Source organism: Henriciella pelagia, assembly GCF_002088945.1.
Lineage (GTDB): Bacteria > Pseudomonadota > Alphaproteobacteria > Caulobacterales > Hyphomonadaceae > Henriciella > Henriciella pelagia.
This window is the reverse complement of the sequence record NZ_NCSU01000005.1, coordinates 1-45,331: the sequence shown is the minus strand read 5'-3', so window position 1 is coordinate 45,331 and position 45,331 is coordinate 1. Positions and strand designations below refer to the sequence as shown.

At 59.3% G+C, this 45,331-nt stretch carries 43 protein-coding genes and 2 pseudogenes; 31 read left to right on the top strand and 14 right to left on the bottom strand.

Going from position 1 to position 45,331, the window contains the following annotated elements:
- Positions 1 to 69: 69 nt before the first annotated feature.
- Positions 70 to 1,418, bottom strand: a protein-coding gene (locus B8746_RS01210; protein WP_095380815.1) for an IS3 family transposase whose coding sequence is annotated in 2 segments (ribosomal slippage) — positions 70 to 1,085 and positions 1,085 to 1,418 — 1,350 coding nt in all. Because the reading frame shifts where the segments join, the coding sequence is not laid out codon by codon here.
- A gap of 126 nt (positions 1,419 to 1,544) precedes the next feature.
- Here B8746_RS01210 and B8746_RS01205 point away from each other — a divergent pair.
- The 19 genes from B8746_RS01205 (at position 1,545) to B8746_RS16930 (ending at position 21,311) form a co-directional block, all read left to right on the top strand.
- Complete coding sequence (locus tag B8746_RS01205; RefSeq protein ID WP_034813575.1) at positions 1,545 to 1,931, top strand: hypothetical protein; 387 nt, start codon at positions 1,545 to 1,547, stop codon at positions 1,929 to 1,931.
- A 58-nt stretch (positions 1,932 to 1,989) separates the two neighbouring features.
- Positions 1,990 to 3,831: a copper resistance system multicopper oxidase gene (locus B8746_RS01200; RefSeq protein WP_084391414.1), complete on the top strand. Its 1,842-nt coding sequence runs from the start codon at positions 1,990 to 1,992 to the stop codon at positions 3,829 to 3,831.
- Positions 3,828 to 4,631, top strand: a complete 804-nt coding sequence (locus B8746_RS01195) for a copper resistance protein B (protein WP_034813580.1) — start codon at positions 3,828 to 3,830, stop codon at positions 4,629 to 4,631. Before B8746_RS01200 ends, B8746_RS01195 begins: the two co-directional genes overlap by 4 nt.
- Before the next feature lie 9 nt (positions 4,632 to 4,640).
- Positions 4,641 to 5,735, top strand: coding sequence for a DUF2231 domain-containing protein (locus B8746_RS01190; RefSeq protein ID WP_084391413.1), 1,095 nt, complete (start codon positions 4,641 to 4,643; stop codon positions 5,733 to 5,735).
- Positions 5,736 to 5,870: 135 nt separating this feature from the next.
- Positions 5,871 to 6,125: a hypothetical protein gene (locus B8746_RS01185; RefSeq protein ID WP_034798659.1), complete on the top strand. Its 255-nt coding sequence runs from the start codon at positions 5,871 to 5,873 to the stop codon at positions 6,123 to 6,125.
- Positions 6,126 to 6,178: 53 nt separating this feature from the next.
- Entirely contained in the window at positions 6,179 to 8,404 is a 2,226-nt protein-coding gene (locus B8746_RS01180; protein WP_084391412.1) for a copper-transporting P-type ATPase, read from the top strand.
- Positions 8,405 to 8,421: 17 nt separating this feature from the next.
- Positions 8,422 to 8,922, top strand: a complete 501-nt coding sequence (locus B8746_RS01175) for a DUF411 domain-containing protein (RefSeq protein ID WP_084391411.1) — start codon at positions 8,422 to 8,424, stop codon at positions 8,920 to 8,922.
- A complete protein-coding gene (locus B8746_RS01170; RefSeq protein ID WP_034827462.1) occupies positions 8,919 to 10,262 on the top strand; it encodes an APC family permease in 1,344 nt (447 codons plus the stop codon). The genes B8746_RS01175 and B8746_RS01170 overlap by 4 nt, the downstream gene beginning before the upstream one ends.
- Positions 10,259 to 10,708: an ion channel gene (locus B8746_RS01165; protein ID WP_034827464.1), complete on the top strand. Its 450-nt coding sequence runs from the start codon at positions 10,259 to 10,261 to the stop codon at positions 10,706 to 10,708. The genes B8746_RS01170 and B8746_RS01165 overlap by 4 nt, the downstream gene beginning before the upstream one ends.
- Before the next feature lie 78 nt (positions 10,709 to 10,786).
- Positions 10,787 to 11,341, top strand: a complete 555-nt coding sequence (locus B8746_RS01160) for a DUF305 domain-containing protein (RefSeq protein WP_034827488.1) — start codon at positions 10,787 to 10,789, stop codon at positions 11,339 to 11,341.
- A 54-nt stretch (positions 11,342 to 11,395) separates the two neighbouring features.
- Entirely contained in the window at positions 11,396 to 12,751 is a 1,356-nt protein-coding gene (locus tag B8746_RS01155; RefSeq protein ID WP_034827466.1) for an MBL fold metallo-hydrolase, read from the top strand.
- Positions 12,752 to 12,857: 106 nt separating this feature from the next.
- Positions 12,858 to 13,133 (top strand): metal-sensitive transcriptional regulator, encoded by a 276-nt coding sequence (locus tag B8746_RS01150; RefSeq protein WP_034798806.1) that lies wholly within the window; start codon positions 12,858 to 12,860, stop codon positions 13,131 to 13,133.
- Between the two features lie 56 nt (positions 13,134 to 13,189).
- Complete coding sequence (locus tag B8746_RS01145; RefSeq protein ID WP_198943684.1) at positions 13,190 to 13,606, top strand: hypothetical protein; 417 nt, start codon at positions 13,190 to 13,192, stop codon at positions 13,604 to 13,606.
- A 72-nt stretch (positions 13,607 to 13,678) separates the two neighbouring features.
- Positions 13,679 to 14,893: a TolC family protein gene (locus B8746_RS01140; protein ID WP_034827470.1), complete on the top strand. Its 1,215-nt coding sequence runs from the start codon at positions 13,679 to 13,681 to the stop codon at positions 14,891 to 14,893.
- Entirely contained in the window at positions 14,890 to 16,752 is a 1,863-nt protein-coding gene (locus B8746_RS01135; protein ID WP_034827472.1) for an efflux RND transporter periplasmic adaptor subunit, read from the top strand. Before B8746_RS01140 ends, B8746_RS01135 begins: the two co-directional genes overlap by 4 nt.
- Positions 16,745 to 19,960 (top strand): efflux RND transporter permease subunit, encoded by a 3,216-nt coding sequence (locus B8746_RS01130; protein ID WP_084391410.1) that lies wholly within the window; start codon positions 16,745 to 16,747, stop codon positions 19,958 to 19,960. Before B8746_RS01135 ends, B8746_RS01130 begins: the two co-directional genes overlap by 8 nt.
- Entirely contained in the window at positions 19,957 to 20,172 is a 216-nt protein-coding gene (locus B8746_RS01125; protein WP_084391409.1) for a hypothetical protein, read from the top strand. Before B8746_RS01130 ends, B8746_RS01125 begins: the two co-directional genes overlap by 4 nt.
- Positions 20,173 to 20,266: 94 nt before the next feature.
- Positions 20,267 to 20,767 (top strand): copper-binding protein, encoded by a 501-nt coding sequence (locus B8746_RS01120; protein WP_034827476.1) that lies wholly within the window; start codon positions 20,267 to 20,269, stop codon positions 20,765 to 20,767.
- 100 nt (positions 20,768 to 20,867) lie between these two features.
- Complete coding sequence (locus tag B8746_RS16930) at positions 20,868 to 21,311, top strand: copper-binding protein (protein WP_158084498.1); 444 nt, start codon at positions 20,868 to 20,870, stop codon at positions 21,309 to 21,311.
- A gap of 70 nt (positions 21,312 to 21,381) precedes the next feature.
- On the opposite strand, the gene B8746_RS01110 is transcribed toward B8746_RS16930, so the two are convergent.
- From B8746_RS01110 to B8746_RS01090, 5 genes are all read right to left on the bottom strand, one after another.
- The gene (locus B8746_RS01110) at positions 21,382 to 21,720 is read right to left on the bottom strand and encodes a YnfA family protein (protein WP_084391408.1); all 339 of its coding nucleotides are present in this window, start codon (positions 21,718 to 21,720) and stop codon (positions 21,382 to 21,384) included.
- A gap of 60 nt (positions 21,721 to 21,780) precedes the next feature.
- Positions 21,781 to 23,232: a mercury(II) reductase gene (gene merA / locus B8746_RS01105; RefSeq protein ID WP_084391407.1), complete on the bottom strand. Its 1,452-nt coding sequence runs from the start codon at positions 23,230 to 23,232 to the stop codon at positions 21,781 to 21,783.
- Positions 23,189 to 23,491: an FAD-dependent oxidoreductase gene (locus B8746_RS17330; RefSeq protein WP_255342009.1), complete on the bottom strand. Its 303-nt coding sequence runs from the start codon at positions 23,489 to 23,491 to the stop codon at positions 23,189 to 23,191. The genes merA and B8746_RS17330 overlap by 44 nt, the downstream gene beginning before the upstream one ends.
- Positions 23,492 to 23,666: 175 nt before the next feature.
- On the bottom strand, positions 23,667 to 23,990 hold the full coding sequence (locus B8746_RS01095) for a heavy-metal-associated domain-containing protein (protein WP_034798642.1): 324 nt from the start codon (positions 23,988 to 23,990) through the stop codon (positions 23,667 to 23,669).
- Between the two features lie 14 nt (positions 23,991 to 24,004).
- A complete protein-coding gene (locus tag B8746_RS01090; protein ID WP_034813607.1) occupies positions 24,005 to 24,379 on the bottom strand; it encodes a mercuric transporter MerT family protein in 375 nt (124 codons plus the stop codon).
- Positions 24,380 to 24,459: 80 nt separating this feature from the next.
- Here B8746_RS01090 and B8746_RS17325 point away from each other — a divergent pair, with 80 nt between their 5' ends.
- Positions 24,460 to 24,876 carry a MerR family transcriptional regulator gene (locus B8746_RS17325; protein WP_034798637.1) on the top strand — a complete coding sequence of 139 codons (417 nt, stop codon included), beginning with the start codon at positions 24,460 to 24,462 and terminating at the stop codon, positions 24,874 to 24,876.
- 9 nt (positions 24,877 to 24,885) lie between these two features.
- Here B8746_RS17325 and B8746_RS17560 read toward each other — a convergent pair.
- From B8746_RS17560 to B8746_RS01055, 6 genes and pseudogenes are all read right to left on the bottom strand, one after another.
- Positions 24,886 to 25,292, bottom strand: a pseudogene (locus B8746_RS17560) (cation efflux transmembrane domain-containing protein); the annotation flags it as partial.
- 72 nt (positions 25,293 to 25,364) lie between these two features.
- A complete protein-coding gene (locus tag B8746_RS01075) occupies positions 25,365 to 25,613 on the bottom strand; it encodes a hypothetical protein (RefSeq protein WP_084391405.1) in 249 nt (82 codons plus the stop codon).
- On the bottom strand, positions 25,597 to 28,710 hold the full coding sequence (locus B8746_RS01070) for an efflux RND transporter permease subunit (protein ID WP_084391404.1): 3,114 nt from the start codon (positions 28,708 to 28,710) through the stop codon (positions 25,597 to 25,599). The genes B8746_RS01075 and B8746_RS01070 overlap by 17 nt, the downstream gene beginning before the upstream one ends.
- Before the next feature lie 12 nt (positions 28,711 to 28,722).
- Positions 28,723 to 30,027 carry an efflux RND transporter periplasmic adaptor subunit gene (locus B8746_RS01065; protein WP_018149441.1) on the bottom strand — a complete coding sequence of 435 codons (1,305 nt, stop codon included), beginning with the start codon at positions 30,025 to 30,027 and terminating at the stop codon, positions 28,723 to 28,725.
- Positions 30,024 to 31,319 carry a TolC family protein gene (locus B8746_RS01060; protein WP_018149442.1) on the bottom strand — a complete coding sequence of 432 codons (1,296 nt, stop codon included), beginning with the start codon at positions 31,317 to 31,319 and terminating at the stop codon, positions 30,024 to 30,026. Before B8746_RS01060 ends, B8746_RS01065 begins: the two co-directional genes overlap by 4 nt.
- Before the next feature lie 506 nt (positions 31,320 to 31,825).
- Positions 31,826 to 32,290 carry a MerR family transcriptional regulator gene (locus B8746_RS01055; RefSeq protein ID WP_084333203.1) on the bottom strand — a complete coding sequence of 155 codons (465 nt, stop codon included), beginning with the start codon at positions 32,288 to 32,290 and terminating at the stop codon, positions 31,826 to 31,828.
- A gap of 544 nt (positions 32,291 to 32,834) precedes the next feature.
- Between B8746_RS01055 and B8746_RS01045 the strand changes: the two genes are divergently transcribed.
- From B8746_RS01045 to B8746_RS01035, 4 genes and pseudogenes are all read left to right on the top strand, one after another.
- A complete protein-coding gene (locus tag B8746_RS01045) occupies positions 32,835 to 33,434 on the top strand; it encodes a cation efflux transmembrane domain-containing protein (protein ID WP_013301506.1) in 600 nt (199 codons plus the stop codon).
- A gap of 185 nt (positions 33,435 to 33,619) precedes the next feature.
- Positions 33,620 to 33,826: pseudogene (locus B8746_RS17315) on the top strand (transcriptional regulator domain-containing protein); the annotation flags it as partial.
- 87 nt (positions 33,827 to 33,913) lie between these two features.
- Positions 33,914 to 34,447, top strand: coding sequence for a DNA -binding domain-containing protein (locus B8746_RS17310; protein ID WP_233123787.1), 534 nt, complete (start codon positions 33,914 to 33,916; stop codon positions 34,445 to 34,447).
- Positions 34,448 to 34,499: 52 nt separating this feature from the next.
- Positions 34,500 to 35,324 carry a DNA -binding domain-containing protein gene (locus tag B8746_RS01035; protein WP_084391401.1) on the top strand — a complete coding sequence of 275 codons (825 nt, stop codon included), beginning with the start codon at positions 34,500 to 34,502 and terminating at the stop codon, positions 35,322 to 35,324.
- A gap of 241 nt (positions 35,325 to 35,565) precedes the next feature.
- On the opposite strand, the gene B8746_RS01030 is transcribed toward B8746_RS01035, so the two are convergent.
- Positions 35,566 to 35,997 carry a GNAT family acetyltransferase gene (locus B8746_RS01030; RefSeq protein WP_084391416.1) on the bottom strand — a complete coding sequence of 144 codons (432 nt, stop codon included), beginning with the start codon at positions 35,995 to 35,997 and terminating at the stop codon, positions 35,566 to 35,568.
- A gap of 287 nt (positions 35,998 to 36,284) precedes the next feature.
- Here B8746_RS01030 and B8746_RS01025 point away from each other — a divergent pair, with 287 nt between their 5' ends.
- From B8746_RS01025 to B8746_RS01000, 7 genes are all read left to right on the top strand, one after another.
- A complete protein-coding gene (locus tag B8746_RS01025) occupies positions 36,285 to 36,848 on the top strand; it encodes an antirestriction protein ArdA (RefSeq protein ID WP_084391400.1) in 564 nt (187 codons plus the stop codon).
- 5 nt (positions 36,849 to 36,853) lie between these two features.
- Positions 36,854 to 37,327 carry a hypothetical protein gene (locus tag B8746_RS01020; protein WP_084391399.1) on the top strand — a complete coding sequence of 158 codons (474 nt, stop codon included), beginning with the start codon at positions 36,854 to 36,856 and terminating at the stop codon, positions 37,325 to 37,327.
- On the top strand, positions 37,324 to 39,345 hold the full coding sequence (locus tag B8746_RS01015; protein ID WP_084391398.1) for a ParB/RepB/Spo0J family partition protein: 2,022 nt from the start codon (positions 37,324 to 37,326) through the stop codon (positions 39,343 to 39,345). The genes B8746_RS01020 and B8746_RS01015 overlap by 4 nt, the downstream gene beginning before the upstream one ends.
- A gap of 458 nt (positions 39,346 to 39,803) precedes the next feature.
- The gene (locus tag B8746_RS01010) at positions 39,804 to 40,127 is read left to right on the top strand and encodes a DUF736 domain-containing protein (RefSeq protein ID WP_013301513.1); all 324 of its coding nucleotides are present in this window, start codon (positions 39,804 to 39,806) and stop codon (positions 40,125 to 40,127) included.
- 240 nt (positions 40,128 to 40,367) lie between these two features.
- Entirely contained in the window at positions 40,368 to 40,622 is a 255-nt protein-coding gene (locus B8746_RS17040) for a helix-turn-helix transcriptional regulator (RefSeq protein ID WP_013301514.1), read from the top strand.
- Entirely contained in the window at positions 40,579 to 41,298 is a 720-nt protein-coding gene (locus tag B8746_RS17555; protein WP_348444169.1) for a S26 family signal peptidase, read from the top strand. The genes B8746_RS17040 and B8746_RS17555 overlap by 44 nt, the downstream gene beginning before the upstream one ends.
- A gap of 5 nt (positions 41,299 to 41,303) precedes the next feature.
- A complete protein-coding gene (locus tag B8746_RS01000; RefSeq protein ID WP_084391396.1) occupies positions 41,304 to 43,241 on the top strand; it encodes a DUF3363 domain-containing protein in 1,938 nt (645 codons plus the stop codon).
- A gap of 655 nt (positions 43,242 to 43,896) precedes the next feature.
- Here B8746_RS01000 and B8746_RS00995 read toward each other — a convergent pair.
- A protein-coding gene (locus B8746_RS00995) for an IS3 family transposase (protein WP_095380815.1) occupies positions 43,897 to 45,245 on the bottom strand; the annotation gives its coding sequence in 2 pieces (ribosomal slippage) (positions 43,897 to 44,912 and positions 44,912 to 45,245; 1,350 coding nt in all).
- Positions 45,246 to 45,331: the final 86 nt, after the last annotated feature.

Sequence of the window (45,331 nt, the reverse complement as noted above, 5' to 3'; positions counted from 1 at the left end):
TGTCCGTCGTCAGGTATTTGAGACTTCAGGCTGCCTGACTTAAGGAGGGTCTGGCGCATCTGGGTTGAGTTAAGCAGCGGATTGGGCGTGCTGCAAGCGCCGTAGTTTCATGGTCCTCCTTTTGATTTTCTCACGTTCCAGCAGAATGGTCTGGCCGCGGCCCGTATAGACATCTGCCGGAGTGAGATTGTTCAGGCTCTCGTGATAGCGCTGGTGGTTGTAGTAGCCAACGAACGCGTCGATCTGCGCTTCGAGGTCTCCCGGCAGGAAGTAGTTTTCCAGCAGGATGCGGTTTTTCAGGGTCTGATGCCAGCGCTCGATCTTGCCCTGGGTCTGGGGATGATACGGCGCGCCGCGCGTATGCTTCATTCCCTTGTCGGCAAGATACTCAGCCAGATCGCCAGAGATGTAGGAAGGTCCGTTGTCTGAGAGTAGTCTTGGGCGATGGATCACGTTTACTTCATCGAGTCCGGAAGCCTCAAGCGCCAGGTTCAGCGTATCCTGCACATCGCTCGTCGCCATGCCGGTACAGAGCTTCCAGGCAATGATGTAGCGGGAGAAGTCGTCAAGCACGGTGGAGAGATAGAACCATCCCCAGCCGATCACTTTCAGATAGGTGAAGTCGGTCTGCCAGAGCTGGTTCGGCCCGGTGGTCTTCTCCCTGAACTCATCAGCCGCTTTCATCACGATGAAAGCCGGGCTCGTGATCAGGTTGTGCGCCCTCAAAAGCCTGTAAACACTGGCCTCGGAGACGAAGTAGTGCTTCTCATCGGTGAACGTCACCGCCAATTCCCGGGGAGATAGTTCCGGTTGATCCAGGGCCATTTCCAGTACCTGCTGACGCACCTCGTTCGGGATGCGGTTCCAGACCCGGCCGGAGCCGCTGCGCCGATCCTCAAGCCCGGCTTCACCGAACCGCCGGTAAAGGTCATACCAGCGATAGAAGGTCGGACGTGACACGCCGATCTGTTCCAGTGTCTTCTTCACCGGCTGGTGTGATTGTTCGACCAGCCGGATGATCTCCAGCTTCTCAGAGGCAGGGTATCTCATTCGGTATCCTCCCCATCCCCGATCACGCTTTTTTTCAGAATGCGGTTTTCCAGCGTCAGGTCGGCCACGACTTCCTTCAGATCCCGCATCTCGCGCTTCAAGCCGCTCACCTCACCGGACGTCGCCTGGCGCTCGGTATCGCCGGAGAGCCGCCTCTTTCCCGCTTCGAGGAATTCCTTCGACCAGGTGTAATAAAGGCCCTGGGCGATCCCCTCACGCCGACACAGTTCGGCAATCGAATATTCTCCGCGCAGGCCTTCCAGAACAATGCGGATCTTCTCTTCGGCAGAGAATTTGCGCCGGGTCTTACGGCGTATCTCTTTCACATGTTTTTCGGCCGATCCTTCCGGCCCGGATTTCTGTCTCATCTTCGCTCCCTTGGCGGGCTACGATGTGCCAGAAATCCTCCTTAAGCAATTTGGCCGATCTGTCTCATGGTCGCTGACGGGGAACACTTTCTTGATTTAAACCCCTATGGGGTATAAGTGGTAGTCATGAACTTTGTTGTCGCAACTCTCGTGACGGTATTTTTCAGCCTGTCGCAGGTGCTCTGCGCGTGTCCCGTCGATATGTCGGCGACGAATAGCATGGCAACCGAGTTCACCGCTCATTCTCACCAGGCGCCCGCCGATGGGCCTGAGGCGCCCTGCGATGATGAGACTGATCACTGCAAGCTTCAGACAGCAACGGTCGCCCAAGCCGACAAGACGGCGAACCCGGTCCAGCACGTATTAGGCGATACGACGCCCATCGGGCTTGCTACACCCTCATGGCAACACGCATGGAAGCGCGTCGTCAATGTCCGCACGCCCTGGCCTGAGGTCCGAAGTTACCTGCTGCAACAAACGCCAGTCACATTGAAGGTGCGTTCCCTGAGCTGATTTCGTGCGTCGCTGCATTAGCAGCCCGATTGCATAAATTCACCTCATGGAGACGATTATGTTGAACAGACGACGTATGTTGCAGACGGTGCTCGGCACCGGCGCAACCTTGGGGGCAAGCAGCCTCCTGCCCGCTTGGGCAAAATCTTCCAGCAACGGAAACCTTGGTGTGCCCTCACTTTCGGGCACGCGCTTCGACCTCGAAATCGGGCAGTTCCCGGTCAGGCTCAACGGCAAAGTCGGTATGGCAACCGGAATCAATGGCACACTTCCCGGTCCGCTCTTGCGGTTGCGCGAGGGCGATGACGTTACAATGAACGTCACCAACCGGCTTGCCGAAGACACTTCGATCCATTGGCACGGACTGCTTGTCCCCTTCCATATGGACGGCGTGCCGGGCGTCAGCTTCCCGGGCATCAAACCGGGCGAAACGTTCAACTATCAATTCAAGGTGCCGCAAAATGGCACTTACTGGTATCATTCCCATTCTGGTCTGCAGGAACAACTCGGCCATTACGGTCCGATCGTCATAGATCCGGCAGGTACAGACCCAGTGGCTTATGACCGGGAATATGTGCTCGTCCTCAGCGACTGGAGTTTCACGCATCCGCACCGGATCTTCGACAAGCTCAAGAAGAATGCCGAGAGCCTGAATTTCAACCGCCCGACCCTGTCGAACCCAACCGGACTTGGCGGCATGTGGGGGCAGATGCGAATGAGCCCGCGCGATCTCGCAGACGTGACCGGCGAAACCTACACCTACCTGATCAATGGCCATTCGACGGCCGATAATTTCAATATGGTTTTCCAGCCGGGCGAGCGGGTTCGCCTGCGCATTATCAACGCCTCCGCCATGACCCTCTTCAATGTCCGCCTCCCGGGCTTGCCGATGACGGTGGTCCAGGCCGACGGTCTGAATGTCCAGCCGGTTGAGACCGACGAGTTCCAGATGGGCGTGGCCGAGACGTATGATGTCATCATCGCGCCGACCGAAGCGCGCGCCTACGCCTTTGTTGCCGAATCGATCGACCGCTCCGGCCAGGCCGTCGCCACGCTCGGCCCGCGTGCCGGTATGCGGGTCGATGCGCCTGCGCTTCGAGCTGTGCCGATGCTGACCATGCGGGACATGGGAATGGCCCATGGAGACATGGCGGGCATGTCAGGCATGGGGAGAATGGATCATGGTCCGGACACCGCGACGGCCGGGGACGACATGAAAGGCCACGACATGGGTGCCATGTCGATGATGCCCGATCCTCATGGTCCGGCGGTCCAGCCCGTCAAGATTGAAGCAGATATAGAGCGCGGCCCCGGTGTCGCAAAAGTATCAGGCATGACGATGAGCCGCTTGGGCGAACCCGGTCTCGGGCTTGATGATGTCCCCCACCGCACGCTCACCTACAACCAGCTTCGCGCGCTCGACATGAATGAGGACCATCGCCCGCCTGGCCGCGAAATTGTCATTCATCTGACGTCGAACATGGAACGCTACATGTGGTCGTTTGACGGTGTAAAATTCTCCGAGGTAACCGAGTCAATCAAGTTCTACGAGGGTGAACGTGTTCGCCTGACGCTCGTAAACGATACAATGATGCCACACCCGATCCATTTGCACGGCATGTTTTTCGATCTCGTGAATGGCGGTGGTCATCACATGCCGCGCAAGCACACAGTAACGGTCAAGCCTGCAGACAGGGTCAGCGTCGACATCACCGCAGAACATGTCGGTGACTGGGCGTTCCACTGCCATCTGCTTTACCACATGCACGCTGGCATGATGCAGGTCGTCAGCGTCATTCCGCCAGCAGACGATACGACACCAGCTGAAAAAATGCCGGCAGGTCAGATGAATATGCCCATGGACCATCACGGCATGAACCATGGGGAGGGAAAATCATGATGAAACCGAATTTGGCAGCCCCTCTCCTCCTCGGCTTCGCGCTCTACGCGACCGGCAGCGCGTTCGCGGAAGACACAAATCAAACCCCGCCCTGGGATCAGGCCGACGCCATCTACGGCGAGGATGCAATGGCGGACGCTCGCCGGGACGTTCTTGCGGAAGGCGGAGACCAGAAGAGCTTCTACATCCTCTTCAACCAGCTCGAGGCTCAGATGTCTGACGAGGGCGACAGTTTGTACTGGAACGGACAGGCTTGGTATGGGGGCGATATCAACAAGCTCTGGTTCAAGAGCGAGGGCCGCGCCTCTCTGAATGGAGAGGGCGTGGATGATGCCGAGATCCAGGCGCTCTATTCCCGCGCGGTTGCGCCTTTCTGGAATGTTCAGGCGGGCGTTCGCTACGACATCGAACCGGATAGTCTCGCGCATGGGGTCGTCGCACTGAATGGTCTGGCGCCCTACTGGTTCGAAGTCGACGCTTCCGCCTTTCTCAGTGAAAAAGGCGATGTAACGGCCCGCATCGAGGCTGAATATGAGTTGCTCCTGACCCAGCGGTTGATCTTGCAGCCTCGGATCGAAGCAAATCTTTCCGCGCAGGACATACCGGAAAGGGAAACGGGCGCGGGACTTAGCACACTCGATGCCGGCTTGCGGCTTCGTTATGAAATCAGGAGGGAGTTTGCGCCTTATGTCGGCGTCGAATGGCAAAGCGCCTTCGGTGAGACACGCGACATGATCAAAGCCGCAGGCGGTGAAGGCGACGATATCGTCTTTCTCGTGGGCCTGCGGACCTGGTATTAGGAGAACAAAATGGGCGGTTTCATAGAACCCAATATTCACCCCGTGCTGGTGCATTTTACCTATGCCCTCGGCACATCTGCAGCCTTGGCATATGTGGCTGGCCTCCTCGTACCTGCAGGCCGCTGGCGCGACAGCCTTCGACCGGCCGCCGACTGGATGCTGGCATTGGCTGCCTTGGCGGTTCTGGCCACCATCGCGGCCGGGTTTCAGGCCTATTACAGCGTTGCTCACGATGCGCCGTCCCATGAAGCGATGACAACCCATCGCAACTGGGCTGTTCCCACGGGCCTCGCATTACTGGCCCTCGCCGGTTGGCGCTGGCTGAGAAGGGCCTCGTCGCCCGGCCCGGTATTTGCGATCAGTGCCCTGGCGGTGGCAGGTCTTTTGACGGTTACAGCGTGGTGGGGAGGCACAATTGTCTACAAGTACGGACTTGGCGTGCAGACCCTTCCTGAAGCCAGCGGGCCAGGCCACGATCATGATCATGGCGGCGGAGCCGGTCATGGCGACCAAGGCACCGTAAATTCAACAGACGATCATCAAGACGCTCACGGAGCGCCTCCATCCGACACGATGGATGGATCATCGGCGAGCGGCGATGGACATGATCACGACCATACCGACGGTGCAGCTGATCGAGAAATGTCAGGCACGGTCCCCGCCGGACACGACAACTCCGACGGCCATCACGACACCAAACCGGTCTCGACTGATGAACAGGCGATCCTGGATATCATGGCCGCGATCGAAACCGGTTGGGAGACCGGCGATGGCGAACTGTTCCGACAGAACTTTCTCGACTGGTCAGGCGCCCGGTACTTTGAGTCAGGCGGCGAGAATACTGGCCTGCTCGACCTTGTCGAAAATCATGTCGAGCCCGAAAAAGATACCATTCCGGATCTCGAACTCGACTTCTCGAATATAGACGTGCAATTCGAGGGAAGTGACTTTGCATGGGCTGTCGCGGACACAGCGATCAGTGGAACGTTCAGCTCCGATGGCGAACGCCTGGAGCGTATCGGGAAACAAACGGTGCTGTTCCGCAAGGTCGCCGGCACCTGGCAGGTCATTCACACGCACTCGTCCTCCCGTGCGCCGCGATAAGGAGGAAATCCAAACTGCCGCTTGCCGGCCAAGTTGAAAAGCAACCGGCAAGCGGCGATGATATTGAATATACCCCCTAGGGGTATTATACTACGACTGTCCTACTTGCTCTTGCCTGGACCGCTGGAGGTCAGAATGAAAATTATCCCCGTCGGACACTCGCTGTCTCTGTTCCTGCTCGTCAGTTATTTGCTGTGCGTCGGCTGGGGGAGTGTGACGCCGTCCAGCCTTCACATGCATCCAGCATGGCAGGATCTACTGCCCGGATTTGAGTTTGGAACGCTGACTGGTTTCCTGATCGGCCTTGTCGAGAGCTATCTCTATGGCTGGTACATCGCCCTTCTGTTCGTTCCCTTGTTCAACTTCTTCAACCGAAACAGCAGCGCATAAAAGTGATGCATACCCTCATCCTGTGAAGCACTCCTGCTGAAAGAGTCAGAGCCATGACCAACGACACTTCTCACGCCCATTCCGGACATGCGTGCCATCACAACGATCAGGCCGCTCCAGAGAAGCCCGATGATGCCTATGACAAGGTTCCGATCGGCTATGCCGGCACCGTCTGGACCTGTCCCATGCATCCGCAGGTACGCGAAACTGCCAATACAGGCTGCCCGATCTGCGGCATGGCGCTCGAACCGGAAACGGTGACGGCCGAGCAGGATACCAGCGAACTGGATGACATGACGCGGCGCTTCTGGGTCGCCCTTGTCTTCTCGGCGCCACTGCTCGCCTTTGTCATGGGCGAAATGATTCCCGGCAGCCCGCTCAGGCACTGGATTGATCCGACATGGAGTGTCTGGCTTCAGGCCCTGATCGCGACTCCCGTTGTCGTTTGGGCCGGCTGGCCTTTCTTCGTGCGCGGCTGGCAATCCGTGAAGCGACGCAACCTCAACATGTTCACCCTGATCGCGATGGGCGTCGGCGTGGCCTATATTTATTCCCTGGTCGCAACATTCGCGCCCGGCATATTTCCCGATTCATTCCGTGGGCATGGCGGCGCGGTAGCAGTCTACTACGAGGCGGCCGCCGTCATCGTTACGCTGGTTTTACTTGGCCAGGTGCTCGAACTGCGCGCGCGCAACGCCACCTCAGGAGCCATTCGTGCACTGCTGGAGCTTGCCCCTGCTACTGCGCGCAGGATTGCTGACGATGGCAGCGAACAGGATGTCGATCTCGCGGATGTAAAGTCTGGCGACAAGCTGCGGGTCCGGCCAGGTGAGAAGATCCCGGTCGATGGCGAGGTCGTCGACGGCCATGGGTCGGTTGACGAGTCCATGGTCACCGGCGAACCCCTGCCCGTCGAAAAAGCCGCTGGCGCCCGTGTGACCGGCGGCACGGTCAACGGAACCGGGTCGCTCGTTATGAAGGCGACACATGTGGGCGAAGACACGCTCTTGTCCCAGATTGTCCGAATGGTTGCCGCCGCTCAGCGGTCCCGAGCTCCAATCCAGCGGCTCGCTGATCTCGTCGCTGCCTGGTTCGTTCCGGCTGTTATTGGAATTGCAATCCTGACCTTTGTCGTGTGGGCCGTGTTCGGACCCGACCCGGCGATGGCTTTTGCGATCGTGAATGCCGTTGCCGTCCTGATCATCGCATGTCCCTGTGCGCTAGGTCTGGCAACCCCGATGTCGATCATGGTCGGCACGGGCAAGGGCGCGTCCAACGGCATCCTGATCAAGAATGCTGAATCGTTGGAGACGCTTGAGAAGGTCGATACGATCGTGGTCGACAAGACCGGGACGTTGACGCTCGGACGCCCCGAACTGGTACGCGTCCAGCCAGGCGAAGGCTTCGACGAAGCCTCGTTGCTTAGTCTCGTAGCCGCGGTGGAACGTTTGAGCGAGCACCCACTTGCCGACGCGATCGTGCGTGGCGCAAAAGGCAAGGGCGCGCCTCACAAGGATGCGCACGGATTTGAATCCGTCACTGGCGAAGGTGCGCAGGCAAGCGTCGACGGCCAAACCGTCGCCATCGGCAACAGAAAGATGATGCAGCGGATCGGGGGCTGGTCTGACGACCTCGGGACACGCGCTGACCAGTACCGCACCGAAGGCCAGACGGTTATGTTCGCCGCCGTCGACGGAAAACCGGCAGGCCTTGTCTCTGTGGCGGACCCGATCAAGGAGACGACACCGGAAGCCATCAGACGTCTTCATGCCGAAGGGTTGAAGATTGTGATGTTGACAGGTGACAATGAGACGACAGCACGCGCGGTCGCCGACAAGGTCGGCATCGATGAGGTTCACGCCGACGTCTCGCCTGAAGACAAGCATCGGATCGTGTCCGAACTCCAGAAGAACGGTGCCCGCGTGGCCATGTGCGGTGACGGCATAAATGATGCGCCCGCGCTCGCTCAGGCGGATGTCGGAATCGCCATGGGAACCGGAACCGATGTGGCCATGGAGAGTGCCGGTGTAACGCTTGTGAAAGGCGATCTGATCGGGGTCGCAAAGGCCCGGGAGCTCAGCCACGCCACGATGCGCAACATCCGCCAGAACCTGTTCTTCGCGTTCTTCTACAATACGCTTGGCGTGCCGGTTGCCGCTGGCATTCTGTATCCCTTCTTCGGCTTGTTACTGAGCCCGATGATCGCGGCGGCCGCCATGAGTTTCAGCTCCGTATCTGTTATCGGCAACGCCTTGCGGCTGAGAACCCTTAAACTCTAATTTTCCGGAGCACAGACATGTCCAGACCACTTGCTATGAGCGCGCTCGGTGCGCTGATGATTGCAGCCCTGATAGCGGGCGTGATGCTCTTCTCCGCGTCACCCGCAGCCAACGCGCAAACAGTCACTGTACACAAGACGCCATGGTGCGGTTGCTGCGCCGCCTGGGTGGACCACCTGCATGACGAGGGTTTCTACGTCATCGTGAAAGAGGAAGGGGACCTGACACCCATTCGGTCACGGCTTGGTGTTCGGGATGAACTGATGAGTTGCCATACCGCAGAAGTCGACGGATATGTCGTTGAAGGTCACGTTCCCGCTCGGGAAATACGACGCTTGCTCGAAGAAAAGCCTGACGTCAACGGCGTCTCGGTGCCCGGCATGCCGCAAGGCTCTCCCGGCATGGAAACACCGAACGCGCCAGATCGGTATGATGTCATCATCTTCTCTGGAGAGGATGCCAGGACATATGCCTCCTATCGGGGAACGCAATTGGTCTCCGAACAGGCAAGACCATGAGTGAGGATGACTACAAGCAAGGGTCACTGACGCTGGCGGGCACCGTCGCCATGGGGACGGGCGTGATGATCGGTGCCGGCATCTTTGCCCTGACCGGTCAGGTCGCTGAATTTGCAGGCGACCTGTTTCCGCTCGCCTTCCTCACGGCAGCCATCATCAGCGGCTTCAGCGCCTATTCCTATATCAAGGTCTCCAACAAGTATCCTAGCGCCGGCGGCATCGCGATGATACTCCAACGCACTTACGGCCCGTCTACCGTGACCGGAAGCGCCGCCCTGCTGATGGCGTTCTCGATGATCATCAATGAAAGCCTGGTCGCCCGCACGTTCGGTACGTACACGCTGCAGCTGTTTGGCGTCGAGGGCGGCATATTCGTCCCCTTGCTGGCAATCGGACTGATTATCCTGGCTTTCGTGATAAATATTGCCGGTAATCAGGTGATCGGCGGCGTATCGAAGGTCACGGCTATTCTCAAGATTGGTGGCATACTGATTTTCGCGCTTATTGCGATCTGGGCTGCCGGATTCAGCTTCCAGCCAGCAGCAGACGGTTTCGCTGACAGCACATCTGCCGGTGGGTTCCTGGCCGGCGTCGCGCTCGCCATCCTGGCCTATAAGGGATTCACCACCATCACGAACAGTGGCGACGAGGTGAAGCAACCGACCCGCAATGTCGGGCGGGCCATCATGATCTCGCTTGCGATCTGCACTTTCATCTATCTCCTTGTCTGTTTCGCTGTCGGATCAACCCTCACTGTCTCGGAGATTGTTGCGGCGAAGGACTATGCTCTCGCCGAAGCGGCCCGGCCAGCACTTGGAAACTATGGATTGTGGTTCACAGTAACGATTGCGATCATCGCGACAGCTTCAGGCCTGCTTGCCAGCTTGTTTGCCGTCTCCCGCATGCTCGCCATGCTGACCGACATGAACCTGATTCCGCATAGACATTTCGGCATGCCCGGAACGGTACAGCGTCATACGCTCGTCTATACGGTTGTGGCTGCCGGATTGCTCGCGGCTTTCTTCGATCTCAGTCGCATCGCTTCGCTTGGCGCAATCTTCTATCTGGTCATGGATATCATCATCCATTGGGGCGTCTTCCGGCATTTGAGAAAGGATGTCGGCGCCGCACCTGCAATCCTTATCTGTGCGATAGCGCTCGATGCCGTCGTCCTGATCGCCTTCCTCCTCCTGAAGTGGCAAGCCGATCCAGTCATCATCCTGATCGCGGCTTTCGGCATGGTTGTAGTCTTTTCATTCGAGCATTTCTTTCTGAAACGTCTCCGCGACAATCCTCCCGGAGAGGAGTCCGGAAACAACCAGCACAAAGCCCATTCATGATCATTGCAACCTTGATCGGACTGCTCACTTTTGTGCTGGCAAGCACGGTGCATTATCTCGCACTGGCGCATCTGCACCGACGCCTGAACCATGAAGCGCGTTCAGGTCTCCCGATCGTTGTTTCGGGTATCGTAGGTGCAGGCCTGGCGCACCTCGCTGAGGCAGCGCTCTATGCAACCAGCTTTACGCTACTGGATGCCTTTGACTTGGGTGGTTTCAAGGGCGGCGAAGCGGACGGGTTCATGGACATATTCTATTTCTCCCTCGTCAACTACACATCGCTTGGGCTGGGCGATATCTATCCAACCGGACATTCGCGGTTCCTGGCGGGACTGGAATCACTCAATGGTTTCCTGCTGATTTCGTGCTCGGCATCCTTCATTTTCCTCCTGATGCGAAACCAAATGGATGGTCCAACTTCAGGCGGAATTCAAGCATCGGATTAACTCGGAACCTGTTCACACACTTCTCCGTTAGTCGTGGAAATACCCCACCACTGTATAAGGAGGATGTTGAAAGTGGATATGAAGAACAGTTATTGGCGGTTTGGCGCAATGATCATCACATCGATGATCGTGATGTTTGGGCTGATGTACCTCAACACCTATGCGTGGGAGCATGTTCGCTGGAGCGAAACGCGCTTCTACATGGCCTTCATCATGGGCGCCGCGATGGCCGTCGTGATGCTGAGCTTCATGCTCAACATGTACAAGGACAGCCGGATCAATTTCGGCATTTTCATTGGCGCTGCGGTCGTGTTCGTCCTGGCCCTCTGGCTGGTGCGCAGCCAGAGCACTGTCGACGACCGGTCCTACATGAAAGCGATGATCCCCCACCACTCCATTGCCATCATGACAAGTGAACGCGCCGGCATCGAGGATGTCCGTGTGCGCGAGCTTGCCGACGAGATCATCACGGCGCAGCGCCGCGAGATCAAGGAAATGGAATGGCTGATTTCCGACATCGCGGAGAATGGCCCGGCATCGACGGAAAGGGAGGCGGCGAGCCGCCCCGTTCCCCCCTTTGAAGGCACGCTCAATCCAGACGACGCTGCCGGGGCAGCCATCGCGGAGGACTAACGCGCCTTCCACGTCCAGTCAGACCCATTCGATCCCGAAAAGGAGCGAAACAGAATGAGACTTGAAAAGATCAAGACACAGGGCCTTGCCCACCTTTCCTACTTCCTGAGCGCCGATGGCGAAGCTGCGGTCATCGATCCGCGGCGTGACATCGACATCTATCTGGACCTCGCCCGTGAGGAAGGCTCTGTCATCAAGCACGTCTTCGAAACCCACCGGAACGAGGACCTGCTCTCAGGCGCCCCTGTCCTGAAGGAAGAGACTGGCGCAAAGGTCTGGCACGGGCCGAACCCTGAAAAGCCGATCCAGTATGCAGCCGAGACGCGGGAAGGCGACACGTTCGAGATTGGCGGCGCGCTCCTGAAGGTGCTTGAAACGCCCGGGCACACCGACGACAGCCTGTCCTACGTGCTTTATGACAAGAGCTTTGAGGAAGGCCCGGTTGGCGTGTTCACGGGCGATGCCCTGTTCATTGGCGATGTCGGGCGCACGGACTTCTATCCCGACCGCAAACGCGAAGTCGCCGGCCTGCTCTATGACAGCCTGGAGAAACTGATGAGGCTCGGCGACCAGTGCCTCGTCTATCCCGCGCATGGCGCCGGTTCGGTTTGTGGCTCGGGCATGGCCGACCGGGAGTTTTCCTCCATCGGCCATGAAAAGCTCAACAATCCGAGCCTGCAGATCGATGACCGGGAGGCTTTCATCGACGCCAAGGTAGCCGAGAACCACTACATCCCGCCATACTTCCGGCGCATGGAAGAGGGCAATATGGAAGGCACCGAAGCTGCGCCGCCGGCGCCCCTGCCCGCTTCCCCGGCCAGGTTGCTCGATCCGGGCGATGCGGTCTGCCTCGATGTCCGTGGCATATTCGACTTTGCCGGCGGACACCGCACGGGCTCGCTCTGCATCCCGGATGACATGCTTGCCGCCTTCGCGGGCTGGTTGCTGCCAGGCGACAAACCGGTGCTGCTGGTAGCGCGCGATGACGACCAGGCGGTCGATGCGGCCACCACGCTTCAGCGGATCGGCTTCGACAATGTGAGCGGATTTGTCAGCGGCGCCATGCCCGTGGCGGTCCAGAACGGCCCGCTCGACACACTCGACTTCGTCGATACCGAAACCGTCGCCGCGCGCGTAGACAACCCGCCGGCTGGCTGGACCCTGCTCGATGTCCGGGCCATCGACGAATATGAGAGCGGCCATATCAAGGACAGCAAGCACGCTTATGTCGGCAAGCTGCCTGATGCGGCCAGTGACCTCGACCCGGACAAGCCCGTCACCGTCATGTGCGGAAGCGGCGCCCGGGCCACCATTGCCGCCTCGCAGCTCATGCGGAAGGGGTTCTCCGAGGTCGATGTCTATATCGGCTCGATGAAGGCGTGGACCGCAGCTGGAAATGCCATTGAGTGATGACTGTCAGTCCATCTTGGGCTGAACCTTTCGTTTCTGACGCATGAAGAGACTGGAAATTGCTTCACGAGGTCCCCATATGGATACCCTGTATGGGGTATTTGCCATGAAGACTGAAACCAAAGAGGCCGCGACCCGAAGGCTTGCCCGCATCGAGGGACAAGTGCGCGGCATCACGAAGATGGTGTCCGACGATCGGTATTGTATTGATGTCATTCGTCAGGTGCAGGCTGTGAAGGCCGCGCTTGTCGGCCTCGAGGCCGTTATCCTGGATGACCATATCGCAACGTGTGTGGATCATGCCCTGACCGGAAGCAATGTCGATGACCGGCGTGAAAAGGTCGAGGAACTTGTTGCTGTGCTTGGTGGCCGCAAGAAGTAGCGGCCTCACAGTTTGTTGAAATGAAAGTTTTAATCTTTTCACGTATTTGAACAATGATGCAGTTTGTGACCCGCCTCCTGACACTGTTTGCCGCTGCCTTCATGGCGGCTCATCCGGTCATGGCGTGTCCATTGATGGTCGGGACCTCCGAAACCGCGCCGACTGAAATGAGCAGCAATCACCCCTGTAATGACATGGCGATGGAAGCCATGGCCGACACCGGGCATACAGATCAGGCATCATCGTCTGATTGCCCCGCGGGATACGACTGTGCACCCATGCTTATCCAGGCGCACAGTGACGCCAATCCAGTTGCACCTGTTGCGAATGTAGACGCAGAATTTGCTGCGGTTCTCGCTAACCCACCAAAGGCATTCCTGCCAGAGCGCGAAACGCTAAAGACCGGGCCTCCACCTCGGCTGGATATCGTCCAGCACACGCCAATATCGCTAAAGCAGCGCTTCCTGAATTGAGAGCGATGACCTGCGGCCGCCACAGCAGCCCGTCGTCATCGCTTCTCACAATTCAGAAGAGCCCGTTTTATCATGCCCCACATTTCAAGAATGCTGCTGGTCGCAGCGTTTGCCGCTGTGCCCCTGGCGGCGGTTGCCAACGCTCAGAGCTTTGCCGAGCTTGAAGCCCGTCTCGAGGCCCATCCAAGCCTCTCCGCTCTCGGTTACGATGCCGAGGCCGACCGGGAGCGTGCTGTCGCCTCAACCGCACTCCCCGACCCCGTCGTATCCCTCGGGATCAACAACTTTCCGATTTTCGATCCCTCATTCGACAGTTACTTGCCGACCAATAAAGCCGTTGGTATCCGGCAACAATTTCCGAGCTTCGCGGGCCGTGAAGCCCGCGCCGGTGAAGCCCGGGCGATGTCAGCACAGACCGAGGCGGTTCGCGATGCCCGTTATGCGGCCTTGCGCGCCGAACTCATCGCTCTTCTCGCTGACAAGACTAGACTGACCAGGCAGAGATCCCTCGCCGAAGCGCGAAACGCCAAATACGACGAGCTTGTCGACATTGTCGAGGCCGAGATCGATGCGGGCCGCCCGGCCGTCTATCGCCTTGCCGAAATTGAAAGCGAACGGGCAGAAGTTTCCCGGACGCTTGTTGATCTTGACCGGCAGGAAGCCGAGACCGATGCGCGCCTGATCGAACTCGTCGGACTGGTCCCTTCGACCGGCCTCCCTCCCCTGACTGAAAGAGACTGGTCCGGCGCAGCGCTTGAGTTCCACACCGTACGCATTGCCGACGCGGCCGTCCGCGTTACCGATTACGGTATCGACGAGGCCCGCGCGGCCTGGAAGCCAGAATGGGGGGCCCAGCTCACCTATCAACAGCGCGATGAAGGCGCGATGTTCGCGGGGGATGACTGGGTCTCCGGTATGGTGACTTTTACGGTTCCGCTCTGGGCCGAAAGGAAGCAGGCACCGAACTTGCGCGCCGCAAAGGCTGAGCGGGCCGGCGCCGAGCAACGCTACCAGGCTGCCGCGCGGAATGCGGCGGCCCAGTATGCGTCCCGGGACGCCATTATACGCGCGGCCGATGCCAGTATCGACGTGCTGCAGGTCAAGATTGCTGCCGTCGAAGACGAAGTCGAGGCCCAGCTGATTGCTTATGAATCCGGTGTTGGCGGTTATGCGCCGATCATCGACGGCGAGATCGCCATTCTCAAACTCCGGGCGGAAATCGAAGCTGAAACGGCCCGCAAGGCCGCTGCGATCGCACGCCTGAATGCCCTCCTGGTGACACAATGAAAAAGACATTCCTGATAATGGGCACCGCATCTGCCGCCCTCTTGCTCGCCGCATGCGGCGCACCGGGCGGATCACCGGGCGGCCAGGGTGAAAAACCGAACGCCTCGAGCGAGACGCAACGATACACCTGCCCCATGCACCCGCACTATATTTCGACCGATCCGGACGGCACCTGCCCGATCTGTGGCATGGACCTGGTGCCTGCCGACAAGACCCAGGAACCGACGAGCTCAACAGGGGAAATCCTGTACTACAAGCATCCCATGGGTAAGCCGGACACCTCGCCTGTTCCGAAAAAGGATTCCATGGGCATGGATTACATCCCGGTTTATGCCGATGACACCGGATCGGGCGTGGCCGTCTCGCCGGAAATGATCCAGACCATGGGGATCCGGACATCACCTGCCGAGACCAGGGATTTCAGCCGTGTACTGAGAGCCTTCGGCACGGTCGAGACCAATGAACGGCTCGAAAATGTTACCGTCTCGCGGCTAGAAGGCTGGATTGAGAATCTGGCGGTCAATGCCGAGGGCGACACCGTCCGCCCCGGCAGTCTCCTCTACCGGATCTACAGTCCGGACCTGATCGCCGCGCAGAAAGATTATCTGAACTCGTTCAGGATCGGTAACGAAGCGCGCATCGCGTCGGTTCGCCAGCGCCTGCGCTCCCTTGGCATGCAGAATGCGGCCATCGACCGGCTGACCGAAACCCGCCAGGTCATTGAACGTGTTCCGGTTTACGCAGAAGCCGGCGGCACGGTTGCCGAGCTCCAGGTCCGCAATGGCGACTATGTCAAACCCGGCACGCCTATATTACGCCTGCAATCCTATGCCGATGTCTGGGTCATTGCCTCGGTGCCGGAGAGCGATTTGCCTCTGGTGGAAACAGGCATGCAGGCCGAACTCGATTTTCCGAGCGCGCCCGATGCCCCCGGTAAAGGCCAGGTCGACTATATCTATCCGACAATCGACCCGAAAACCCGTACAGCCGACGTCCGGATCGAAGTGGACAATGTGTCGGGCTATCTTCGCCCGGGCGCCTATGCGGACATAAGGCTGAATATCGGCGGCCGACCGCGTCTTTCGGTTCCAAGTGAAGCCATTCTGCTTGGTAGCGAGGGCGCCCGTGTCGTCATCGCCGAAGGCAATGGCCGCTTCTCCGGACGCGCCGTGCAAACCGGGATTTCGGCCAATGGCCGGACCGAAATCCTGTCGGGTCTGGAAAGTGGCGACATGGTCGTCGCCAGCGGGCAGTTCCTGCTCGATAGCGAAGCCAACCTGAAAGAAGGTCTTGCCAAGCTGGAAGCTCCGGATGCGAGCGCGGCCAGTCCGGAAACACCGCTCTCCGATATTCCGGTGGACAGTAAAGCCCTCGCCGAAATCGATCACTTCACTGACATGGCGCTCTACTTCCACGAGGCCCTGAGAGACGGGTATGACATCGATCCGCTATTCGTGGACCCGGCGCTCGCCCTGGTGCCAGTGCTGCGGGACCGTTACGCGAACACGAAACTGGCACCGGTCATGGATGCTACGCAAACCGCTCTCGCCGCCGCGCAGGACGCCACGGACCGCGAAGACCTTGCCACACAACTCTCAGACCTGGTCGAGGCCTTGAAACCCTGGCTGCTGGAAGGCGCACCTCAGCATTACAGCGAGGCTGGTCTGGTGCTCTACCGGGACACCGCAACGGGCCGGTACTGGCTGCAGGAAGAAGCGAAACCAGCCAATCCGTACAGCGCAGATGGAGCCGAACGGATTGACTGGCCCAACCCGATGGCCGGCATGTCGATGACGACCAATGACGGCGAGACTGGCGCTGACCAGGCCCCTGGGCATTCGGGGGACAGTCATGACTGAACGAAACGACAGAAACCTCGCGGGGCAAGACCCCTCCAAATCATGGGTGGCAAAGCTGATCTCCTGGTCGGTTTCCAACCAGCTCATCGTCCTCATGCTCGCCGCTGCACTGGCTGTGACCGGGTGGATGGCGATCCAGCGCACGCCGCTCGATGCAGTGCCGGACCTGACAGATACCCAGGTCATCATTCGCACCGATTTTCCGGGCCAGAGCCCGCAGATTGTCGAGGACCTCGTCACCTATCCACTATCGACGAACCTTCTCGGTCTGCCGAAGACCAAGGACGTGCGCGGCTCCTCAATGTTCGGCACCAGTTTTGTGTATGTCATATTTGACGATGATGTTGACCTCTACTGGGCCCGCTCGCGCGTTCTCGAAGCCTTGTCCCGGCTGGGATCCGAACTCCCGGAAGGCGCCGTACCCCAGATCGGACCGGATGCAACCGGCGTTGGCTGGGTCTATCAGTATGCCTTGGTCGACAAGACCGGCAAGACCGATCTCGCCGAGCTGCGTTCACTGCAGGACTGGTTCCTGAAACTTGAACTCGCCGGAGTGGAAGGGGTCTCTGAAGTCGCTTCGGTCGGCGGTTTTGTCCGGGAATACCAGGTGCTACTCGATCCCAATCGCCTGAGAAGTTACGACCTGTCGATCACCCGTATCCGTGACGCGGTCCGCGCCGCCTCGAGCGAGGTCGGTGGCCGCGTGCTCGAACAGGGCGAAACGGAATATGTCATCCGCTCATCAGGCTATGTCGATGAGAAACTTGATCTCGAACAGGTCGTGGTCAAGGCAGAGGATGGCACCCCCGTCCAGCTGAGCCATGTCGCCCGGATTGTCGAAGGCCCGGCCCTCCGGCGCGGCATTGTCGAACTCAATGGCGAAGGCGAAACTGTGTCCGGCATCGTGGTGATGCGCGATGGCGAGAATGCGCTGTCGGTGATCGAACGTGTGAAGGAGAAACTTCATAGTCTCCAGCGCGGGCTGCCAGAAGGCGTCGAGATTGTCACTGTGTATGACCGCGCGCCTCTCATCGAGGGTTCGGTCGATTATCTGAAAGACAAGCTGATCGAGGAAGGCTTCGCGGTTGCTCTCGTCATTCTGATCTTCCTCCTCCATGTACGGTCGTCTCTGGTTGCCATCATCACCTTGCCGCTCGGAGTGCTCGGCGCGTTCCTGATCATGTCCTGGCAAGGTGTCACAGCGAACATCATGTCACTTGGCGGGATCGCCATCGCGATCGGCGCCATGGTCGACGCCTCGATTGTGCTTGTCGAGAATGCCAGCCGGAAACTGGCGGATCTGGGACCGAAACCCGATCCGAGCGTGCGCCGCCAAGCGCTGGTCGAGTCGGCTCAGGAAGTCGGCCCCGGCATATTCTTTTCACTCCTCATCATCACGGTCTCCTTCCTGCCGGTCTTTGCCCTGACCGGTCAGAGCTTCAGGCTCTTCAGTCCTCTCGCCTATACCAAGACCTATGCGATGGCCTTCGCGGCCATTCTGTCGGTGACACTTGTCCCGGTTCTGATGCTGTACCTGATGCGGGGTCGGTTCCGGCGCGAGGAAGCCAATCCCCTGAACGCCTTCTTCGTCTGGGCCTACAAACCGCTGCTCCATCTAGCCCTGAGGTTCAAATGGATCACGGTCGCCCTTGCGCTCGCGCTGACGGCCACCGTCATCGTGCCGGTCCAGAGGATCGGCTCGGAATTCATGCCGGCCCTTTATGAAGGCGAGCTCCTCTACATGCCGACCACCCTGCCCGGCGTGTCATCCACCAAGATGCGGGAGATTCTTGGCCAGACAAACCGCGTCATCAAGACCGTGCCAGAAGTCGATCGTGTCTTCGGCAAGGCCGGGCGCGCCGATACCGCAACCGATCCAGCGCCACTCACCATGATCGAGACCTGGATCAAGCTGAAACCGAAGGAGGATTGGCGGCCAGGTGTGACGGTCGAGGACATCACCGATGAGCTCGATGCCAAGCTGCAAATGCCCGGCCTCGTGAATTCATGGGGCTATCCGATCAAGATTCGCATGGACATGGTTTCAACAGGTGTGCGCACGCCCATTGGCATCAAGGTTACGGGCGATGATCTGACAGAGATTGAGACCATTGCCCGGGACATAGAAGCGGCCATTTCGGACGTACCCGGAACGCGCTCGGCCTTCGCCGACAGGGTCATGGGCGGAAAATATCTCGAGATCACGCCGGATAGGGGCGAACTCGCCCGGCGGAATATCGACATGGCAGCCTTCCAGTCCGTGATCCAAACCGCCCTGGGCGGCATGACACTCTCCCAGTCTGTCGAGGGCCGGGAACGCTATGACATCATCCTGCGCTATGATCGGCCATTTCGTGAGAGTGCCACAGACCTGGAAGAGATACTCGTGCCCGCCCCGTCCGGCGCCCATATCCCTCTCAGCGAACTGGCGGACATTTCCTATGCGGAAGGCCCGCCAATGATCCGATCGGAAAATGCCAGGCTGACTGGCTGGGTTTTCGTCGATATCGCGGACCGGGACATGGGCAGCTATGTTGCAGACGCCGGACAGGTGATTGCCAACGCCGTCGACCTGCCTGCGGGATATGCGGTGGAGTTCTCCGGACAGTATGAACAGATGCAGGAAGCGAATGCGCGGCTGAAGATCGCCATTCCAGCTGCGATTGCACTGATCCTCCTGCTGCTGATGCTACATTTCGGTCGGCTCGACCGGACCCTGATCATCATGGCCAGCCTGCCATTCGGCCTGGTCGGCGGAATGTGGGCCGTCTGGTTGGCAGGCTACAATCTGTCAGTAGCCGTCGCGGTCGGTTTCATCGCCCTGGGCGGCATCGCGGTCGAGACAGCCGTCGTGATGCTGCTCTATATCGACGCGGAAGTCCGCAAGGCGAACCCGTCTGACAGGAGCCAGCTTTTCGCAGCTGTCAGCAAGGGCGCGGCCATGCGCGTCAGGCCGAAGTTGATGACGGTCACGACCATTTTTGCAGGTCTTGCCCCGATCTTCCTGACCGACGGCCTCGGATCGGACGTCATGCGCCGGATTGCCCTGCCCATGCTTGGCGGCATGGCCTCAACCCTCATCCTCTCCCTGATCGTGATCCCGGCCATCTACTACATCCGGGTCGGGCTGCAGATTCCATCAGATTTACCCCGGGCCGAACCGGATAACCGGGCCGGCTCATTCACCCCCGAAAGAGAAAAACCATGACGAGACACCTGTTGAAAATTCCGCTTTTGTTTCCACTGCTTCTGAGTAGCGCCATGCTGCCGGCGGCCGCGCAGGATCGCTCATCAGGCAGAATGATGATCGACGGCGGCATGATGGGTGGCGGCCTGTTCGGCACGGTGTTCGTGCTGCTTGCTGTGCTCCTCCTCCTGCTCGGGATCGCTGCCCTCATCAAATATCTGAGGTCGAAATAATAGTCCCGTGTCCATCCACCCTATTCCCCCGTCCCGGCGCGCATCGGGGGCCTCTGTTGAAAGCCGCGCCTGACAATCAAAAAGGAAGAAAACGATGAAAACCCTCGTCAGAAAGACAGCAGTCACAGGCGCAATCCTCGGACTGGCCCTGATTGGTCCGGCGCTCGCCCAGGAGGCCGGCATGAAAATGGACAGCATGAAAGACATGGACATGTCCGGCATGAGCTGCTGCGGCGACATGGCGCCCGGCTTTGGCGTCATTAACGGCGTCGATCTGGATGCCCGAACCGTCAATATTTCACACGATCCGATCAAGAAGATCGGCTGGGGTGAAATGACAATGGACTTCGAGGTCGGCGGAATGGTTGCGCTCGACAAATTCGAGAATGGCGACAACGTCCATTTCATGCTCAAGCAGGACGACAGCGACAATTATGATATCGCCATGATGATGCCGATCGGCGGCGATCCGGATGCTTTCAAGCAATCCATGATGTCGATGATGAAAGGCAAAGGCATGATGGACTGCAACATGGGCGGACACGGATCCATGTCCGGCATGTCAGGCAAGGATCATGACGACACCGATCACTAGCCGGTCCTCTGTTTCAAGCAAAAAATTCGTAAATCAGGTTCCGGCCGCGTTCCGCGGCCGGAATGCCTGCGTCTCCCGATTAGTTCACCAGGAAATCCCAATGACTCAAAGAATTCTGATTACCGCCTTCCTGTTAGGTTCCGCTTCCCTGACAGCCTGCAGTGACCCCGAAAGCCGAACGCCGCCAGCATCCGGCCCTGCAGACCAGACCAGGCCTGAACCGTTCGAACAGGCAGATGAAGCTATGCCCGGCGATACTGGACGGGCCACGGGCAGGATCACATCCCTTGATCGCGACGACGGCCGGGTCACCATCGACCATGGCCCCTTCGAAGGCATCGCCATGGGCGCGATGACCATGAGTTTCGCTTTAATGGGCGATCTTGAGCTGACTGACCTCTCTGAAGGCGATGACGTGATCTTCCAGGTCAAACGGGGCCGGGACGGTTCTCATCGCATCATGGAAATTTGCAGCATTCCCGCGAATGGCCGCGACTGCCCGGACCAAGAAACAGTCTATCCGCACAACCCTCCAGATCAGTAAGGCGGCATACTCCGGCACTGTCCCCGATCGAGCTAAAGGGAAGACGATAAAGACCCGTTTCGCCATAGTGTCAAACTGGCATGCGCGGACCAAAAAGAATAACCGCAGCCCCGATCAGACAGGTTACAACCCCTATCAGATCCCAGCGGTCGGGACGAATCCCCTCAATGGTCCATAGCCAGATGAGCGAGGAAGTTATGTAAACCCCACCATAGGCGGCATAGGCGCGCCCGGCTGCAGACGCTTCCACCAGTGTCAGCAGCCAAGCGAATACAACAAGGGATATCATCCCCGGAACCAGCCAGAAAGCGGACTTTCCAAGCCGCAGCCAGGCCCAGAATGCAAAACAACCGGCAATTTCGGCGGTTTCCGCGCCAGCATAGATCAACAACGTCGCGCGAATATCCATGGCTGGGACGTTTCCTGATCTGGCTGGACTGGCGAGGCCCCGTTGCGGTTAAAATTGGTTTCAGCCTGCGCAGCATGAAAGCTTCGCCACGTCCTTGTCGAACGTCTGTGCCGCCAATTTTAACCCTTCAACAGTTGTCAGGTATGGAAAAATTGTCTCGCCAAGCGCCTTGCTCGTCATGCCGAACTTCAACGCCATAGCCAGCGTCTGAATCGCATCAGACCCTTCGGGCGCCGCGATCTGTCCGCCCAGGAGGCGGTCGGTCTTCGCATCCGCGACCAGCTTGATGACGCCGCGGGTATCGCGGGCGGCGGCGGCGCGTGCCACGTGGTCCAGCGTCAGCACGCTGGCCTTGACGTCATGACCGGCTGCCTTCGCCTGCACCTCGGAAAGGCCGACGCCGGCGACCTGCGGATCGGTGAACACGACCCAGGGCATGGCCCCATTGTCATAGCGCAAATCCTGAAGCCCGAGCGCATTGTTGGCCGCCACCTTGGCCCCATAAGCGGCCATGTAGACGAACTGGTCGCGATCGGTGACATCACCCGCTGCCCAGACGCCAGGCCGCGTTGTGGCCATGTCGGCTCCGACCTTGATCGATCCACGCGCATCGGTCTCGATGCCGAACTCGCGCAAGCCGAGGTCTTCGGAATTGGCCACCCGGCCTGTGGTGGCCACAAGCCGCTGAGCGGAGAGGGTCACAGGCTTTCCACCCCGTTCGATTGTCAGCGTGACGCCGCCGTCACTCCGTCTCACCGATCGGTAGGACAGGCCGGTCTCGACCGCGACCCCCTCAGCCTTCAACGCGTCGGTCAACGCCTTGGCCACTTCCGGTTCCACGCCGGGCAGAAGGCGCGAACGCGTGACCAGTGTAACCTTGACGCCCAGCCGCGACGCCATCTGCGCCAGTTCACAGCCAATATAGCCGCCGCCCAGTACCAGGATGCTTTCGGGCTGATCGGGCAGGCTGAGAAGGTCCCAGGAATCCAGCGCCTCCACGGTCTCGATCCCGTCAATTTCCGGCAAGAAAGGGCGCGAGCCGGTGGCGATCAGAACCTTCGGTGCAGCGATGATCCGCCCGCCGACCTCAATCCCACCTTCGATCAGGCGTGCGGCACCTTCCTCGATATAGGTGACATTCTCATAGGAAGGCAGCAGGTCGATGTATTTTTTCTGGCGCATCTCGTCGACCAGATCGGCCGTGCCCTTGACGACCGCCGACCAGTCCACGCTCTGCGCACAGGGCTCAATGCCCGGAAACCGTGCCGCCGCTGTACCAGCATGCACCGCTTCACCGGCCCGTATCATCGCCTTGGACGGCACGCAGCCGACATTGACGCAGGTGCCGCCGATGGTGCCATGCCCAACCATGGCCACGCGCCTGCCGGCCTCGGCCGCGCTAATCGAAGCCGAAAACCCGGCCGAGCCAGCACCTATGACGATGAGGTCATAGCTGTCGTCGCCGTTTTTATTGACGGAGCAGCAATCGCCTGTCTTTACGGTTTGATTCATTATTTCTTCCTTGGCTTGTGACCAGGCATGGCGACGCGGCCTCGATCAAGTATTCAAAATCACACCATCGACCCGATGTCGGAGGCGTGGCCGGGATCAGGTTGAGGCCGCTGTCGCCGCATTCGCCTGCGGCGAAGACCGCGGGATCGCTCGTACGCATCGATGTGTTCACCTGGATGCCCCGCCGAGTGCACTCGGCGCAGGCAGCTTCAAGGTTCAGCCTGTCCATTTTTGGTACCCGGCCGGGGCTGAGGCACATGCTCATTGATGCAAAACAAGAAGGTGTCGCAATGACGGTACCGGCCAGACCCGTTATCAGCAGTTTTCGGTCAGTCCATTTTGACATCAAAGTGAAAGCCTTGTGTAAAAATCTGACGATGTATGCGAACATCGACTGGCAGGTGCCTCATCAGGATATTCCAGATGCTGCGTGTTCAACCGTCCGTAACGCTTGCCGGGTATCCTACATCGGTTGAAGCCGCAGCGATCAGCTCAGGCGTTGTCGCCGCCGTATCGTAAACCACTTCTGCGGTCCTGGCCGCATAATCGATATCGACAGATTTAACGCCCTCGACACGCATCATCGCTTTCCTGACAGCAATCGGACATGTCGCGCAGGTCATGTTTCCGATCGTAAAACGGGCTGTCGCCTGTTCGACCTCCACCGAGGCATCCGGAGCATTCTGCGCGCCGGCGACTGCGAGCCCCCCCGCGAGTGCCAGACCTGCCAGTCCGGCGATCATCCATGTGCGTTTCATACTTGTCTCCCTGGCTAGTAAAATAACGGTGCCCATACATCGATGGTCAAGGCCGCCAGCACGACAAGCGCGCCGCTCCACAGGGCGACCTGCTTGACGACTGACGACTGCAAACGGGCGCAATAGCTACCATCCTCGCAGACACTGGTTTTTCGAAAATAGACATCCCAGAACCCAGCCGCGAGAAATCCGATCGCGACCAGAAGAAAAAGGGGCTTGTAGGGTTCCAGCGCCGTCAACTGGCCAATCCACGCTCCGGAAACACCGAGACTGATCAGCACAAGCGGCACGATGCAGCAGGATGATGCAAGGAATGCCCCCAGCATGCCACCGGCAACAAGCCACCTTGAGCGACGCTCATTTGCTGGGCTGTTTTCCGTACCTGCCATGACCAGCTGTTCCCATTGCTTTATTGATCATGATCACGTTACGCTCTGTAGTTGGTACAGACACAAGTGGGTATTTCATCATGGCCATCACATCGCCGCGAGCAGCACTCAAACGGGCTGAACTGGCCGGGCGGCTCGGCTGCAATCTTGAAACGATCCGCTATTATGAAAAGATCGAATTGCTGCCCGAACCAGCCCGCACGGCAAGTGGCCACCGGCTGTATTCGAATGAAGATCAGGTACGACTGCGTTTCATATTGCGAGCCCGCAGCCTCGGCTTCTCCGTGGAAGATGTACGCTCGCTACTTGGCATCAATGATGGCAGGCCGAGCTGCGCGGAGGTCAGGGCGCTGGCAGAAGCACATCGGGGCGATATCCGTAAACGCATCGCCGATCTGAAGCAGATGGATCGACGGCTCGGCGAGATCATGGCTGGTTGCACCGGCGCTGAAACACCCGATTGCGCACTCACCGACAAACTGTTCGAAGATAGCTGACAAAAGGGGCTCCTGCATCTGCCGGAGATGCAAATGATGGACATCCACGACACCATCACCGCTCCGCATCGCCTCAATGACGGTACCGATGTCAATGTCCGGCGGACTGCCTAGCCACAACATGTGGATCGGCCCGCCGATTTCGCGGAACGACAGGCAGAGAATGTTACCGCGATACCGATCGTCACGAACGGATCGAACAGTATTCAGTCATAGATGAGGATGAGCGCGTCGCCCGCAACCACGGCTACAGATGCGAGTGCGTCGGACAGATTGTGAAGGAGGAGCGCCCGGATATTCACGCTCCCATTCTGCACCGAATAGATCAGGAGGGCTGTAAGCTCTGCAATGACCAGCGCAACACCGCCAAGAATAACGATCGTCCAGCCACCAACGGCGGGCGGATCAGTGATCCGTATGACAGTCTTATTGACCAGATGGCAATGGAGACCCGACGATCATCGCTCGCGGGATCAAGATCGTCATGATCATGTGCGTGGCTCAGGATCGGCCTCCTCTTCCAGCACCTTGCGCTTGCACTCGAGATACGCGCGTCGCCGCGCGTGTACCGCGTTTTTTACGCGGCTCTTTGGTGGTATCAGGCCGCATTCCTCCTGCACCTTGGCCGACTGCTCACTTGAAAGGGCCCCCATCACGTTGTCGAGACTCTCGCAGCCGGCCAGGGCTGCGAGAGAAACGGACATGACCGCGAAGCGAAGTTCACGATGGATGAACATGCTCGGCCTCCAACAAGGAATGGTGCGCGTCGGGCTTTGGTGCGAACCAGCGGTGAAGGGCGGGTAGCACCAGCAAAGTTAGCACGGTCGAGGAGACCAGCCCGCCCATGACCACCGTGGCCAGTGGCCGCTGCACTTCAGCACCGACACCACTTGCGAAGAGCAGCGGCGCAAGGCCGAGCGCCGTCGTAAGGGCGGTCATCAGCACAGGACGTGCCCGCAAGCCTGCCGCCTCGACGGCAAGTTCATCGCGACCACGGCCCTCCCTGGCAAAATCATCCATGAAACTGACCAGCACCATGCCATTGCCGAGCGCGATACCGAACAGGGCAATAAAGCCGACCGTCGCAGGCACCGAGATCGGCAGGCCTGCAATCCAGAGCGCCATCGCCCCGCCGGTCAGCGCCAGCGGAATGTTGAGCAGGATCAGGATGGCCGATTTCATGCGCCCGAACGTCAATAGCAGGATCAGGAATACGATACCGAGCGTGATCGGGATCACGACCGCGAACCGCGCATTCGCTTCCTGCTGGAGTTCGAACTGTCCGCCCCATTCGACGCGATAACCAGCCGGCAGGTCGAGCTGGCTGGCGACCGATTGCTGCGCATCAGCGACATAGCTGCCAATATCGCGTCCTCTCACATTGAGCTGAACGGTGATGAATCGCTCACCATTCTCGCGCGTGATCTGACGTGGACCGACAATCTCCCTGATGTTTGCCACGCTTTCGAGTGGAACCCGTGCGCCGCTGGACGATTCCAGAATAATCCGTCCGATGGCCGCGGGCGTGTTGCGGTCCTCTTCGGCATAGCGCACGATGACGGGAAACTGGCGCACTCCCTCAAAAACGGCACCAGCCTCTGCCCCGCCGACGCCGGAACGCAAGGCATCGAGCGCCTCCTCCACGCTCAGTCCATACCGGCCGAGCGCAGGACGGTTGAGCGAGACCACAAGCTGCGGCGCGCCGGTGATCTGATCGGCCTGGACGTCGGTCGCCCCAGGAATTTCCTGAAGAATGGACTGCAAGTCCTGCGAGCCTTCGAGCAGGACCTCCGTATCCGGACCGAAGATCTTGACCGCCAGCTGCGCCTTTGTGCCGGTCAGGAGCTCATCAACCGACATGGCGATTGGCTGGCCGACATTAACCCTGACGCCTGGAAAGCCGCCGAGATTCTCGGAGATCGACGCCCGGAGTTCATCCGGGCTGATGCCATTGCGCCATTCGCTTCGGGGTTTGAGCGCCACGAAGGCCTCGATACTGTTCACCGGGTCGGCATGCGCGCCGACTTCCCCACGGCCGATCCGGCTGACAATGGAACTGATCTCGGGGAAGGCTTCAAGCAGTCTTGTCTCGATGCGGGTCGACGTTTCCTTTGCTTCGGTTAGCGAGATGGACGGCGCCATCGTCACACGCAACAGGACATCGCCTTCCTCCAGCGCAGGCGTGAACTCCGAGCCAAGGCGTGTCGCTGAGAGGCCCCCAACCAGAAGCAGGACGCCTGCTAGCCCGACCGCCGCGAGACGTCGCCGGACGAAGAAGGCCGCAAGCGGCTTGATCAGCGAAACAAGCCGGCTGTCGCTCTCCTGGCTATTGCTCTTGGGCGGACGCATGAGGCCGAGCGCCATCGCCGGAGCGATGAGCGCGGCATAGATCAGCGACCCTGTCATGGCGAGCGCGGCAGAAGCGGCGAGCGGCCGAAACGTCTTGCCTTCAGTGCCCTGTAGCGAAAAGAGCGGCAGGAAGACGATGATCACCACGGCGACGGCAGCAATTAGCGGCGCGATCACTTCGGCGCTCGCTCGCGCGACCGTCGTGCGGCTATCTTCACCCTCGCGTCGTTCGCGCAAGCCGCGATCCACGTTCTCGGCGATGACGATGGCGCCGTCGACCATCATCCCGATGGCGATCGCTACCCCGCCCAGCGTCATCAGATTGGCCCCGATGCCGAGGGCCTTCATCGCGATGAAGGCAAAGCCGACCGAGAAGGGAATAGCCATGACGACAACAAGACTTGGCCGCCAGCCGCCGAGGAACAGGAAGACGATGACGGCGACCAGGAGCGCGCCCTGCCAGAGCGCGGTCGTCACGGTCGCAGCCGCCTTTTTCACCAGCGTGCCCTGATCATAATACGGAACGGCTTTGACGCCATCCGGAAGCGACTGGTTGATCTCGTCGAAGCGCGCCTGAGCGTTCTCGATCACCTCAGACGTGTTTGTGCCATAAAGTTTCAGGACGAGACCGGCGACGGTCTCCCCTTCGCCATTGGCAGTTGCGAGCCCCTGCCGGACGCCGCCGCCGATGGCGACTTCACCGAGGTCGTTGACGCGGACGGTTCGTCCATCCACGGTCTTGACCGGCGTTTCACGCAGATCATCGAGGGAGCGAGCGAGCCCGACCCCGCGCACCGTGTACTGTTCGGCGCCAATTTCGATGAATTGCGCGCCGGCCGTCCGATTGGCGCTCTCCAGGGCGGCAATCACCTCGCCGACGCTGAGGTCATAGGATGTCAGCTGATCGGGATCGAGGCGGACCTGGTACTGCTTCTCGAAACCCCCTAGTGACAGAACCTCCGTCACCCCTTCAACCGACTGGAGCGGATACTTGATCATCCAGTCGGCAATCTCGCGCAGCTCAACCAGCGACCGCTCGCCGGTCTCATCGACGAGCCGATAGTACATGATGATACCAAGGCCGGTCGAAATCGGCCCCATCTTGGGTGTGCCGAAACCGTCGGGAATGGCGTCGGCGGCCTCGCCGAGGCGCTCACCGACGACCTGGCGGGCAAAATAGACGTCCGTGCCGTCCTCGAAATAGATATTGATGACAGACAGGCCAAAATTGGATGTCGAGCGGATCTCGTCGACCTTGGGGAGGCCGGACATGGCCGTCTCGATCGGATAGGTGACATAGCGTTCGACCTCTTCGGGCGACAGGCCTTCAGTTTCGGTGAAGACTTGGACCAGAGAAGGTGAGGGATCGGGAAAAGCGTCGACAGGCAGGCTGCGAAAGGCAAACAGCCCCCCGATCGACAGGGCGAGTGCGGCAATGGCGGCAAGCAGCCGGCCACCCGCAAGGCGGTGCATCAAATTGATCATTTTGCGGGTCTCCTAGTGTGCGTGGCCGTCGCCGAAAGCGTCTTTTTCAAGCTGCGCTTTCAGGGTGAAGGCGCCCTCGGCAACGAATGCTTCGTCGGCCTCGAGCCCGGAAATGATCTCGGTATAGCTGCCTGCACTCTCTCCTGTCCGGACCTCGCGCGGTTCGAACCCGTCATCCGTCGGGACGAAGACCGACATCCTGTCTTCAACACTGACAATCGCATCGGAGGGAACGCGCACGACGGGGCGCCCCTCTCCCGTGTCGATCCGCGCCGTTACGAACTGACCGGGCTTCAGCCTGTGTTCGGCATTGTCGACAATGACCCGCGCGGTCGCGGTGCGGGATGCCTCATTGATGACAGGCAGGACATTTGAAATTGTCCCTTCGGCCAGGACGCGGCCATCTTCCTGCTGGAAGGTCACGGTCTGGCCTTCGCTGACCTTGCCGAGATCTTCCTTGTAGACGGCGATGTCGGCCCAGACGACGCTATCATCGATGATGACAAAGATGGGCGCGCCGCCAGCCGATACGGTTTCTCCAAGAGAAACGCTCCGCTGAATCACCTCTCCGGCAAGGGGAGCCGTCACATAGGCTTGTGCAAGCGACCCATCCGCAGCCTCATTAAGCTTGTCCAGTGTGCCATGACCAATGCCGATCGCATGAAGCCTGTTTTCAGCAGCTTCCCGGCCGGCATTGGCTGCGGCGAATGCCGCACGCGCCGACTGCAGATCGGCCTCGGCGGTGATTTTCTGCTCCCAGAGGTTTTCCTCACGCTCAAGCTCGGCTTGCGCGAGGCGCTCGGCGCTCAGGGCATTCAGATAATCGGCCTTTAGGCCGGCGAGTTCACGACTGGTCAGCCGGGCAAGCGTGGCGCCGGCTTTCACGATATCGCCTTCGCCTGCATAAAGTTGGGCAACGGTGCCCTCGACCTGTGGCGAGACCCTTGCGACACGGTCCGCATCGAAACGGATCTCGGCCGGCAGTTCCAGCTGGCCCGAAACCGCTCCGGTCTGGGCTCGCCCGGTCCGGATACCGGCAGCTTCCGCCTCCTCGGCGGTCAGCTCGACATGATCGCCGCCTTCACCTTCGTGTTCGGTATGACCGCCTCCTTCTTCATGTCCCTCATGATCGTCGCCATCGGCCTCATCATGGCTTTCATGCTCCTCATCACTACCGTCTTCGTGGTCGTCATGGCCATCTTCGGCTTGTGGGGGCGTCCGGTTTGCACCAGACGAATCGGAGGCGTCATTGCCGCAAGCACTAAGATACAAAAGCGCTGGCGAAAGCAGCGCCGCATAGAATAAATTCAGTTTCATTGGATCTCTCCTTCGAACGGCGCGGCGCCAATCAGCGCACGCAACCGCAGCGTGTATGTCTGGAGCGCCAGCCGGGCATCGATAACGGCGGCGCGGGTTTCAATCAGACTGCGCCGCGCATCGAGCGTGGCGGTCAGGTCGAACTTGCCAACCCGGTAGCCCTCTGCCGCAGCTGTATAGGCTTCTTCTGCGAGCGGCAGCGCTTCGCCCTCGAGACGCTGCAAGCGGGATTTTGCGGCCCGGACCTGCGCGGCAAGACTCGCTTGCTCGGCCCGCAACCTTGCCTCAACAGTCTGTGCTGATAGCTCGGCACTCTGGGTACGTAATCCCGCCGCCCGCGTTGCGTCCTGATTGCGGTCAAAGACCGGCAAAGGAACACTGACACCCGCCAGAAACGCGCTATCGCCCGTGTCCTCAAATCTTCGGACACCAGCCGATACGGTTATATCAGGCCATGCGCCGGCGCGGGCCCGGTCCGTCGCCGCGCTACGAGCCGTCGCTCCGGCCTTAGCCGCCGCAAGTGACGGATGAACGCCAGAATCTGGTTGAGCCGACCCACCCGCCGGATCTGTTACGATTTCCGCAGTGCCAGACAAGACAAAGTCGATCTCTGGACTACCCCAAACGGACGCAAGCGCTAGCCCTTTGGCTTCGACCTGGCCCCGCGCACCATCCGCAACCGCCTGAAGCGCTGCTGCTTCAGCCCGCGCGCGCAGCAACTCAGGCGGAGCCGACGCTCCAGCGTCCACGCGGCGCTGGACGACGCCGGAGAACTCGGATGCGAGATCGGCTGAGGCCTGAGCGACCTCGGCCATGTCGTAAGCGGCACGAAGTTCCAGATAGAGTTCCCCTGCGAGTTTCTGAGCTTCCAGGCTTCGTACAGAACATTCGGCACTCGCCAATGCGGCTTCAGCTCTGGCGGCCCGCTCGGAAAGTCTTCGTTTATCGCCAAGCTGTAAGGTCTGCGCCACTACCAGGGTCGTCTCGTAGGCATTGAAGCCTTCAAGCGATCCGCTGCCGGCAAAGTTCTCGGTTTCGACAGACAGAGATGGATTAAGCCAACGGCTCGCCTGATCGGCGTCGGCCGATGAAGCTTTCGCCTCGAGAGCCGCCGTCAGAACTTCAGGCGAAGCATTGGCGGCGCGAGCAATAGCCGCGTCGAGCGTCAGTGGTCGGGATTGATCATAGTCAGTCGCGCTGACATAGACAGAACTACACCCTTGCGCATAGGCCGTACCGGCCATGACCGGCAGGGCGAGCGCGGTGATCGCGCTGCATATAAGAATTTTCATTTTTGCTGGTTTCCTCGTCCAGATTCAACGACAGCGAGGCCGTAGCCACGCAAAATAATCCTGTGTCGTTGGTCTAGGCACGAGGAGGACGGTAAAGACCGTCTGGGCGGAGGTTCTCGAGAAAAGAACCGCCAGGCAACAAATGTCTGGTCTGTACGGCAGACTTCGGAGCGCCGCTTAGATCGCCGCCGCCTATCAGATGGAAATGACAGCTTCCGCACTGATGCGCGGTATGGTCATGACCTTCATGCGATGGCTCCTTATCAGAGACATCTTGGGCTAGCTCACTCGCAGAACATTCCTCTGCGGCCTGATCGCCCGGATGCATGATATCCGCCGCAGCCGTCATCGGCGCAATAACAAAAGCTATCGCCATCACCATGACGAGCAACCTTCGTAAACACGTTATGACTTGGAACGGAAACATGATTGCTGGGCTAGCTACTTTCTATTGCGATCGGGTAAACAGGCTCACTCTCTTTTTAACACCTCCAGTCAATGGAGGGTCAAGCGCCTTTTGACGGAAGCCCTGCAAGCACCTCGGCGCCATCATGCTGTTCGTGCAAGCAATTCTCGTGCTGGCCAAGGGCAGCGAGCACAGAGCAGGATCCGATCTTGCCGCCTTCGCAAGCGCGGATCATGCGTTTGAGCTCGGCCTCGAGCGCCTCCAATTGGGTCAGCCTGCGGCGAACCTCGTCAAGCTGGCGACGTGCAATCTGGTCAACCAGGACGCACTCCCTGCCTGGCTCTACCTGCAGCGAAATCAGTTCCCTTACCGCTGAGACGGGAAACCCCAGATCCCTTGCATGACGAATAAAACGGAGACGCTCTACAGAGTCCCCTGCGTACAACCGCTGTCCGCTTGCGCTGCGTTGCGGCTCGTCGAGCAGGCCAATGGATTCATAATAGCGGATTGTCGTGACTTTTACGGCCGTCGCCCCTGACAGTTTTCCGATCGTCATCAAGGCCATGATAGCGCCCCTTGCCCCTCTAGTTACTGTAGACTGCAGGAAATAACCCTGACGGCTGAAAACACAAGCGCAGGAGGCAACATGAGTGGTGATACGACAATCCAGATACTCGGCATTGCCACAGGTGGCGCAGTTGCTGTGATTCCTATTTGGTCTGCAGCGTTCCCCGCGCAGAGAATTTGGCTCCCGCAGCGTTATTCGCGTTTCGTGGCACCAATCATCTGGAAGGGTACGATCACGAATTTCGGAGCGGCGCTGTCGATTGGGGCTTCAGGTAGGGCAACCGCTCCCGTACCCTGCTGGGCGATATTCGGCCTCGGGTTTGCCCCTCTCATCATCGCGAATATGGTGGTTTGGCGCGCAGATTTCCGGTTCGGTTTCGACAAGACACCAGGAGCCAAGGGCACACTTGCCACCACAGGGCCCTACCGCTACTCCAGCTATCCTCAATACGCTTGCAATACCAAGCTTTCTAACGGAGACGCTTCGATAAAATTCTTACGGTGCATCTCCCCTCACAGACAACGGTTGGTAAAATCATAGGATGGGTAGCGAAGACTTGAAAATCGAGACGTCAGACGAGCGCCGAACTCTTCAAATCGTACTATGGCTAAACATACTCATAGCCATTGGCTTTTTTGTCACAGGCTGGTTCGGCGACTCCAATGCCCTCCTGGCGAACGGGCTGGATAATTCCTCGGACGCGATTGTGTATGGCTTGAGCCTGCTTGCACTTACACGTTCGCAGATCTGGAAACGCAACGCCGCTCGACTGTCAGGTGGAATGCTTCTTGTATTTGCCGTCGGCGTCGCCGGCGACGCAATCCGTCGATACTTTGAAGGATCTGAACCCCTCGGTCTCATCATGCTGGCAATGGCCGCGATTGCAGGTGTTGTAAATCTGATCTGTCTCTGGCTTTTGAAAAAAATAGAAAAGAAGGATGTAAACCTGCGAGCCGCTACAACATTTAGTTTCAATGACTTCATCTCGAATGGGGGGATCATTCTCGCGGGCGTAATCGTACTGTGGACTGGGTCCAACTGGCCAGATCTGCTTGTCGGATTGGGAGTCGCGGCGATTGCGGTATATGGTGGAATCGATATTCTGCGCGATGCGCATGCTGATAAGCATCAGTCAGGATGATGCCCCAAACCCGGAATGAAACAAGTGCGTAAAACTCTCAAAATGGTCCGCGCGCAGCGTCATTGGGCCTCGCATGATGGGTTCCCAAACGTTACCGTAACAAATACCTACTCGATCAACTTTCTATTCCGGCATTGAATTTGCTTTCCCTGTTGAGTTGAATCTCTCTTGGGGAACGAGGACAAATGTCCCGGCTGGCAGATCATATAAGTGCTTATGACTACACATGGTTGTTGTCAGACAGCAGATGGGCCTGGGAGTTCCTGCGCCGAAACCGACGATTTCTTGAGGACTCGTCGCTTCCTTCTGCCAGTGAGCTTAGTTTCGCTCCCGCCTGCCATCAGATCACCCTCGTGCGCCCTAGAGCCTCTCAGGCGCTTGCTGAGCGATGGGGGCTCGCCTTCTTCCCGGATCCAGAGGATAGCGGCCTTGAAGCCGACGCCTTCTGGTCGGGAGGTCTCTATCCGAGGCGGGTTCACATGCAAGTTTCTCCGAGTGGTCCTAATGAATCCTGTGAATTCTATGATCGCACTGTTGGCATCTGCAGGATCACGCACTTCACCGACCTCGCCGGCCGCGAACAATTTCTTCTCAAGGGAAATGGCTGCGTCATTCAGGTGTTCTGCACGGGCATGTCACTTCTCGCCCGCGAACCTGTCAAGCTTAGCTTCATCATCGACAGTCTCGACGAATTCCAGGCCAAGCTGAAAACGCTCCAGCGCGCCCAGCGTGTCTATGACCCGCAAGCAGAGGCGGATATCCCGGAATGGACTCGCCATTCCTTGGCCCTTCGCAATGCACTGGTCGCACTCGATTGTCATGATGCCCAACTCTCATATTTTGAGACGGCGCGGTTTATATATGGCGAAGAACGGGCCCGCGAAGCTTGGCACAGCCCAAGCCGAGCGATGAAAGACGAGATGAGACGTGCCCTTGCCCGCGGCCGTGACCTGCGGGACGGCGGTTATGCAACGCTTCTCGGACCCGTCGAAAACGCGCTTCTTTTAGCCTGAAGTAGAATTTTGGCACCTCTTTTGCAGCACCCGCTTGTGAAGGAGGCACCTGATGAGTCCCGCCGACACACCCTCGGTCCGTATTGATCTGGATGACTACGCCTATACTTGCCGACTCTCCAGAAGTCGCTGGGCTTGGGAATTTCTTCGGCGAAATAGCGAATTCAGGCAAGCCGCCCTGCGGGCTGGCGACTCACAGATATCTGAAAAGCCAGCCTGTCACGGCATCCGGCTGCTCCGGCCGCTATGCGACCAGATCGACGCTGAGAAATTCGGCTTGGTTTTTTTTCCCGACATAGACGCGAATGGCTACGAGGCCGACGTCTTCTGGATCCCTGCCCTCTATGCTCGCGCCCTGACCATGCAGGTCGTACCGCGTCATCCGAGCGAGCGCGACGATATTTTCGATCAGACGATCAATGTGTGTGAAGTCACCCACCTCACAGATCGCGTCGGCCGGGAATACCTGATGATCCGTGGGCACGGCCACAGCATCCAAGTCGCTTGTTCTGGTCTGTCACTACTCAGCGTCGAACCCGTCCGCATGAAACTGATCATCGATAATGTGTCGAGCATGGACGAAACACTTAAAGTCATCGGCAAGGCTCAGCGTATTCTTGGCAAGGACGATCCGAGTTTCAACGACACCTGGACACGCTCATCGCTTGCGTTTCGCAATGCGCTCATTGCGCTCGATGCGCATGAGACCGGTCTAACTTATTTTGAAACCGCTGCCATCATCTATGGCGAGGATCGCGCCACCGAAGCCTGGCAGAGCCCCAGCCGGGCCATGAAAGACGAAATGCGCCGCGCCCTCGTGCGAGGACGTGAACTCCGGGATGGCGGATACAGGGACCTCCTGACTGCACAGACCTGAGCAGATCCAATTTGGCATCAGACCTTGATCCGGCGATCACCCCTCGCTGACGCGAGGGGGCTGTTTCGCGGGCGGCACGCCGCCAGCGGCCCGGCTCGTCTCCGGACCTCTGGTCTGCCCTTCCGGGCAGCCCAGCGGCATGCGGGTGTCTCGCCGGTGATCGCGCCAGCCTGCGCTTCCCACTGACAAGCAGAGGGGTCGGAGGCTGCTCGGCCTGCATGAGCATTATGAGGCCGCTGGCTCAGGGGGCGTTCGGGTCGTTCAGCCATTTCCCGAATACGGTCACATCCTGGGCTTCATAACCGAGCGCCCCGTAGAAGGCTTCGGCATCGGCATTGCCGATGCGGACCATCAACTGGACTTTTCCGACATTCCGGCTTGCGAGCCACAGCTCGGCTTCGGCCATCATTTCGCGGCCATGACCATGACCCTGTCGCTCCGGTTCGACGGCGAGATAGTAGATCCATCCCCGGTGCCCGTCATGCCCGACCATAACTGACGCGATCAGATCATCCTCCCTGTAACCCACCATCAGCGTCGCTTCGCGGCTACGCACACACAGATCGATATCGGCCGACGGATCGTTCCACGGCCGCGTCAGGGCGCAGCGTTCCCATAGCGCAATCACAGCGTCGCGGTCCTGCTCGCGATAGGTGCGGATGTGTAGGCTCATATAGTCTGTCTTGCGGGATTCGGCTCGGTTGGCGCGTCCCGCGGCCTGCAACCGTCCGCCCGGCGTCCAGGACAATCTCCCTCTCAGACGGAGGTGGGCGGACGACCGGTCTGCCCGGACCCGCCGCTTGCGCAAGGCGACGGGACTGAAGGCGTCTTGAAGCGGTCTCAGCGTCCTACCTTTCCGCCTTGCCCAACCGGCTAACAGGTCCGGCCTGCCGGCCTTCTCGCCGCCCACCCCCGCCTGATGCGGGAGGGACATTTGGGCGGGGAGACGAGACTGACGCCATGACCACACCGCAACCTTCAGCCCCCCTTGCGGCAGACGCTGCACCCACATCTCCAGACCGGCCCCGTATCTATGTGGCCTGCCTTGCCGCCTACAATAATGGCTGCCTGCACGGGCGCTGGATCGACGCGACGACACCTGATGAGGTGATGGCCGAGGTTCGCGCCATGTTGGTGACGTCGCCGCTGCCGGACGCCGAAGAGTGGGCGATCCATGACTATGAAGGCTTCGAAGGCGCGCAGCTTTCCGAATATGCGAGCTTCGGGACAGTCTGTAATCTGGCCGATTTTATTGCCGAACATGGCAGGCTCGGCGCGCTGGTCCATCGCCATTTTGGCGACGACCTTGAGCAGGCCGTGGCGGCTTTCGACGATTACGCAGGCTGCTTTTCGAGCCGGGCAGACTTCGCCGAAGAACTCCACCGCGACACCGGGACGGAAATCCCCGCAGCCCTCGAATACTATATCGACTGGTCAGCGCTCGCCCGCGACATGGAGCTGAATGGCGACATCATGGTGTTCGAGACAGGGTTCGAAGACGTTCACGTTTTCTGGACGCGTTGAACGCCATGACCTTCACCCAGCACTTCAACACCTACGCCTGCGAAGGCGATACGATCAGCTGCGAAGCCGAGGGCTTCACGGTCACGGCCCGGATTGTTGCCGACGATTGCCCCGACGCGCCGGACCAGCGGCAGGACGGATTCTGGCCCTCGCTCTACAAGGACGCGCCCGGTTTTATTGGGCCGGGAAACGGATTCCGCCAGCGCTTCGCCGAGGCGCAGGCCAAGGCCGAAGCCGTGATGGAAGCATGGCGCAAGGGCGAGTGGTTCTATTGCGGGATCGTGCTTTCGGTCGAGCGCGACGGAATCGAACTGGATCACCACGCCGCCAGCCTCTGGGGCGTCGAGTGTAATTATCCCGGCACGGACAATTGCTACCTCACCACTGTTGCGAACGAGCTGTTATCCGAGGCGCTGGACGCAGGCCGCGCCGCTGCGGCCCGGCTTGCTGCGACCGTGACGGGCTGGGCTTCGACATGAGCGTTGCCCGCACCGTCACTGAATTGCTTGGCCCAAGGCCGCGCATGACGCTCGTCATTGCCGAGGCCCAGGTCGCCGAAATCTGGGTCGAGGGCCGCGCGCCCCTGATCACGATCCGCGACTATGACTGGGGCGAGACCGACCCAGAAGCCTGCCGCGACAGCGAGGGCTTTCCCTTCACCAAGATCAACTGGAGAGGCCCTGCATGGGCGCTGGGTCTCTCGCTTCACCCGCCAGAAAAGGAGACCCCCATGGCACAGCCCGACCTTAGACACATCCCGCTCGACGAGCTTCGGATTTCAAAACTCAATATGCGTCATGGACGAAAGAAACCGGACGTGTCCGACATCCTGCCATCAATCCGCGAGAGCGGTTTGCGGCAGACTTTGCTGGTCCGCCGCGAGGGCAAGTATTATGGCGTCATCGCCGGACGCCGCCGCTTCTTCGCGTTGAAAGAAATCGCCAAGGAGACAGGCGAGACGCCGCTGGTCCCCTGCGCGATCATGACCGAGAAGGATGCGGCGTCCGCGATTGCCGCCTCCGTCATCGAGAATGTCGGACGCCTGCCAGCGACAGAAATGGAGCAATATGAAGCGTTCAAACGGCTGCATGAGGAAGGCAAGGCAGTGGAGGATATCGCCGCCTTCTTCGGCGTGACCGAGCTTATGGTGCGGCGTGTGCTCGCGCTTGCTTCGCTCGCCGAGCCGATCCGCAAGCTCTACGCCGAGGACGAGCTGGACCGTGAAACGATCCGCGCGCTGACGCTCGCCACGCCCGACCAGCAGGCCGAATGGCTTCGCCTCTTCGAGAGCGAAACCGAACGCGCCCCGATGGGCCGGTCGTGCAAGGCATGGATAACGGGCGGGACCACGATCACCACCGACAAGGCCTTGTTCGATCTTGATGCCTATGAAGGACAGGTCACTGCCGACCTCTTTGGCGAGCATGGCGTCTTTGCGGATGCGGATCAGTTCTGGCAGGCACAATCCGCCACGATTGCCGAGCGGGTCGAGGCCTACAAGGAAGACGGCTGGAGCGATGTCATCTGCCTTGAGCGCGGGGCGTATTTCCACCGCTGGGAATATGTCCAGTGCGCCAAGGAAGATGGCGGGAAGGTCTTCATCGAAATCCGCCATGACGGGACGGTCCAGCTCCACGAGGGACAGCTGACCTCCGCCGAGGCCCGTAAGCGGCAACAGGGTTCGAAAGGTGACAGCGACGCCGTTCCGGCAGCCGTTCGGCCAGAAATGTCCGGCCCGCTTGCGGAATACATCCTGCTTCATCGCCACGCTGCTGCTCAGGCGAGTTTGGCCACATCACCCGCGATTGCTCTCCGCTTGATGGTCGCGCATGCGATGGCGGGGAGCGCGCTCTGGGACGTGCGTCCTCACGAGCTTCGCGTCCGGAAAGATGAGACGCAAGCGAGCGTCGAAGGCTCGGCATCTGTGGCTGCACTCGCCGAAAAGAAGGTTCAGACTGACGCCCTGTTCAAGGCGCTGAACGTCAATCCGGCCCTTCGCCGGAACGGCGACGACTACCGCGTGTGCGAGCTTTTCACTGCGCTGCTCGCCATGTCGGATGAAGAAGTCCTGACGGTTCTGGCAAGTGTCATGGCCCGGGCGCTCGAGGCCGGGAATGGCATTGTCGAAGCCGTCCTGCATGTCTGCGGCACCGACCTTTCGGCGGCGTGGAAGCCCGACGATGTGTTCTTCGATCTCACGAAGGACAAGCGCGCCATCAATGCGATGATCGGAGATATTGCGACCCTGTCGCTCGCGGAATCGTGCCGCGCCGAGACGGGCAAGGCGCAGAAACAGGAGCTTGCGAACCGGATCAGCGGGGAGGGTTGCGAGGCCAATCCTGACTGGCGACCGGGCTGGATGCAGGTGCCACCGACCCGCCTTGTCGACGGGGCCGGATCACCGCCCGCCGATGCGTGGACACGGATTGCGAGCCTGTTCGAAGCGGGGGCGGAAAACGCGTCCGATGAGACGCCTGAGCATCAGGACGCTGCCTGAATAATCGTCTCCTGTTCAGCCAGCTTGAGGAGCCGCCCGGTGCCTGTCACCGGGCGGCTTTCCGCTTTCTGAGGCTGGGGATTGTGGCTCCGATACCTGGGCGACCCATGAAAATGCCTTCAAAAAAAATCGCGCGTCTTGAGGTCTCGATGGACAATCGAGACGCGTGTGATGAGGGGTCTGATTTCTTCCCGAAAAGCGTGTCACTGACCCCTTGTTTCCGTCTTTGCCTTGAAGACCTGGACGCGGACTGAGCGGCCATGAAACCGCCTGCGGCGAAGAAATTTCCCCGCCGCTTTGCGGCTCCTCGCGCAGCAAATTTCATCGCCCCAGGCGGTGCTCCGCATGCGCTTCGCCCCTATCGGGTTCTAGCCGCTCAGCCCCCGTCCGGGCGGTCCGGCGTCGACGGGGACAAGGGGTCCCCGGGAGACACGCCAAGGAAAGAAAAGGAGACCCCTATGGCAAACGCACTCGGATATGTCAGCGAGACCAAGTCCGGCTTTGAAGGCACCCTCGCAATGATGAACCTCTCTGCCGCAATCCGCATCGAGAAGAATGCAGAAAAGACCGAAGAAGGACATCCGGACTACCGCATCTATGCCGGTGAAACCTCGACCGAAATCGGCGGCGGCTGGATGCGCAAGTCGAAGGCATCGGGACGCGACTATGTCTCGCTGACGCTGGCAGACCCGCAGATCGGACCGCGCCGGATTTTCGCAAACCTCGCCCCGGTCAAGGGCAAGAAAGGCCGGCACGTCATTCTCTGGAACGCGCGCGACTAGGGTAGATCACAGCCTTGCCAAGCCGCTCCGGAGACACCTCCGGAGCGGTCTTCTTTCATACCGAAAGGGTCTGCAACGAAGGTGCTGATACGCCTATCAGCGCTGCATTCTAACGTGAGGGTTCTTTGGGGATTCAAGGGTGTCGCGAGCGTGTGGTGCAAGTTAGACACTCTTAATCTGAGGATGAGTTGGCAGTCTGTCAGGGCTTCGAGTTGCGTAGAGGAAAGGAGAAGCAACGCTATGACAGAGACAAATAGAAGTGGAGAGGAGCTTCGACCCAAATCAAACCTCCCAACCCCGACCGAATGGATGAACACGGATGAAACCGCTGACCATCTCGGCCTCAAACCGAAGACCCTGGTCAATATGCGTTCGCTGGGAACAGGCCCGGTTTATCACAAGATCGGCGCCAAGGTCTGGTATCGCGGCAAGGACATCATCGCTTACACCAATGGACGTAGGTTCATGGGGACAGGCCTTCGCGATGAGTCGTAGAATCGCGTTGTTAGGCATGGGATGCGGGCTAGGCCTCATGGTCTCCGCCAGCATTATCAACCGGTCCGACTTCATCTGGAACCGGACGGAAAGCATGCCCAAGGGCCTTTACTTTGTTGACCGGTCGGCGCGAATTTCGACAGGCGATCTGGTAGCGTTTGCGCCCTCGGATGAGGTTCGACATTGGCTGAACGATGAGGGAATTGTTGGCGCCGACTGGCCCTTGTTGAAGCATGTTGCGGGCCTGTCCGGTGACGAGATTTGCAGATGCGATACGCAGGTCTCCATCAACGGGATCACATCTGTTGATGCGCTCAAAGTAACCGAGTCCGGCAGCGCCCTTCCCGCCTGGCAGGGCTGTCAGACCCTCAAAGCCGGCGAAGTTTTCCTGCTCAACTCTCATCCCCTGTCAGTCGATGGACGATACTTCGGCGTTCAGGACGGCGCGCGCATCATTGGCGTCGCCAGGTCCGTATGGACTTATGGCGACCGGTCGGCTGAGGTTCAGGCGACCGTCAAAGCGATAGATAGCGGGACGGGAATGGATTCTGTGTCCCGGAGGGCAAGATTAAGGGAGTGTCACCCGGCGACACTTAACCCATTGTCTGCACATCCTTTTTTGTGTGACCCGGCGCCGGAAGACGGGTGCACGGATTTGCAATCCGCTGCGCGCTAGGAGCCATGAGCGACGATTTCGACTTCGTTCCTCGACTCGGGAAGATCAGGTCGCAGGGCAAGGTAAAGACCCAGCTGAAGCGGCTGAAACGTGTCGTCGCGAAGGGGCGGCTTGGCAGCCGTGGCCGCAAATCCCTGGCACCGGGCGCTGTGCGTCATGCAGGGCGTGGAAAAGTACAGGCCGCCCTTGCTGGCCATTGGTCAAACCAGCGGGCCCGGCGCGTAATTGTGAAAGTCCATATTGCGCGGGCAGGCCCGACCGGCGCGGCGAGTTTTACAAAGCACGTCGCCTACATCCGCCGCGAAGGTGCCGGGCGCGAGGGCGAGCGCGGAAAGCTCTATGACCGGAGCGTCGATGAGGCCGATGCTAAATCGTTTAACGAACGCGCTTCTGAAGACAGGCGGCAGTTCAGGCTGATCGTCTCTCCGGAGGATGCCGAGCGGATGAAGGATCTGACGCGGTTCACGCGGGAGTTCATGAGCCAGGTCGAGAAGGATCTCGGCCGCCGGCTCGACTGGGTGGCTGCCAACCATCACGACACAGCGCAGCCGCATGTTCATATCGTGATCCGCGGCGGCAATGCGCGAAATGGAGAGCTGCTGATGGACCGCAAGTACATCACGCACGGATTTCGGGCGCGGGCGCAGGAGCTCGTAACGCTCGAGCTTGGCCAGCGGCGGCTGCGGGAAATGGCTGCGGCGAGGTCGAACGATGCCGAACGTGAGGCGCTTACGGCGATCGATCATGACATTGCGCGGTCGCTGACCGATGGTCGTTACACACCAGAGAGTGAACGCGGCGGATTATCGAGGTTCGATGGTGCGGTCGTTAAGCGGCGTCTGCGGTTTCTGAAAACGCTCGACCTTGCGGCACGACACGAGAATGGCAGCTGGGCTATGCAAGACGGTTGGCAGGATACGCTGCGGGCCCTCGGCAGGCGCGGAGACATGGTTCGGTCGCTTGCCAATCTTGAGGGCCGGAAAATCGATGCGTCGCGTCTCCATGCCCTGTCCCGTGATCTGGATGCCGCTGGCGAAATCCTGGGAAGACTTGCGACCACTTTGCCGGGTGATGAATTGCGGAACGGCACGACGGCGCTGATCGAAGGGCTCGACGGGCGGGTCTGGTCAATCGAGATGACAGAACAGGAAGCGGTTCAATTGCCGAAGGCAGGCGGGATTGTTTCAGTCGGACGGAAGACGATCGAACCAAAGCCTGCAGATCGCACAATTGCGGCAATCGCAAAGCAGAATGGTGGGGAGTATTCTGAGGAACTGCACCAGGCCGCAGACCCGACGAGTTCGTCGGCGTTTCGGCTTGCTCACAAGCGTCGGCTGGAGGCGTTGCGGCGCCTCAGTATTGTTGAGCGAAGGAGTGATGGCAGCTGGAGCATTCCGGCGGACTTAAGGAAGCGCGCGCTGGATGCTGATGCGAGACAGCGGAGCTTTTCCATCAACGTCCGGTCGTGGTTGCAGGTCGAAGCCCTGGTTGAACGCGAAGCCGAGACCTGGTTGGACGGGATCGACAGTCAGGATATCGAAGCGTGGCGCGGGGATTTTGCACGGGAGGTGAGGTCTGCTGTTCAGGCACGATCTGCCTGGCTAGGCCGGGAAGGCCATGAATTTGGACCCGATGGGCGGCTTTCGGGTGACGCTATCGTTCGACTTCGCAGAGTGGAAATGGAGAAGATGATCGCGGCTGAGGAAACGCGTCAGGGTAAGGCATTTGTGCCGCTCGGTTCTCAGCGAGGCTTTCAGGGGGTCTACACTCGGAATGTCGACTTGGCTCAGGGACGATTTGCGGTCGTTGAAGGCACTGATGGATTTGCGCTAGCGGCATGGTCTAAGCGAAATGCGTTGTGGCGTGGCAAGGAATTGGTTTTGGAGCGGTCTGGAAGCTCGGTTCAGTGGCGGCTGGCGAAAGGACGTACAATCATTCGCTGAGTTTCTTCGTGCACAACATTTTGAGCCTGACCGAACCGGAGATGGGTACAAAGAAACAAGCTCCAGCAATTCGCGAACAACAAACCTCACGAACCAACCAATTAAGTGCATTGACGCCTGATCCGTTGGATTATCGAAGGTGATTGCAATAGTCGAGACGGACAACTATCAGCACGACTGAGAGGAGTTGCCACGGACGATTAGCATAGAAGGCAGCTAATTGAAAAAGCTATCCATCACCTCGAGCACAAACCGTGATAGCACGGTCAGAGAAACGTTGAACTCTCAGTAAAAGATCCGACGATAGCAAATGCGCTTCATTGCCGATGGACCAGACATACCCGATGATCTGCTTTGGGCGCAGGACGAAGGCCGAGTTGTTTTCTTCTGTGGAGCGGGAGTGTCCAGAGCACGCGCAGACCTGCCCGACTTCAAACGCCTTACAACCGACGTTCTGCACAGGTTGGGGGCAAAGCATGACAGTCCAGCTAGACGCCTATACGAGGTCGGTCAGTCCGTCGAAGATCAGCATAAACTATCTGGTGTCGTTACATCAGATAGGGTTTTTGGCCTGCTGGAGCGAGAGTGTCCGTCGTCAGGTATTTGAGACTTCAGGCTGCCTGACTTAAGGAGGGTCTGGCGCATCTGGGTTGAGTTAAGCAGCGGATTGGGCGTGCTGCAAGCGCCGTAGTTTCATGGTCCTCCTTTTGATTTTCTCACGTTCCAGCAGAATGGTCTGGCCGCGGCCCGTATAGACATCTGCCGGAGTGAGATTGTTCAGGCTCTCGTGATAGCGCTGGTGGTTGTAGTAGCCAACGAACGCGTCGATCTGCGCTTCGAGGTCTCCCGGCAGGAAGTAGTTTTCCAGCAGGATGCGGTTTTTCAGGGTCTGATGCCAGCGCTCGATCTTGCCCTGGGTCTGGGGATGATACGGCGCGCCGCGCGTATGCTTCATTCCCTTGTCGGCAAGATACTCAGCCAGATCGCCAGAGATGTAGGAAGGTCCGTTGTCTGAGAGTAGTCTTGGGCGATGGATCACGTTTACTTCATCGAGTCCGGAAGCCTCAAGCGCCAGGTTCAGCGTATCCTGCACATCGCTCGTCGCCATGCCGGTACAGAGCTTCCAGGCAATGATGTAGCGGGAGAAGTCGTCAAGCACGGTGGAGAGATAGAACCATCCCCAGCCGATCACTTTCAGATAGGTGAAGTCGGTCTGCCAGAGCTGGTTCGGCCCGGTGGTCTTCTCCCTGAACTCATCAGCCGCTTTCATCACGATGAAAGCCGGGCTCGTGATCAGGTTGTGCGCCCTCAAAAGCCTGTAAACACTGGCCTCGGAGACGAAGTAGTGCTTCTCATCGGTGAACGTCACCGCCAATTCCCGGGGAGATAGTTCCGGTTGATCCAGGGCCATTTCCAGTACCTGCTGACGCACCTCGTTCGGGATGCGGTTCCAGACCCGGCCGGAGCCGCTGCGCCGATCCTCAAGCCCGGCTTCACCGAACCGCCGGTAAAGGTCATACCAGCGATAGAAGGTCGGACGTGACACGCCGATCTGTTCCAGTGTCTTCTTCACCGGCTGGTGTGATTGTTCGACCAGCCGGATGATCTCCAGCTTCTCAGAGGCAGGGTATCTCATTCGGTATCCTCCCCATCCCCGATCACGCTTTTTTTCAGAATGCGGTTTTCCAGCGTCAGGTCGGCCACGACTTCCTTCAGATCCCGCATCTCGCGCTTCAAGCCGCTCACCTCACCGGACGTCGCCTGGCGCTCGGTATCGCCGGAGAGCCGCCTCTTTCCCGCTTCGAGGAATTCCTTCGACCAGGTGTAATAAAGGCCCTGGGCGATCCCCTCACGCCGACACAGTTCGGCAATCGAATATTCTCCGCGCAGGCCTTCCAGAACAATGCGGATCTTCTCTTCGGCAGAGAATTTGCGCCGGGTCTTACGGCGTATCTCTTTCACATGTTTTTCGGCCGATCCTTCCGGCCCGGATTTCTGTCTCATCTTCGCTCCCTTGGCGGGCTACGATGTGCCAGAAATCCTCCTTAAGCAATTTGGCCGATCTGTCTCATGGTCGCTGACGGGGAACA

Coding starts and splice junctions, on each gene's coding strand:
- B8746_RS01170 (WP_034827462.1), top strand. CDS start 8,919: ATGAGTGAGGATGACTACAAGCAAGGGTCACTGACGCTGGCGGGCACC.
- B8746_RS01060 (WP_018149442.1), bottom strand. CDS start 31,319: ATGAAAATTCTTATATGCAGCGCGATCACCGCGCTCGCCCTGCCGGTC.
- B8746_RS16930 (WP_158084498.1), top strand. CDS start 20,868: ATGACTCAAAGAATTCTGATTACCGCCTTCCTGTTAGGTTCCGCTTCC.
- B8746_RS17325 (WP_034798637.1), top strand. CDS start 24,460: ATGGCCATCACATCGCCGCGAGCAGCACTCAAACGGGCTGAACTGGCC.
- B8746_RS01065 (WP_018149441.1), bottom strand. CDS start 30,027: ATGAAACTGAATTTATTCTATGCGGCGCTGCTTTCGCCAGCGCTTTTG.
- B8746_RS01175 (WP_084391411.1), top strand. CDS start 8,422: ATGTCCAGACCACTTGCTATGAGCGCGCTCGGTGCGCTGATGATTGCA.
- B8746_RS01010 (WP_013301513.1), top strand. CDS start 39,804: ATGGCAAACGCACTCGGATATGTCAGCGAGACCAAGTCCGGCTTTGAA.
- B8746_RS17330 (WP_255342009.1), bottom strand. CDS start 23,491: ATGTGCCTCAGCCCCGGCCGGGTACCAAAAATGGACAGGCTGAACCTT.
- merA (WP_084391407.1), bottom strand. CDS start 23,232: ATGAATCAAACCGTAAAGACAGGCGATTGCTGCTCCGTCAATAAAAAC.
- B8746_RS01025 (WP_084391400.1), top strand. CDS start 36,285: ATGACCACACCGCAACCTTCAGCCCCCCTTGCGGCAGACGCTGCACCC.
- B8746_RS01180 (WP_084391412.1), top strand. CDS start 6,179: ATGACCAACGACACTTCTCACGCCCATTCCGGACATGCGTGCCATCAC.
- B8746_RS01035 (WP_084391401.1), top strand. CDS start 34,500: ATGAGTCCCGCCGACACACCCTCGGTCCGTATTGATCTGGATGACTAC.
- B8746_RS01070 (WP_084391404.1), bottom strand. CDS start 28,710: ATGATCAATTTGATGCACCGCCTTGCGGGTGGCCGGCTGCTTGCCGCC.
- B8746_RS01120 (WP_034827476.1), top strand. CDS start 20,267: ATGAAAACCCTCGTCAGAAAGACAGCAGTCACAGGCGCAATCCTCGGA.
- B8746_RS01165 (WP_034827464.1), top strand. CDS start 10,259: ATGATCATTGCAACCTTGATCGGACTGCTCACTTTTGTGCTGGCAAGC.
- B8746_RS01015 (WP_084391398.1), top strand. CDS start 37,324: ATGAGCGTTGCCCGCACCGTCACTGAATTGCTTGGCCCAAGGCCGCGC.
- B8746_RS01145 (WP_198943684.1), top strand. CDS start 13,190: ATGCAGTTTGTGACCCGCCTCCTGACACTGTTTGCCGCTGCCTTCATG.
- B8746_RS01045 (WP_013301506.1), top strand. CDS start 32,835: ATGGGTAGCGAAGACTTGAAAATCGAGACGTCAGACGAGCGCCGAACT.
- B8746_RS01020 (WP_084391399.1), top strand. CDS start 36,854: ATGACCTTCACCCAGCACTTCAACACCTACGCCTGCGAAGGCGATACG.
- B8746_RS17040 (WP_013301514.1), top strand. CDS start 40,368: ATGACAGAGACAAATAGAAGTGGAGAGGAGCTTCGACCCAAATCAAAC.
- B8746_RS01190 (WP_084391413.1), top strand. CDS start 4,641: ATGGGCGGTTTCATAGAACCCAATATTCACCCCGTGCTGGTGCATTTT.
- B8746_RS01140 (WP_034827470.1), top strand. CDS start 13,679: ATGCCCCACATTTCAAGAATGCTGCTGGTCGCAGCGTTTGCCGCTGTG.
- B8746_RS01030 (WP_084391416.1), bottom strand. CDS start 35,997: ATGAGCCTACACATCCGCACCTATCGCGAGCAGGACCGCGACGCTGTG.
- B8746_RS01075 (WP_084391405.1), bottom strand. CDS start 25,613: ATGTTCATCCATCGTGAACTTCGCTTCGCGGTCATGTCCGTTTCTCTC.
- B8746_RS17310 (WP_233123787.1), top strand. CDS start 33,914: ATGCAAGTTTCTCCGAGTGGTCCTAATGAATCCTGTGAATTCTATGAT.
- B8746_RS01195 (WP_034813580.1), top strand. CDS start 3,828: ATGATGAAACCGAATTTGGCAGCCCCTCTCCTCCTCGGCTTCGCGCTC.
- B8746_RS01055 (WP_084333203.1), bottom strand. CDS start 32,290: ATGGCCTTGATGACGATCGGAAAACTGTCAGGGGCGACGGCCGTAAAA.
- B8746_RS01185 (WP_034798659.1), top strand. CDS start 5,871: ATGAAAATTATCCCCGTCGGACACTCGCTGTCTCTGTTCCTGCTCGTC.
- B8746_RS01150 (WP_034798806.1), top strand. CDS start 12,858: ATGAAGACTGAAACCAAAGAGGCCGCGACCCGAAGGCTTGCCCGCATC.
- B8746_RS01000 (WP_084391396.1), top strand. CDS start 41,304: ATGAGCGACGATTTCGACTTCGTTCCTCGACTCGGGAAGATCAGGTCG.
- B8746_RS01205 (WP_034813575.1), top strand. CDS start 1,545: ATGAACTTTGTTGTCGCAACTCTCGTGACGGTATTTTTCAGCCTGTCG.
- B8746_RS01160 (WP_034827488.1), top strand. CDS start 10,787: ATGAAGAACAGTTATTGGCGGTTTGGCGCAATGATCATCACATCGATG.
- B8746_RS01125 (WP_084391409.1), top strand. CDS start 19,957: ATGACGAGACACCTGTTGAAAATTCCGCTTTTGTTTCCACTGCTTCTG.
- B8746_RS01095 (WP_034798642.1), bottom strand. CDS start 23,990: ATGAAACGCACATGGATGATCGCCGGACTGGCAGGTCTGGCACTCGCG.
- B8746_RS01110 (WP_084391408.1), bottom strand. CDS start 21,720: ATGGATATTCGCGCGACGTTGTTGATCTATGCTGGCGCGGAAACCGCC.
- B8746_RS01090 (WP_034813607.1), bottom strand. CDS start 24,379: ATGGCAGGTACGGAAAACAGCCCAGCAAATGAGCGTCGCTCAAGGTGG.
- B8746_RS01135 (WP_034827472.1), top strand. CDS start 14,890: ATGAAAAAGACATTCCTGATAATGGGCACCGCATCTGCCGCCCTCTTG.
- B8746_RS01200 (WP_084391414.1), top strand. CDS start 1,990: ATGTTGAACAGACGACGTATGTTGCAGACGGTGCTCGGCACCGGCGCA.
- B8746_RS17555 (WP_348444169.1), top strand. CDS start 40,579: ATGGACGTAGGTTCATGGGGACAGGCCTTCGCGATGAGTCGTAGAATC.
- B8746_RS01130 (WP_084391410.1), top strand. CDS start 16,745: ATGACTGAACGAAACGACAGAAACCTCGCGGGGCAAGACCCCTCCAAA.
- B8746_RS01155 (WP_034827466.1), top strand. CDS start 11,396: ATGAGACTTGAAAAGATCAAGACACAGGGCCTTGCCCACCTTTCCTAC.